Genomic DNA, 57,671 nt, shown 5'->3' on the forward strand with positions numbered 1-57,671 from the left:
GAAACCGAGTATTGGGTGGAACTGTTGTACGAGGCAAAATATTTAGAAGCAAAGAAATTCAAAATAATTATTGAGCCATGCCGAGTATTAATTCGGATGCTTAGCGCTATAACCAAAACCGCCAAAAAAACTTCCAAATAATTTCACACTACACTCTTCACACCACACATTTGTATATTTGTCTGTCGGACAACGAAACGAGGAAGCGCTATATGACTTGGCAACAGGAATTGGATGACTTGGTGTACGATGAGCGCCAGCGCACTAAAGCAGCCGAAAAGCGCGCCAGCGAGGCTGAAACTCGTGCGGATGCTGCAGAAAATCGTGCCGAGAAGTACGAGAAGATTCTCAAGGAACACGGGCTCCTTTAAGTAAGCCCTTTTTCAAGAAAATAAGCCCAAAGCCGGTCCGCAGGGGCCGGTTTTGCTGTTTTAGGTCGTTTCTTTTCAACAAAGACTTCTTTTCATTTTCATCAACAACTTCAGGAACGCGAGCAATGGCACGAGACAACTCGCGAAAATTGTCACAAGCATGTAGAGACCGCGTTCAGTAAAGGCCGTCGGATTAACAGGACTGTATTTTAGCTTGGCAAGGTGGTCAAATTTTTTGACCAGCTCCTTTTTCTGCCTGAATCTTCTGCGATTCCTTCAACACTTCGTCCAACGTGAAATCTTCCTGCGTAAAGAAAAACGTGTTCTTGCCCAAATCCTTGAGCGAAGCCCCGAAGTGGTAGGCCGTATCGTCTATGAACAAGAATCGGTCGTGCATTCCGTAACTAGGCAGAACTTGCATCGGGCAGTCGGGATATTGTTCGTTGTAAGTGGCTAGGTCCATTTCAAGGACTTTGCTTTTGTCATAGGTGTAGATTGTCACGGAAACGCCTTTTTCCCGCTTGAGCATCATGGCCAGAGTCTTCTCGGTCACGTACCTGTCGACAAGTACGATTCTTTTCTTTGCCTGGCGAATCAGGTCACAGACAAATACATAGGCATCGAACTCCTGGTTGTTGTAAAATAAGCCCTTGGTTTTGAGCTCGCCCCTGTCCATCGCCTCGAAAAGTTCGTCAAATTTACGGTCGTGGTCAAGCAGATGCTCGTCATGACCGGTCAAGCGGCAGTCCTGTTCCAAATCTTTTGCTTCTACATTTGAAAGCCGGTTTATAAAACCTCCATTTTGCAATATAAAATGACGCATCGCCACGAATGCTTTCATGATGTCTATGCTGACCCTGATGGCTTTTTCGCTATGCAGCACAGCAGAAAGCATGGCTACTCCCTGTTCGGTGAAGGCATAAGACGAATATTTGGAATGCTGTCCACGTCCAGTTTTTATGGTTCCATCTTGGCACCTTAGAGACTCTTCTTTTGTCAGCTCGAAGTAGAACTCATCGGGAAATCTGTTGGGATTTCTTTTTACGGCCCGATTAATGTACTTCGTTTCCACCCCGTAAAGCGTCGCCAAATCGCGGTCAAGCAACACCTGCTTGCCACGAATGACTTGAATCATCTTTCCGATGCCTGACTCCATAAGCGGGTTAGGTGCGGAATTATCCGTTTTTTCGGTCTTTTTAGCCATCTTCTACTCCTTCCGCCTACAAGCAAAAAAAGGCGGGGCAACGTGTTCTCGATGCAAATATACGTTCCTCGTATGTCACATTAATCTGCGTTGTCATCTTGTAATGCCAGGCTTTCTTTTTCTGCCTGAATCTTCTGCGATTCCTTCAACACTTCGTCCAACGTGAAATCTTCCTGCGTAAAGAAAAACGTGTTCTTGCCCAAATCCTTGAGCGAAGCCCCGAAGTGGTAGGCCGTATCGTCTATGAACAAGAATCGGTCGTGCATTCCGTAACTTGGCAAGACTTGCATCGGGCTGTCGGGATATTGCTCGTTGTAAGTTGCCAGGTCTAACTCGAGAACCTTGCTCTTGTCGTAGGTGTAAATAGTCACGGAAACGCCTTTTTCCCGCTTGAGCATCATGGCCAGAGTCTTCTCGCTCACGTACCTGTCGACAAGTACGATTCTTTTCTTTGCCTGGCGAATCAGGTCACAGACAAATACATAGTTGACCCTTAAAAAGTCACTTCGCGAGCGCAGGATAAGGAGGTTCGCCGTTTTTATTCACCCCTTCCCGGCAAAGGAAGCAACAGTATAGCCATTCCAACAGGACAAAAAAGCGCCTCATGGCCCTCTTGAAGTTGAACGCCGCTGCTGCAAGCTTTGCATTGAGCATGTCGCCAAAGATTCCCTTGTAGAAATTTCTGCCCATACGGTGGTCGCTTTTCAGGTGGCCGTTGATAGGCTCGATGCCTGCCCTCTTGCAAAAAAGCTTGTGAGCCTTTTCCTTCTGGTAGTAAGTCGCGTTTTTCTTCGGGACGTCCGGTATCACGATCTTTGTCGTTCCGGATTCCTTTTGTCCGCGGTAGCCTCGGTCGCATGCGGCCTGGCTCGGCCTGAATCCAAGCATTTGTTCAACATGGTCAAGCGTATCGTCTATCGTATGTCCGTCATACTCGTCCCGGAACGAGACCGCGCCGACAATGATGCCGCTGTAGCTCCGGGCGATTGACACCTTGTTGCCGAACTCGTATTTCTTGTGTTCCTTGCCCTTGCCGATGCATTTTACTTCGGGTTCGTGAAGCGAATAGACCTTGTCCTTGTCGCATTTCTTCTGTGCCAGAACTTTTTTGAAAAGCTCGATTTTTTCTTTGTACGTGTTCAACAAGTTCTTGCTGGCGAGATTTCGCTCTAATTCACGGACGAGCCGTCCCGCGATTGTCTTCAGCCTGCGATCTGCCTTGTGAGCCTTCTTGCCGTTCTTCGGGTGATTGCGGAAACGCTGGTCACGATGGACCTTCTTCAAGGTTCTCTTGTAGGACTGTCTTTGCGGAAGATCATGCTCTTCCACGATCCTCTGTACCTGTTCTATTATCTTGTTCGCAAGTTTGGCGTCTGTAGGGAACGTGATGTTCTTTTCCTGCACGGTCGTGTCAAGAAAGACCGTGCCGCATCCTGTCGGTCCTTGTTTATCGTGGTCATCGTTGACGAGGATACTTTCCTTGAGGATCATGTCCATGCCCGCTTCGCCAATCATGTGCCGGAAGTGAACAAGTTCGCTCGGGTCGCAGGGTTGCTCCGTCGAGAAGAACCGTTCTCCGCAAAAATACTGGTAATAGGCGTTTTCCTGAAACTGCTCCACGACGGACTCGTCCGATACGTTGCGGATGTGCTTCAGGATGATGAGCCCGGTCATGAGACGGATCGGCTTGTTCGGCGCACCCATTTTGTCGTCAAACCGTTTCGAAAACTCGGTCTCGAACTTGTTCCAGTCAATCTTGTTCGCGAGAACGTAGAGGGAATGCTTGTGGTTCAACTGCTCCTCAAGGGAACAGAAAAGGCTTGTCTGTGCGTGGGATTTTGGCGGTCTGTACATAAAAAATTGCAAGGTTTTCAATCATATTTTAGAAAACCTTGCAATATTTTCACAGGGTAGAAATCAGTTTTTCCCAATAGTTATGCGGGCTGGGCGGGATTTTAAGGGACGACTACATAGGCATCGAACTCCTGGTTGTTGTAAAATAAACCCTTGGTTTTGAGCTCGCCACGGTCCATCGCCTCGAAAAGTTCGTCAAATTTACGGTCGTGGTCAAGCAGATGCTCGTCATGACCGGTCAAGCGGCAGTCCTGTTCCAAATCTTTTGCTTCTACATTTGAAAGCCGGTTGACGAGGCCTCCGTTACCCATCATAAGGTGACGCAGTTGCACGAATGCCCGCATGATGGCGATGTTGACCTTGATTGCAGACTCACTTTTTAGAACCGAAGATAGCATCGCTACGCCTTGTTCGGTGAAAGCTAAAGAACGGTATTTTGTGTGCTTTCCCTTTAAATTTTGCCCCTTTTTTTCTAAGGTCGCATTTTGCGACCTTAGAAGTTGCGATTCCTCTAAAGAGAGATGTATGCAAAAATCTTCGGGAAAACGCTCAATATTGCGCTTTACCTGCTCATTTATACGCTTCGTTTCCACCCCGTAAAGCGTCGCCAAATCGCGGTCAAGCAGCACCTGCTTGCCACGAACTATTTGAATCATTTTTTCGACACCCGACTCCACGATCGGGTTTGGTACGGAATCATCCGTTTTTTCGGTCTTTTTAGCCATCTTCTACTCCAATTCGCCTACAAGCAAAAAAGACGGGGAAACGTGTTCTCGATGCAAATATACGTTCCTCGTATGTCACATTAATCTGCGTTGTCATCTTGTAATACCTGACTTTTTTTTCCCTGAATCTTCTGCGATTCCTTCAACACTTCGTCCAACGTGAAATCTTCCTGCGTAAAGAAGAACGTGTTCTTGCCCAAATCCTTGAGCGAAGCCCCGAAGTGGTAGGCCGTATCGTCTATGAACAAGAATCGGTCGTGCATTCCGTAACTAGGCAGAACTTGCATCGGGCTGTCGGGATATTGCTCGTTGTAAGTTGCCAGATCTAACTCGAGAACCTTGCTCTTGTCGTAGGTGTAAATAGTCACGGAAACGCCTTTTTCCCGCTTGAGCATCATCGTCAAGGTTTTCTCGTTTACATATCTATCGACCAGCACAATTCTCTTTTTGGCTTGGCGAATGAGGTTGCAGACAAATACATAGGCATCGAACTCCTGGTTGTTATAAAATAAACCCTTAGATTTAAGCTCGCCACGGTCCATCGCCTCGAAAAGAGAATCTATTTTGTGGTCATGATCTAAAAGACGGGCGTCTTGTTCCAAATCTTTTGCTTCGACATTAGAAAGGCGATTGACGATTCCGCCATTTTGATATAAATACTGCCGCATGGCGACAAACGCATCCATGATTGCGATGGATACATTCACGGCAACCTTGCTTTTCAGGACGGATGAAAGCATGGCAAAGCCCTGTTCCGTAAAAACATAGGGCTTAAACCTGTCGCCGCCCCAACTTGAAATCACATTTTGTGATTTCAAGTTTTCTTGTTCGTTTTTTTCCAACCGGAAACAATATCTTTCCGGAAAGCGCTCGATGTTCCGTTTGACAGCCTGATTTATCGCTCTAGTTTCAACGCCATACAACGTTGCAATATCGCGGTCAAGCAGCACCTGCTTGCCACGAACAATTTGAATCATTTTTTCGACACCCGACTCCATGAGCGGGTTAGGTGCGAAATCATCCGTTTTTTCGGTCTTTCTAGCCATCTTCTACTCCTATAAACGCAAAAAAGCCGACCTTTGCTATATAAGAACACCCAATTTTATTGGGGATATAACAAAAAGTCGGCTTTTCTAGTCGAACTTGGCTTGCAAGCGGATATTCGCTGCCGGTGCCTGTTATGGTGTAATATACAAAAAGCTGAGTAAAAAAAGGCAAGGGAACTCCCTTTTTGTCACCTTTTGACATTCCAAAAATCTATATTTCAAGGCAAATAGAGTTTTCTCTTGTTCTCTACTTGAAACTTCGACACTTTCATACACAGGGAATAAGACGGACGCTCACGTCTGCGACCGGCGCAAGCCTGTCGCATCGTTTTGGTACATGCATATTTGATAAATCTGCCTGTAGGCAAACGGCCATTTTGGGGCGTGAGTTGTTTGCGTTTATTTGTGTAGGGCAGTCGAAGGCCTCAGGTAGGTAAATGCATTCAACTCCACGCCTTTTTTATTTCCCAAAAAGACTGAAGAAATGCAGAACGGGGGTAGACTCGCTGAGTTTTGCTCTTGTCCTCTAACTGAAACTTCGACACTTTCATACACAAGGAATAAGGCAATGACTCGCCACAGCCCGTGTATTGCATGGGCGTAGTGTACCCTGGGCGTATTGTATCCGCTCGGGTTTTTGCGGGTGTATTGTATTCGTTTGAAAATGTCGCGCTTTTGGGCGAGGAGTGAGTCGGCTCCCCGCCGTTTCTTTTTGCCTGCACCCCGGCCAAGCGAATCGGCCAGAACCGCTCCCGCGAGAGTGAACTCGTTCACTTTCAACACGGAGCGATATGGCCCAGACTCGACAGAAGAAGAATGTAATCAGGGTTTTTGAAGGCTTTGCTGGTTATGGCGGAGCATCCTTTGGATTGAAAAGAGCAAAAAGAGCTTTGACGAATTTTGATTACACTATTGTTGGTTATTCAGAGTTCGATAAATACGCTTCGAAGTTATTTGACGCAAATCATCGTGACGCGAAAGGAAACCCTATAAAGAATTGGGGCGACATTACAAAGATTGATCCAAATGATTTGCCAGATTTTGATTTGTTTACGGGAGGATTTCCCTGCCAGCCATTCTCTTCCGCAGGAATGCAAATGGGGACCGAAGACCCATATGGCCGAGGGGCAATGCTTGGGCATATCATTCGAATATGTCGAGTAAAAAAGCCGAAGTACATCCTTTTGGAAAATGTTAAAGGCTTCACGTCTGGAAAGTTTAAGCCCATCCATGATCAACTTGTAAAAGACTTGATTGAAATGGGATATGGCACGACGGAAGAAAATACTTTAGCGAGAGTTGTTCTGAACTCGAAGGATTATGGGGTTCCGCAAAATAGAGAGCGCCTTTGGATGTTCGCTCAATTAGGTGGCTTGCCTAAAAATTTTGAAATGAAGCCGCCTGAAATCCAAAGTGATTTAAAAATGGCCGATTTCTTGGACAACACTCCTGAAAAATATCTCTATCTGTCTGATGAACAAATTGCTCACTTGAAGGTGAAACATCATATCGATTCTTTTGTCGTCAAAACGCCGTTGTGTTTTGATGTGTATAACAAGAAAATCAAAAAAGATGGCTATAGCATAACAATCACCCAGCCGGAACATAATAGTCTTCGTGTTATTGAGCCTCCTAAGAAATTTGGTAAAGATAAGGGCAAAGAAATTGTTCGAAAGATGTCTGTTCATGAGCAATTTCGTCTGATGGGTTTTGATATATCTCGCGATAAAAAGAATTGCGAAATCAACTTCGACGGACAATCGTATTCCCAGTTGTCTAAACGAGCAGGAAATGGTTGGGATGTTAATGTTGTCGGAATTCTTTTAGCTCATATATGGAGGCAACTATGAGACTTGACCAAGGTTCTTTGATTTTTTCTCCACAAAATGGAGAATGTCCTTCATGGGAAACAGCTCTTGGTCAATCACGAGAACCTAGAGATGATATGCCTCCGTATTATTTCAAGGCGGAAGGTTATGAGAATATGTTAAAGGGAATGTACTTTAATTCAGTCCCTTTGGCTAAAACATCTTGCGTTTTAGGTAAGAAGAAATTATTCGTCACTGCAAGCGAATCGTATTTAAATCCCGAATATCAGGAAATACAATTAGCATCAAAATTTGATAATATTATTGTTCATTTTCAAAACAATACTAAAATTTTTCGGAATACTCCAATCATTCTATTGTTAACGAAAATACAAGACGTTAACAAATCTCATTACAGGAGACGATCAATCAAATATTCTCCTCATACAACTTATGATACAATAAAAAACCAAGAATCCTTTGAAGAAATTCAAAGACATTATCAAGATCGTTTGATGTGTTATGGCTTTTTCATCGAGCATTTTGATACACTTCATTTATATTGTGTGAGCGTTGATGATAATAGTTATACTTATTCTAATTTGAGCTTACCTCAAACGGAATGGACAGATTGGGCTGATTGGGAATTAAAAGAACGCAAAAAAAATCAGAACGAAATACTTGCAAATTCGTCACAAGAAGATTCTATTGTCGAACCACCATCACAAAATCAGTCCTTCACCCCCTCCCAAATCATCTACTACGGTGTTCCGGGGTGCGGCAAGAGCAACAAGATCCGGGAGCAACTGAAGGACGTTCCTGAGAAGAACAAGGTTCGTGTCGTGTTTCACCCGGAATACTGCAATGCGGATTTCGTGGGGCAGATTTATCCTTACGTAAAGCCGGATAACGGCGGTGTTGAATATCGCTTTAAACCGGGTCCGTTTGCGGAAATCGTGCGTAGGGCCTATCGCAATCCTGCGGAGCCGTTCTTCTTGGTTATCGAGGAAATCAACCGCGGCAATGCGGCCGCTATTTTTGGGGAAATGTTCCAGTTACTGGACCGTATACGCCCGGAAGATGGCCCTGAAGAACTCTCGGGTAACGTCTATGACACAGGTTGGAGTTCTTACGGAGTTACAAACATTGATGTGAACGCGTATGTTCGCCAGAAAAGTACGGATAATCCGGAAAAGATTGAATACGACGATTCCATCCCGTACGGCGACAAAATAAAGTTTATCAACAATACTGCTGTGCGCTTGCCGCCGAATCTTTCTATTTATGCAACAATGAACACAAATGACCAGAACGTGTTCACGATGGATAATGCGTTCCAGCGCCGTTTCAAGTCAAAGATGATTCGAAATGTTTTGGACGAAAATTCCGCCCAGTACAAGACCGAAATTGACGATACAGGCGTTTACTGGGGTGATTTCCGTAAATGGATAAACGAAAAGATTCTATTGCCATAGACGGCTGTTTTGAAGGCTGATGACAAGTGTCTGGGCGGTTGGTTCATCACAGGCGAAAAAATCGGCGGCGTGGACAAAATCAAGAAAGAAGACTTTGCGGAAAAGGTTCTCAAGTATCTGTGGGACGACGTTTTCAAGCGCAACAAGTCTGGCGAGATTTTCGTCAAGGATGATAAAGTCAACTCCCTTTCGGATTTGATAGACGCTTTTGAAACGTCCGTCGGATTTGAGTCCTTTGAAAAGATTTTCAAGATGAATGACGTGGATAAGGCAAAGTTGCAAAAGCAGGCGAATACCTAAATGACAGCACTTGCACAACATATCGCAGAACCCGCACCAAAGGCTTTCACGTCTTTTGCGGATTTTTGCGTGTATGATGCTTGGCGTTCAAGTGACGAAAAGAAGGACAAATCGTTTGTTGGGATAAAGATTGAGGATAACCGCCCCAAAATCTATTTCCCGATGGGGTATCGCGCATCAAAGCCACCCGAGGATGTTTGCAAGCGGGATTTCTACCAGCTTATTGCTGTATTGAACGATAAATCCCTGCAAAGCTATTTCTCCGAAGAAGACTTGAAAAAATTCCAACTGGATTTCCCGTTCTACGCGTATCTTTCGGTATTGCAGTACTATCTCGATTTCGGCTACTTTGTGGAATCCGAAACGATTTACAAGAAGGGTTTCTCCGGCAAAATCAGCTGGCCGCGAACAATTAAAAGAATTAAGCCGCAGGTTGTCAAAGACGAAGAAGGTCACGATCAAGTTGTATATCTAAACTTGATTACTCGCAATACGAGTTACCGCGAAGACAACCTGATAACGCTCGTCCACAAGTTTTGTGTTAAAGAGGCCGCTCAACTGATTGGTCCGCTTTACGGAATTTCAGAAGACGAAGTCGAAGAGCCGGAACTTTTGTTCGACTATGAACTATTTGCAGAAGTGATTCAGGATAAAATCACAGCGACTTTCAACGATAAACATTTGGAACTTTTTCATGCGATGCTGAAAATGGTTCGCTATTTAGGGAACAGGGATAATCGTGGCGAAGATGGTAGTGAAAACGAGCCGTTATTCGGCGTAAATACCTTCGCCCCCGTGTGGGAAGCGATGGTGGATAAAATTTTCGGGAAGTTGCCGCAGGGTGTCGCCAAGGATAAATTTAATCCGCATTGTGAATGGGATCTGAGTTCTGGAGCCCGCGGATACGAAAATCCCACTTATGCAATGCGTCCCGATACGATTATGTGGGATGAGGAAGGCAATCGTCTTTATGTTCTGGATGCCAAGTATTATAAGTTTGGCGTGACTGGTTCTGCATCAGATTTACCGTCTTCGGGTTCGATTTGCAAGCAAATTGCTTATGCGGAATATGTGGAAACACATTGGAAAGAAATTTTAGGCGTGGATTCTATCGTTCTGCCAAAGCCTATCTACAATGCGTTCCTACTGCCGTATTGTTTTGATGCCGACAACTCTCAATTACCGCCGGACGACGGCTTTGAAACGCGTCCTTGCAAGATGCGCTTTATAGGCTTTTGCCATGGGAACTGGAAGAATCTTGATGCAAGGCCGGGCGAAGTCGATTATCGTTCTTACCACCGAATCGCGGGAATTTTGCTGGATGTAAGGTCGGTGATGAAGAACTATGGAGCGTTTGGTGAGGCTCAAAAGACGTTGGCGACGTGTATTTTGAGGGAAAACTCGAATTGTTGTACATGAATGCTTCCATTGGTTATTGCATCAATATTATTTTTCTAAAAATGACTCCGATGCGGTTCATTCATGTAGCAAAGACTCATTTACAATTTTTGGTTGCTCCGAAGACGATTCTGCGATAAATATTCTTGAATGGCAGGCAAACTATGCTGCCGCATGTTTCTTGATGCCACAAGAGGATGTTTCGCAGGCTTTTATTAAACGTTTTGCGTTTAAAGGGCTTTCCTCAGAAACCGCTAGAAATGAAGCGCTGGGTGAATGCTCATATTTCTATGTTGGCGAAGCAATTTGATGTCGCCATAGAATATGGGAGCGATGTGGAATTCGCGTAGATGGAAATTTTTTATTCTATTTGTTAGAAATTAGCGAACAGCAAACGGTAAATGTATGAAACTAGACAAGTATGCTATTGTAGCCAAATTGGACGTGAGCATTCGTCTTATTCTCAGTGACTTTTGAAGTGGTGAATTTCTAGGTTTGAGAATAAATTACCACGCCATATTCGCAAAGGCCTGAAATATGCTTGGAAATACGGAAAAACGAGCTTTGCGGTCATTTGCTGACGGAGAAACGAAATACTATTTCACATCTCCTTAAAAATTATGTATGTTTAGAGCATGATCAATCGCAAAATAGCCCCCTATATCCAGTCCCAGATGGCTGAATACCCTTCTGTCACCTTGTTCGGCCCGCGTCAATGCGGAAAAACGACGCTTGTTCGCGCCCTTTTCCCAAACTACGCATATGCGAACCTAGAAGATTTTGCCACCCGTGAATTGGCGTCGAAGGATCCCGACGAGTTTTTCACAAGGTTTCCCGCTCCGGTCATCATCGACGAAATTCATCGGATCCCATCCCTGTTGGGGCAGGTTCAGGTGCGTATCGACCGAAACCCTCTCAAAGGGCAGTTTTTGCTTACGGGCAGCAACCAAATTTCGGTAAAAGCATCCGTAGCCCAGTCTCTAGCTGGCAGAACGTCCATTATCGACATGCTTCCTCTGTCCATCTCTGAAATAGAGTCGGCAGGGATTATGCTGGAGCGCGACGATCAGATTATTGCTGGTGGAATGCCGTTCCTGTTTGCTGAAAGCGGACACGCTCCGTCCGATTACTACAGGAATTATGTGAACACCTACGTGGAAAGGGACATCGCGCAACAGGCGTCCGTTCGTGACCTATCCAAGTTTTTCAATTTCCTGAAACTGCTGGCAGGACGTACTGGGCAGTTGATGAACAGTGCAGCAATCGGGGCCGAAGCGGGCGTTTCAGGTAAAACTATTTCTGCATGGCTTTCGCTTTTGGAAGCCTCGCATATTGTCTATGTCTTGAAGCCTTGGTTTACTTCTAGGACTAGCCAGGTTGTCAAAAGTCCCAAGGTTTATTTTTGTGATACGGGACTCGCCTGTTATTTGTTAGGGATAGAGACTCCAGTTCAACTGCAGCGAGATCCGATGCTAGGAAAGTTGTTCGAAAATCTTGTTTTGTTAGAAGCCCTGAAAAGCAGATTAAATAACGGCTTAGAGCCGAACCTGTATTTTTTCAGGAACAGCAATGGGCTGGAAGTGGACCTTATTCTTTCGCGCAAGCAAGGGCTCGATCTATTCGAAGTCAAAAGCGGCAAGGCTTTTGACCAGGATTTCAGCAAACCCATGAAAAGTTTTTCCGAGAAGTACGCAAAGCATCTTTCCCAAAATCCGCCGACAATCGTTTATAGCGGAGACGGCGCGGAATCGTTTATGGGAACTCGCTATGAAAACTTCAAGTCTGTTGGGGGCTTGTTCTGCGAAAGAGAGGAAAAATTTAGGCTACAGTTTAAACACTGATGGCCCAGTTTTTAATTCGATATTCGTCAAATATTGTCGGTTGCAAAAGCGACTCATACGAATTGGCTACACATTTTAAAAAATCGGTCTATCCTTTTTGGGGTCCAGTTTTTCATTTGTACGTTCGCAAAAGAGCTTTTTCTTTTGCAGCAATACGGTAACTTTCGCAAGCCTTCTGAATCGTCTTCGCATGAATCCACGGTGAAAGTTTTTTCTTTTGAATATAAGGCAGCGCCACGTTCCATTGTTTTGCAAGTGCCGTGGCAAAGTACCAGGCGACGACCATTTGAACGTAATAACGGTCGGCACCTTCAAAACGGTTTTCATCCACAGTAGCGACGCGCTTCAAATGTTCCTCGCGAAAGCGCTCGTCTAAAAAGAACGCCATCAGCATATTCACGCCGAAGCGCACCGTGTAAGCCTTATCGGACTTGAGCCATTCCAAAGCTTTCGATTCAAAACGGGTCGTATCCTTTAAAAGCGCCTTAGGAGATTTTCCGTCGCAGACCGCCCAGTTATCGATATACGGCAAAAAGCTTTCCACCTGCCGCAAGCAGGTTTCAAAGTCGCAAATCTTTTCCACAATGAACAGGTGAATCTGATTTTCTTCAAAGTACCGGTGCGGAAGGCTTTGCAAAAACTCTTCCACTTCGGCGGGCGAAGCGTTTTTCGAAAACTCCTGGGCGAGTTTCCGAAGTGTTGGAACGCGGACTCCGATAAAAGTTTTTGGGTCAATGCCCGGAAGCAACGCCGTGTGAAATTCACGGTACTTCAAATCCTGTTCCGCAAGCAAACGTTTTTCAAGTTCCGTCCGCGTCATGGAAGTTCCCCACCGCCAAAATTAATCTTCCGTACTCGAAGCGTTCAGTTTGATATCCGGCAAGTCCTTCACGTACACGGTAAAGCTCCAGCCCGCAGCAGGGCCCGTCGGAGTCCAGGTGAAGTCAAGCTTCCAGCAATGCAAGGTTCTATCGAAAGTAAATTCATGGGTTGCAAAACGGCCTTCCGTGTAACTGTAGCGCGTCGAATATGTCATTGACCAGTTGGGCGTCGGATGCAAAGACGCGGAAATTCCTGTAGAATGCGAAATGTTGTCCTTGAAAACCTTTTTACCGACGCGCGTACTGGAGAACGAATAGCGGTAATCAAGACTCGCCGACCAGGAATCCTTCTGGTACTTTCCCATTTGCGAAGCAAGGCCCGAGTTAAAGTCGCCCGACCAGTTGAAACTCTTGGAAAGATCGTAAGCCCAATAAGTCAGTTCCGGGAAGCGGACCTTATTCGGATCCTCTTCATACTTGTGATAAACACTGTGACGGGTGCGAATGGTGAACATGTAATTCGGGAGCACCTGAAACCCAAAGCTCGAATTGATGTCCGACCAATGGAGAGAATCTGCGGCAAAGTTGTAAGACGTCGAATGCGAAGTTGTAATCAGGCGGCGGGTGCCGTAAGTATCTTCCGTTTCCGTTGTATCCTTGCCGTCTTCCGAAGCCTTCTTTTGCCCAAGCGTTTTCAAATACTTGATATCGAAATCGTTCGAAATCGAGAAGCCGAGCGATTTCTGTTCAATCTGGTAAGGCGTCTGGCCAAGAAGCGGGTGCTTCACAAAGTACTTGTTCGTGTCGAGTTCCGGCGCATAGGTGTACGAAATACTCGGAGAAAGCACATGGCGCACACCGGTAAAGCGTCCGATATTTGGCATCCAAATTCCATACAGCTTAGTATCAGCGGTCAAACTGTAATTGTGGTTGTAAAAGAATTCACCATATTCATCGTTTTCCGGATTCCAACCGCTACGCTGCTTGCGGTACTTTGCAGAATCTTCCGGATTGATCCAGCGGTTGCCCGTCCACATGCCGGTGAAGGTAGCCTTCGGCGTCAAGTTAATCACATCAAAGAGAGATGCGGAATAGTCCACAGAATACGTTCCCGTGTAGCCCGTATACCAGACGGCGGTATCTATATTCCGCACCGTATCTGCTGCGATGACTTCATAAAGGTTGAAACGGTTCGAGAACGAGTAGTTGAACTTGTCTAGCCAGGATTCTTCCGAAGCGACTTCATCATCGTCGTCTTCAAAATCAAAAAGTTGACCGCTCATGCGGTACTGGATGTCCGGGATCTGGCGTTCCTTGTATCCCGTCGTCAAGTTGTAGTTCTGCAAGAGTTTCACCGTCAAACTCTTGTTCGATCCGAACTTGCCCGAATACGTCATCTGGGCGTTTGCCTGCTGATCCAAGATCGTTTCCGCATCGGTACCGTTATCCTGGCGAACGCTCTGATCCGAAACAAAAGAACCTGTACCGGAAAGGGTATGTTTTCCGTCGGGCGTCAAATTCTGATTGTGGTTAAAGCGAATGTCATATCCACTGTTTGCAAAATCAAACTGTTCAAGGTAACTCGTATAAGAAATGTTTCCGTCCAAATGGTAGCGCCATTTATAGCGGATCGATTCCGAAAGCGTCGTCTTTTCAAAGTTTGCCGAAGAACCTTCGATCACATCGGCCGAAGTCGTCGCGTCCCAGTAATCGTTCGGCGCATAGTAAAAGCCCACATTCTTGATGTAAAAACCCTGGACCTGGTCACCGCCGAGCTTAGGCGTCAAAAGTCCGGAACGCCTACCGCTCTTGAGCGGCGCCACGATCATCGGAAGCACCGCCACCGGAACATCCGCAATGTTCAGCACGACAGGTCTTGCCGTCACACTTTCCTTCGGCTTCACCACCATGCGTCTACCGTAGAAGTAATAATGCTGGTGCGTCGTATCGTCACAGGTACTAAAGTCGCCACGGGCAATCAAAAGTCTTGTATCCGGAAGGCGGCGAACCTCCACGCCGTTTAGCTGATTGTTGTCCTGGAAGGTCGTCGCATAATAGATTTCCCCCACTCGGGACTTCATATTGTACTTCATGCGATAACCCGCAAGCGACGGATTCTTGGTTTCACGGAGCACCGGATTTCCGCTTGCCTGCAAAACCTGATCTTTTTGATTAAAAAGGATCGTATCCGCATCGAGAGTCGCCGTGCGATATTTCAGCTGCGCCTTATCGTTCAAATTGAATGTGGACGTTCCCACGTCATACTGCAAATCAACCGCATGGTATTCCACCGTATCGGTTTTTGTCGTATCGTTTGAAGATCCGAACCAATCGCCATCCGTCGTATCCGTCTCTGTGGAATCAGCGGGATCGGGCCTTTCCGGCAAATCAATTGGCGTCATTTCTTGCGCCGAAGCGAAAGACGAAAAAACAAGTGCGAGCCAAAACAAGCACTCTAGAATTCTTCGCTTCAACGTGTTCTTCATCACACGGCAATTATAGAAAAGGAAAAGCTCCTGTTTTACCAGGAGCCTCTTCTAAAAAGCCTTAGAACAGACTAAGTCAAAAGAACTTAGCGGAGTTCCGCTGCCACTGCGGAAGCGGCACCGTTCTGTTCAATGTGAACAATGTAACGGCCGGAAGCCGCATTCTTGCCGTCCCATGCGAGGGACTGCGAACCGGCCTTCGCATCTTCCTTCAAAAGGCGAGCGGCTACTTCACCGTTCGCATTCACAATGCGCACCACGGTAGAGCCTTCTGCACGCAGGTTGATCGCGACCTGTTCACGGTCAAAGGCATTCAAGGAGCCCGCGGCACGCACACTGCGGTTCTTCACCTGCGGAGCGACTTCTTCTTCAGCCGTTTCCACGGAGACCACGGAAAGATCGGAAGAAGAAACCTTCATTTCTTCCTTCACCACGTGACCATGCTGCATCACCGAAAGAAGCTTCTGATTCCTGGAAAGATTTTGAGAAGCGACTTCCGCAATTTCGTCCGAGGAATAGCTGTTCTGATTTTCGCCATACCAAGCTTCTACTTTGGACGCATCCACGTCGTTCACCGAAATATTTGCACGGCGAAGCGTTACTGTAAAAGTTTCCTTTTCACGGAGTACGGAAAGTTCCACAGGTCTTCCGACCGTTCCGCGGAGCACTTCCTTCGAAGCATCGATATCGTTACCGGCTATCGAAACACCGTCCACGGCAATAATGCGGTCTTTTGATTCAAGACCCGCTTCTGCTGCCGGAGAACCCGGAATCACGTCCGAAACGAGAACGCCTTCGTTCACCGCATAAATCGTAACACCGATACCGCCAAAATTTTCACCTGCCATAGCTGGCAAAGCAAGCATGGCCGCAAATAAAGAAGCGTTTACAAAACTTTTCATAGATTTCCTCGCTGAGATATACCTTAAATATATAATAAAACGAGTTAAATTGAATACATCATTATTCGCATATAATAGACTTCCGGTTCAGGAAACTCGAATTCGAAAGCCGCCGTCATCGAAAACCGCCGTATAAGCTTCTGGTCACTCAACTAAGCTCTAAGCTCTGAACCCCTCACTCCTCGTACTCGTATTCGTCTTCATCCGAGTCGTCGTATTCTTCATATTCGTCGTTTTCGTTCGGCAAAATGATGAGTCCGAGCGTCACCGGTTCGCCCTTTTCGTCCAAGAAGCCCTCCAAGTAAAGGGTCGTCGAAAGGCGGATCAGGCGAAGGTCCATCATCGTTCCGCCGTCGTGAACACTTTTGGAACCATACGGGATGAAGAGAAATTTTTTGCGCACAAATTCAAATCGGTTTTCGTCAAAGTTCCAACTCCAGCTCGTTTTGCCGTCTTCGGAATCTTCGTAATCGCAGACTTCCTTGTCGATGTCGCATTCAAAGGAAGCATTGCCCTGGTAACGCTTGTTCCATTCCGTGCTAAAAGCGCAGGTCTTAATACTGTGTCCACCGTTCACTTTGGAATTCAACTTGTCGTTGATCGTAACGATGTCCATCTTTTCGTTCTTCACCTGGTTCCAGACGTCGCGCAAAATAATATAGCTTTCAATGCCCTTGGGGCAGTTGCCCGTGCGATTCACTTCTTCGTGGGTCGCTAAGAGCTTTTGCTGCAAATCGATGTCCACCGCCATCGGAATTTCGACTTCCTTGATTTTTTCAATCACCTTGCGCGGAGGAACGGCAATAATCTTGTCGTCCTTTTTCACCAGGTAGCCGAGTTCATCGCGGACCATGTTCAAGCACTGTTGCACGTGAATGCCCACGGTATTCGACGCGGCACTCACAAAGTCCACGCCGATTTCCAAATTCCATTCGCCAGCCTGAGACGTATTCTTGTCGAGCTTGCAGTAAGCTTCTTCACGGATACCGTCGATGTAAATGATCTTCGCCTTGAGCTTCGTGAGCATTTCGCCTTCTTGGTCCAGGCGTTCTAAGCTCCAAAAGTTCGGATTCTGGCGCAAAAGTTCGGAAAAAGCCTTGTCACCGTCCAATGCAGGCAACAACGAATCGTTCCGCGCATTCTTTTCTTGCAAAAGTACAGAATATTCCGTCGTAATATCTGGATTGTTAAAAAGCGAATGCGTCGCCGCGAAAGCGGAAACCGCGCCCAAAGTCATTACTGCCAAAGCCAAAAATCGCATCGTCTATCCTACAATCAATTTGCACCGAGAAGCTTCTGAACTCCCCAGTTTGCCACATACAGCAAAACGCTAAAGAGAATAATCGTCGGTCCCACCGTCAAGTTCCACACATAAGAAACCACAAGTCCCGCAAGCGAAAGCACCACCGAGAAAAGGCACGAAAAAAACATCATCTGCTTCAAATTTTTGGAATAACTCTGCGCTACATAAGCGGGAATCGTCAGAAGCGCAATCACAAGAATTAAGCCCACAGTCTGTACCGCCATCACCACCGTGCAAGCGATCATCGCCATCAACAACATATACAGGCGAAACACCGGAATTCCACGCACACGGGCAAATTCCGGATCATGCGACACAGCAAGAAACTGTCTAAAAAAGAACGCGGATACCGCTAAAATCAAAGCGGTCAAAATGCCCATGCCCCACAGAAGTTCATGCGGCACAGTCAAAATGCTGCCGAACAGAAAGCTCGTCAAATCGCCGCTGTAACCGGGCGTTAAATCCGTAAGAATCACACCGGCCGCCATACCCGCCGCCCAAATCACATTGATCAGCGTATCGGAACGTTTGCGGTCGATCCAAGTCAAATATCCCATCACGAGCGCACACACAAGCGCCATGCCGAGCGCACCGAGCATCGGTGAAAATCCTAAAAAACAGGCAAGCCCTATTCCACCAAAAGAAGCGTGCGCCACACCGCCCGCCGTCCCCGCGATTTTATTCACCACCACATAGGATCCCATGACCCCGCAAGAAATTGCAACGAGAACCGCCGCAATAAAAGCGTTCTGCATAAAATCCATGGAAAGCATTTCTTGGAGCATAAGCCTTAATTTAGAAAATCGGAACTTAGCCGAGTAATTTCAAAAGATCCATCAGGTCCGGAATGCGGAAATCCGTAAAACTGCCGTTTTCTTCGGATATCGGGTTCACCCACACCGTTTTCCAGCCGCGGTCATGCGCCGGGCGTAAATTGTGCAATGCGTCGTCGAGCAGCACAATCCGACTCGGATCATCGCCTTTTTTCCAAAATCCGTCGTATTCAAGAACCTTTTCCATCGTTTCGTAGGCGCTCACCTGCGGTTTACCATCCCAGTTCATGTCTTCCAAGCCCACGATGCGTTCAAAGCAGTCGAGGATTCCCATTTTAGAAGAGCCTTTACGACTCCAGTCGGAACGCCCATTTGTAAAAATGTATTTAGGACCTTTGAGGATTTCGAGCAAAGCTCTCTTCTGCGGCGCAAAATCTGGGTAAACGAGAGTTTCGGGCTGATGGATAAAGTCAAAGAAGTCGTTCGGCGTAACCCCGTACACGGCGCGAAGCCCTGCCAAAGTGGTACCGTATTCCTTCCAATAGCGCTTGCGAATTTCTTGAGCGTGATCGTAATCGATGTTCGCCACCTGTTGTACGTACAGCGCAATGCGACGGTCGAGCGAATTCAAAACAGCACGTTCCGATTCCGCGTAAAGCGTCAGATCATAATCAAACAGCCAAATGCGATCCGTATCGTTTGAAAGAATCATTGCACAAGACCGCTGATTTGACGTGCAAGGTAAGAAGCGTAATTGTCCGTCATGCCGCTCACAAAATCGAGCACCTGGTGATAGGCTTCAAGCGGTGTCACCGTCTGGCCGATTTTCGCCTGGCCAATCAAGCGCACAATGCGAGACGCACGGTAAGAAGATTCGCCGTACTTACGGAATTCATAGACACCGCTCACAAAGGCGTCAAGCACCGTGCTGAGCGTCGTATAGCTACCGACTTCAAGCTCCGTTTTTCTGCGGTCCGGGTAAATGCGTTCCCGGCCAAGGCGCTTTGCCACACGAATACCATCCACCGCATCGGCGTCCGCCAAATCAAGCAACGAACCCTTGAGTTCCCCGTTCATGATTTCTTCATAATGGATAATGAAGGCGCGGACCACGGCATCAATCAGGTTCTGAATGGCAAGTCCGCGCACGCTCGAAAGGAAGTCGCGGAAGTTCTGACCGTTTTCATTGTATTCACGGTCTATGTCCACCTGCGGGCCGCAGAGATATTCGAACATGTTGCGCACATCGGCAAACTGCAAAATGCCGAGTTCAATCGCATCTTCCACGTCCAAAATGCAGTAGCAAATATCGTCCGCCGCTTCCACGAGATAGCTCATCGGATGACGCATCCAAATGCCATTTCCGACTTCCGGAATGCCGAGCACATTTGCCATTTCACGGTAATCATCCGCTTCGGTCTGGAAAAGGCTCGTCGGAATGCCATAGCAGGCAAGGCGCGGATACTTCATCATCGATGAAACCGTCGGGAATGTAAGGCGCATGCCACCGTCTAAAAAGTGATATTCGAGCTTCGAAAGAATACGAACGCCTTGCGCGTTGCCTTCGAAGTTTTCAAAGTCCTTCATTTCGCGGTCGCTAAACTCCCTGAGCGGTGCGGATTCGCGGTTTTTGCGGAACCAGTCGCGGATAGCCGCTTCCCCGGCGTGACCGAACGGCGGGTTTCCAATGTCATGCGCCAAGGCGGCGGACTGGGCAATCGTTCCGAGAAGCGAGGCGTTAAAATTCCTGGGAAATTCTTTCGGCATTTCGTTGAACACCGAAATGGCAAGGCTGCGCGCGACGCTCGAAACTTCGAGCGAGTGCGTTAAGCGGCTGTGAACGTGATCGTTGACAGAGAACGGGTGAACCTGTGTTTTACGGCCCAGGCGACGGAAAGCCGTCGAAAAAACGATACGGTCAAAATCACGGTGAAAGTTGGAACGGTTCGGGTCACGGCTTGCCGGGTGACCGTAGCGCGTTGCAGAAAGAAGAGTTTCCCATTTCAGAATCATGCGTCAAAAATAGCAATCCAAGCTTGACCGCGTGATTCATCAGGCCTTTTCCGCTGCCCGAGCCGAACATAAAAGCAAGCGCAACCAAACGTCTTAAAAATTTCTTGTGCAGCACCTTCAATTCTTGATTTCGACTGAATCTTTTTTCAAGCCACCCTCTTCAAATTCGCCTAAATTCCTGCGCCACCGCTTGAATTCAAGCCTGCAATCGCCAAAGCCGTTTTCATTTTCGTCGTTTGTTCCTCTTCCAAAAACTTAAAAAACAGATCACCCCAACATCGCCCAAAACAAAAGCGCTAAAAGCAACGAGCAGGTTCGCCGAAAATCCGTAACTGTGCAAACCGACCCCCAGCAAATTCACCCCGAACAGGCAAAAGGCGATGACAATCAAAAGAAGCGAAGAAAGCACTTCGAGCGTCTTCGGCTTCACAAAATTTTGAGCCTTCAAGTGGATTACCATGAGCACCCAAATGAGCACGAGCAAAGCCCCATTTTCCTTCGGATCCCAGCCCCAAAAACGTCCCCACGCGACCTCTGCCCAAAATCCGCCAAACAAAGTCCCAAGCGTCGAAACAGCAAATCCCACGCCCAAAGTTCCAAACAAAAGCTTTTGCAAGCTCACCGAAACTTCCCCGCCAAACGCCCGTTTTGCAAGCATCACGTGCGCAAGTAAACTCGCAAGAATCAGCCCGCAAAACCCGACCGCAATCGTAAACACGTGCATCGAAAGCCAAAACGAAGAATTCAAAATCATCGCGACCGCGCCAAAGGGATCGCCCGCAAGCGCCGAACGCATCACCAAAAAGAGCGCAAGACATATCCCCGAACCGCAAGTGAGCAACGGCTTTACGCGCCCCTTCGCCGAGACCGCCACCGCAAAAATCGAAACGCCAAGCACAAGCGCAAGGAGCATCTCATAAAGCGTCGTCAGCGGAACCCGATTTTCCACAATTCCACGCCAAAGAAAAATGCCCGCACAGCCGAGCGAAACGATCGACTGCATCACCAAAGCGGCCTTCCACGCCCACGATTTCCATAGGGCAAGGAGCGAAAGTCCAAACGCTATGCACACAAAAATCCAAACACAGAACGGCAAATTCCAGTTCAAATAAGCCCGTTCCGCAAGCAACTGTCTAAGCGAAGTGGAAGAAAGCTCTTGCCTCGGCACAGAAATTCGCCAACAAAAGCCTTGCACTTGAAGCGAATCAAACAAATCCAGAGCGTAATCCAAGCGGGAAAGCTCGTGCGTCTGCGGATGGGAATCATCCCTTTCCGCGTACTGCTTTAAGAGCGAACGGCTTTCTTCAAAATCACTGCGCTTAAACTCCCGCCGTGCCGGATCCAAGTGCAAAATTTCGACCGTCATGGAACGGTTCACCCGAAACACATTCAACGAGTCCGCAGAGCCGTCTACAATTTTCTGCAATAGCGTCTGTGGCTTGAGTCCCGCACACTTTTGTTTTTCGCATAGCGCATTTGCCAGCGCATTTTCTAGGGAATTCAGCGGACGCACGCGACCTTCAAAATTCACAAATTCAGGCTGGGCAAAGTTTTCCTGTGCAGCAAGGAGCTGCCACATCCAAAGCAACACGAACGAGAGCGTTCGAAGGTTCATCGTTTACGCCCTCCAAAAACCGCCACTCCATGCCAAACAAGCCCCACAAGCAGCATCACTGCAAACAAAAAAGGCGCAAATGCAAAAGGATCCCGCTTGACAAAAAAACGCACGACTTTCTTTTGAGGCGTTATTTCAAAGGTTTCCCCAAAGTACATCGTGTAAGGTCCTATCGTCTGCGGCACGTTCAACCCCGTGCGGATTGTATCCACACTGCCCAACGGCAACACCGTACAGCTCACCGAATCCGCATCCAAAATGGCAAACGAAGCGCCTACCGTTGAATCGATCCACACCTCCGAGCCGACAAGTCCAAACGCCTGGAACGATTCCCGCGTTTGGGAACCCGCAAAACTCCCTGCGATCAAAATCAAAATGGAAAAGTGTACAAGCAGCATCCCAAATTTTCGGACGGAATGCGACAGGCGGAAAATACAGGCGAAAAGAAGATGGATAAAGAGAAGGACAGCGAGCGACTTGAGCGCCGGAAACGGCAAAATGCCTGCCACCCAAAGGATCCAACTGTCAAAAAAACGGGAAACCCCTAAATCCAAGCCAGCACGAGCTTCAAAAAGCGTTCCCCAAAAAACCAATGCAAACAGGGCGATCAAAAGGATCATGCCAAATTGCAGGGAGCCCAAAAAGCGTAAGGCGTAAAGGATTCGTTTCACGCTCTAAATTTAGACAAAATTCCATTCTCTATAAGGACAAGCTTTTCGTAAGGTATTTTTAAAAAGTTTTTTTACGAATTTTTAAAATTAAAGTAATTTTACAAGGTACTCACAACATGGGTGTTCTGATGGATTTTCAAAATAATACAACAATGACTTACGACCAGATGAACTCCATCTGGAACTTTAATTGCAGCGATCCTTTTTCGATTCTCGGCATTCACGCCTTGGAAACCGACCGCGGACTCAAGACCGTGATTCGCGTGTACTTGCCGGGCGCCGCCTCCATTCGCGGAGAATCGGTCGAACCGGAAATCATCTACGGTCAAGCAAACTTTGAAGAACCGGCAGAAGAAGTCCAGATTGGTAAAAAAAAGACCGCAAAGAAGAATGCGAAGTCTGCAAAGACATCCAAAACCGCAAAAACGGCAAAGACCGCCAAGACGAGCTCTAAAAAGGCTTCCGTGGAAGATGACGCCAAGACTCTCGCTTTTGATTTTGTCCGCATCGATAACTCGGGATTCTTCGAAGCCGTACTCGACATGGAATTCCAGCCGTTCTTCTACAAGCTTCACATTACGCTTGAAAACGGCATCCAGTACACGGTTGTCGATCCTTATGCATTCCTTCCGGTTCTCACGGACTTTGACTGCCATCTGATCAAGAACGGTACGCATTACGAACTTTACAAGAAGCTCGGTGCAAACATTGTGCGTCACCAAGGCTTTAACGGTGTGCAGTTCGCCGTTTGGGCTCCGAACGCCAAGAGCGTTTCCGTCGTCGGCAACTTCAACAGCTGGGATGGCCGTCGTCATCCGATGCGCATGATCGGATCTTCGGGCATTTGGGAAATCTTCATTCCGGATCTTGGCGAAAACGAACTTTACCGTTTCGAAATTCACGCCCAGGACGGTCGCCTGATCACCAAGTCCGACCCTCTGGCAAAGCTCAGCGAAATGCGTCCGGCTACGGCAAGCGTTACCACTCACCTCGAAGGTTACGAATGGAACGACAAGCTCTACATGGACACGCATTACGCAACCCGTGTCTTCGGTGCTCCGATGAACATTTACGAAGTGCACGCCGGTTCCTGGGAACGCGACCCGAGCAATCCGGACCGCTTCCTCTCCTGGAACGAACTCGCCGACAAGCTCATTCCGTATTTGAAGGAAATGGGTTATACGCATGTGGAATTCCTTCCGATCATGGAACACCCGCTCGATGAATCCTGGGGTTATCAAGTCACGGGTTACTATTCCCCGACCAGCCGTTTCGGTTCGCCGGATGAATTCCGCCGCTTTGTGGACCTTTGCCACCAGAACGAAATCGGCGTGATTCTCGACTGGGTTCCAGCACACTTCCCGAAGGACTCTTATGCTCTCGGCCGTTTCGACGGTACAGCCTGCTATGAACACGCTGACCCGCGTCAGGGTGAACATCCGGACTGGGGCACCTATATCTTTAACCTCGGTCGTAGCGAAGTTTCGAACTTCCTCATTGCAAACGCCATGTACTGGCTCCGTGAATTCCACTGCGACGGCCTCCGTGTGGATGCCGTGGCAAGTATGCTCTACCTCGACTACGGTAAGCAAGACGGTCAGTGGATTCCGAACAAAGACGGCGGAAACATCAACTACGACACTCTCGAATTCCTGAAGCATTTGAACAGCATCATGGGCCGTCTCGCTCCGCACGCGATTCTCATCGCCGAAGAATCGACGAGCTTCCCGTGCATCACGCGTCCGCCAGAACGCGGCGGTCTCGGCTTCCATTACAAGTGGAACATGGGCTGGATGAACGACTTCCTTTCTTACATGCACCACGAACCGGTGCACCGGAAGTATCACCACAACTTGCTCACCTTCAGCATGGTGTACGCCTATTCCGAAAACTTCATTTTAGTGCTGAGCCACGACGAAGTCGTTCACGGCAAGGGTTCCATGTTGAACAAGATGCCAGGCGACAACTGGCAGAAGTTCGCCAACCTCCGCCTCGCCTACGCTTACCAGTTCGCCCATCCGGGTAAAAAGCTCAACTTCATGGGCAACGACTTTGGTCAGTACCGCGAATGGAACGAAAAGCAGTCCCTCGACTGGCACTTGCTCTCTTGGGAAACGCACGGCAAGTTGCACGAAATGTTCAAAACGCTTTCGCACATTTACAAGGACGAAAGTGCCATGTGGGAAGTCGACCACGCACCGGAAGGATTCGAATGGATTTCTTGCGATGACGCCGACAGTTCCATCGTTTCGTTTGTCCGCCGTGACGCACACGGTGCGATGATTCTCTGCGCCTTCAACTTCACCCCGGTTCCGCGTACTCCGTATCGCATCGGCGTTCCTGCACGTGGCCGTTGGAAGGAAATCTTCAACTCGGATTCCGAAATGTGGGGCGGTGGTAACATCGGCAACGCGGGTGAAATCCGTTCCGAAGATATTGGCTGGCAGGGTCGTCCGTGGAGCGCGAACATTCAGCTTCCACCGCTCGCAGCCGTTTTCTTCAAGTTCGTCGGCGAATAAGCCTTAGCGACTTTCCAAACAAAAATCCCGTTCGAATGGACGGGATTTTTGTTTGGAAAAAATTTCAAAAAATTGAATTCTCTTTTACTTTTTAAGCTCCACGCGAAACACGTCCGAAGCGGAAGTTCCGTAGAAAACGACCTGATCGAGCCAAATGTCCGCAGATTCCGTCACAAGGAAGTTGATCGTCTTGATATTTGTGGCAATGCTTGCCCAGGTCGCATCATCCCCTGGAACAGCGGCGACCTGCGTCCATTCTTCTGCAGAAGGAATGTCGAACTCCATTTCCCAAATCAGGGATTCCAAATCCGCATCCATTCCGGCGAACTGCATAAAAACGTGCCCCGAGCCTTTCACGTAGAACGTCACACTATCGACCTTCGAAAGATCGTAACCGTGCAGGCTGTCTTCAGAAGGCGGCGTTCCAATATTAAAGCCGACAAGCGCATACGGATTCTTGGCTGTCGAATCCATCGTGAAAGTTTCGTGCAAGCTCTTGTTCCCCGCATAAGCATCTTCCCGTGTCAAGCCGTGTTCCGGAAACGACGGCGAAATGACACTCGTCGAATCTCCGTAGGTGAACCACCAGCCACTGCCGGTCAGAGCGTAAAAGAGGTTCGTGCCGCGATTGTCTTCAAAGTCGTCAATCAAGACGCTGTCCTTAGACGGCGCGCTCAAAAAGACCACCGTTTCCTCGTCCGAAACAAGCCGGGACTCGTTCCAGTACAAGTAAGACGTCTCTTCTGCGGAAAGGATTGCGTAATCCCCAGCCGGAATTCCTTCAAAGCGAAACGAGCCGTCTGACGCCACCGGGGCCTTGTAACTAGTGCCGTACAGGTATACTTCCGAAGGAAGTTCCCCATTCTGTGCATTCAACGATCCCGAAAGCCTGGCGGGAGCGCGCACCGTATTCACAAGACTCGAATCGCCCGAAGCAAACGCAGAACGGGCAACACCTGCGTCCGAAGAAACTTCGACATGTCCGCCGTAATCCGGACGCTTTTCAAAATAAGCTGTACCCGTGGAATCGGAAATCGCGCTGTCCTGCACCACGGCAGTCGCACTCACCAGGCGAACTCGAGCGCTCGGAATCGGCATTCCAGCTTCGCCCTGAATCACCACGGCGAGACCGTTTTCGGTTTCATCCCAAATGCCACGCCCTGCAGTCGAATCGTTTGAGCACGCGCTTAAACCGAACGCGCCAAGCGCGCCGCAAAGCATCGATGTCCAAGCGAGACTTTTCATTTCTTTGCAACCTTTGTAAACGCCACCGGGAAAAAAGCAGAAGCGAGCCGCATCACACGATCCGGATTTTCGACCTTTTCCACTCGGGCGCGGATTTCATCCCTTGCTGTACTTAAAATAGCAAGACAATCGCGGAAAGCGTCAGCATCGAGCGCCATATTGATCACATTTATATCCCGAAGCTCTTTTGTATGTAATTCAAGGCTCTGCATGGCAAGTTTCATCGATTCCGACTGATACGCGTGCACTTGTAAATTTTTATAAGCAGAGCCCGTAGTGAGCTTCAGATCGGTCAACGTCCAAAAGCCTTCCTCGTCGCGCTTCGCAAGGCCAAGCGTTTCGAGCAACTGAACAGATTTTTTGGCGATATCCGCAGAAATCGGCGGAGATACCATTTGGCCGAGCGATTCGTAATCGTCCTTGACGTGGACAAAGCCTAGCAAGGTGCGAATGACGCTGTAATACCATTTGGAATAAAGTTCGAGCTGCGTATCTTGCAGTTTGCGACTTTTGGACCCCCGCAAGGCAAGAGCTTCTGCAAAAAGGCAACGTGTTTCGGATTCTCGACGGGAACGTCCGAGTTCCACAAGCTTCGTAAAATATTCCGCTTCACGGCCTTCGAGTTTTAAGTATTCCAAAAAACGCGGCAAAGCTTTTTTAGAAATGTGAAGTTGCTTTTGCAGAATGCGAAAAACCTGGCTCTGGTCGAGCCCCACCCCTTCTCCAAATACCTTATAAGAATACCACGGCGAAGCCGCCTTCCGATGGTCGAAATAGGCCAATAGATATTCCCGGTAATCTAAAAAGTTAAAAAGCGAAAGCTTTTCCATCTGTGTATCCAAAAATCACTTCTCCCATAATTTACACAAAAAAATTCGCCTCGCCATAAACAACCAGATAAAGGTTTTGCAAAGAATTTTGCAATTTCGCCCAAAACCGATTTATATTCATAAAAGACAACACCTTAACAGGGGAAAAATATGGCACTAAAAAAAGCGACAATCACCCAAAAGACCACCGCAAAGAAGGCTACAGCGACCAAAGCCTCTCCCAAAAAGACCAGTATCAAAAAGACTGCAACACAAAAAAAGACGGCTCTCAAGAAGACCGCTGCTAAAAAGACCTCAGCGAAAAAGACCGTTAAAAAGGTAAAGCCGATCACGATTCTCGAAAAGGCGGCGACCGACGATGCTCTCGACTACATCAACGCAGCCTGCGAAGCTCTCGCAAACAAAGGCGACATTTCGCCCAAGTCTCTCCAGGAATTCGCCATGCAGATGTTTGCATTCGGCGTTTCTTCAGGCGCAAGCGTTGCAATGCTCGACCGCTTTAGCGAAATGGAAGATTACCTTTCGCTCTAATGCAAAATGCAGTGCAAATTTTGAAAAATTTTGCTTAGGAGAAGCCTGGATTTCGGTCCGGGCTTTTTATTTGATTTTTTCGGCCCAGGTTTCAAGCTTTTCAGCGGTATAAACGCTCTTTCCCATTTGAAGCATCTGCTCCAGTTCCCCGCCGAGTTCCAGAATTTCCTTTGGGGAAATCGTCGAAGACGTTTTGGAAACGAGAAAGTCAAAGGCTAAAAATTCCGAGGCATCCGGGTCTAAAAATTTTTGCAAAACCTCTGTCACGTTCCGCTGTTTTTTGAGCAGGGAGCGGCGTGCAAAAGCGTAAACGCCTGTTTCGTGGAGCAGCAAAAGTTCAAAGCGTTCTAAGCCGCGTTCCTTGGGAATCACGGCGTTCAACAGAATGCGGTAATAGCGACCGTCTACGGAACAGGCCTCGCTCACGGCGCGTTCCAATGGATTCTGCGAAACGACTTTTTGGGTAAAAACCTGTACGGAAGTCTCCTTCTGCGGACGCCTGAACATTCTCCAAAGCACAGAACAAAGGAATACAAGCAACGCAATCAAAAATAAAGGAGCCATCATGAATACCAATATACAATCTTTGACTATTATTTAGGCATGCAGATTTTTTTGAAGCTCTTCATTCGCGATTACGAAAAAGCGAAGACGGCTCTCCGCGTAAACCTCATCAACGGAGATCCGCAGTACGTGCACACGTGGAATTCGATTGATTTTCTTTCACAGTCCATCGATTCTTATCCGCGCGAAGTCTTGAAGGTATGGGCAGAGGTCGGCGAGAATTTTGACATGGAATCCTTTGAAACCCATGCGAAGGAACTTTCCCAGATTCTCGGCTGCCTCGTGGAAACTTCGAACGGTTTTTATAAGAACGGAGAATTTACAGGGAAAGCCTTAGAATTTTCTCCCTGTGATATTTTGGCCGCCGTTGTCGATTTTCGCAAAATAAACCTGCAATTCTGCATCGACAAGCACTGCAACGGGTAACTATTCCCGTTCCGCGTGACGCTCTTTTTTCAAAGCGTACATGCGTTCATCGGCTTCGTGCAGAATTTCATCATAGCTGCGCGTTCCATCCGTTTTAGAAATGCCGACGCTCACCGAAACGTGCAAGCCACCCGATCGGAACAAAGACATCACCTTTTGGTTGAGCAATTCACAAGCGGTCGCCATTTTTTCTTCTGATATCGGCTTTTCCAAAATCAAGGTAAATTCGTCGCCACCCATACGGGAAATAATTCCTGTCGGGAAACATTCCTGCATGAACTTAGCAAAGTTCTGTAAAATTTCGTCCCCACGGCGATGTCCGTACTTGTCGTTCACCTCCTTGAAGTTATCGAGGTCCATGTACAAGAGCGTCATCGGACGTTTCGCGTTATTCTTCATGAAGTCTTCAAAATAACGGCGATTGTATAGCTGTGTCAGCGCATCGGTATTCGCCGCATTCAAAATCATCGTTTCGAAATTGCGCGCGATCGTCACATCTCGAAGAATGACAAAGTAGCCGGAAACATTCTGGAAGTAGTCGATGATTTCCTGTTCGATAACGATGAAGTGATGATCCTTGTTGCCGATCTGGAGCACGTATTCATGCTCGCGGGAATTCGTTTTCAGGTTTTCGCTGTCATCGCTGACCTGCGTCATATTCCTCTCAAGCCACAGGTGGAAATCGAAATCCTGAATTTTAGCCTTATCGATGCCTACGAGTTTCCTAAAGCAGTCGTTCATCTTCAAGGTTTTCCAGTTCACATCGCAAAGGATTAGCGGGAACGGAATGTTTTCCACCAGAATGGAAAGTTCAAGTCCCATATTACCGAAGTCCGTCACGTCCTTGGCAACGCCGACCGTACCTTCGATGTTGCCGAACATATCGTACAAGGGGGTCTTGTAAGTCTTGAGCTGCTTCATACCCTCGCTTGTCTTGAGCGGTTCGTCGAAAATGCAGGTTTTTCCCGCATTCATGGTGTCCGTTTCGGATTCCATGCAAACGAATTCGCCCTTCTTGTATTCCTCTTCAGAGATATCCCAGATGTAATAATGTCCGCGACCGCGAATGTCTTCTTTCGTCTTGTGAACGGTATTGCAAAATTCCTGGTTCACCATCATGTGTGCGCCGATTTTGTCCTTAAACCAGACAAGGTCCGGGACACTATCTATTGTGCTCTTGAGCAGATTCTTGTAATGCCATGCGTCAAATTCCGACTGGAAATGCTTGAGCAATTTTTGAAAACGCGCGCGTCGCATTTCCGCTTTTTCGTGGAGCGGCCAAACGTTTAACAAGCCATCGAAAAAAGTCTCCACCGCCGAAGATTCCCCAAAGAAAATGGCTTCGGAAAGTTTCCGCTTGTTCTGCAAAAAACAACAAGCTTCTTCCGCAGAATCCGTCATCAAAACTTCAAAAGCATCTTCCGATGCCTGATCAAAAGAAATCGAAGTGTCCCACAAAAGAGGTTTTTCAACAGCAAAAGAGCCCAATACACTCTTGTCTTCTGCCGAGTTTAAATGCAATGAAAAATTTAGTTTCATAGGCCCTTTCCTTCCCCTTTAAATAACTTTTCAACGATTTGAAGTCAAGATTTTCTATTTTATCAAATTGAAATTAGATTAAAAATAGAGGATTGATACCCAAGAGAGCCTATAAATTTACAGAATTTGAAAAAAATTTGGGCGTGAAATTGAACAAGATGGCTCTCGCCATCTTCCTTCCTGCAAAAATGCTTTGGAATCAAAGCCATTCAAAAAGAAGAACCGTTCATGCGGTAAAGCAACTTTCCGTTGTGAACAACAGCATTCCAATGTTTTTTGACTTCTTGAATGCGAACAAAGTTGTTCTGAATCGAAGAATGCAACTTGGACCGAGCAATAGGCCGTGCAATAGAACTTTTTACGTTGTTATCGACAGTTACATCGCCGATAAACAACACCGGTTCCTCGAAACAGTGATAGGCGGAGACTTTTCCATTTGCAAAAGCGATATTTTCCACATTCAAGAAAACGTGGTAATTTCCATTGTCAAGAGAAGTCGGAACCGAAATATCAAGTTCATGATTTCCGTCAAAAGTCGTCAAGGTATCCCCGCCGGAAATGGAAATTTTCCGGCTGAATACATTTCTAAAATCCAAATTCGGCAGCTCATAATCGAACTCAAAAGGGCAAACATCGAGCATACTCGAATCCATGTTTTGAACAAAGACGACTTTTGCAGCGACTTGACGGGTTAAATTTCCAAAGCCCACATTCTGAATGCGAAGCTTCGCTAAAAAAATTCCATCGTCGCCGATCGTATCGAGAAGTACGGATTCCCTTAAAACATAGCGGTAACCTAAGTGATCGTCGATGTATTTAAAACCGGTAACCGAGGAATCGTATTCAAAGTCCTTACCTTGGAACTTGACGTTTTTCCATGAATCAATCAATTCATGATTCCAGGCGATATTTAAATAACTTGTATGAGTCCGATAACCTTCGTAAGATAAATACTCCGGAGTGTTGATGACCTTGTAACCGGAAGCAGTTGTTAAGGCTTCCCCACCGTAAGGCGTGTGAACACTGTATTTTTCGAGCCAGGCGACGCCCTCTTCACGGCAAATCGATGTAGCGCAGTCCGCGCCCCAAGTTCCATAATCGTATTCGGTTCCCAAATAGCCATCGTTGAACATTCCCACGCGGTAAAGCGTATCGCCTTTCGCTTTTGCAATTCTTTGAAACGCATCGCCTTCGATGTAAAAATCTACTCCCCAATTTTCAAATCCCAGCACAGCGGCGGAATAGTTAGCGGTTCTAGTCAGTATTTTTAGTTCAGATGGGGTATTTCGAAGCATCAGATTTACCGCTTCTGCAACACGGGGATAAGTGATGCTCGTATCGCTGTGCATTTCGCCGTATGCTCCGTGCATGCCCATTTCGAGAGCGAGAATCACATCCGTATTTTTGGATAACACAGGCGCAAGCTGCTCCACATGGCGCAAAACCCATTTGTGTTCGGGAGTCACATTCCTTCTACCATTAAACCAAGGATCGTAACAAATGCGAACTATCACAAAGCCGCCATGATTACGGACATTGTCAAAAGTGGATTGAAGAGCATTCAAAGCGTCTTCGGTCAAATCTTGCGAAAAGCCCCAAGTCGTATCTCTTTTACCACCCGTGGAATCGATATTTATCCACGCTCGACTGCTAAATTCACTGATATCCGCACGCAAATGCAAAAGCTTGGGAGGATTTGTGACCGCCGTATTTCCGAACGGTTTTAAATGCAGTCCGCGATGATTATAAAATCCTCGATCAAAATTGGAAAGCGTTTGCCGCACATCTGTCGAATCGATTTTCTGCAAAACAAGTCCTGCTGCCCAAAGCGGTAACATTCCCCCAAGCACAAGCAAGATAATCACCCATTTTGCAAAACAAAGGCTCTTTGTCCACATACTTACAATATATCCTTTTTTGCAGAAAACGAGATTCCCGACGCCACAAGGAACGTCGTCGGCTGAAAGTTCCCCAAGAAATATTCATTCGGCTTCACCCGTTCCAGCGAATAGAACGTAGAAGACGCAAAGGCAAAAGCCCACGAAGCCACCGCCGCCGCGTACAAAAAGGCTCTCGACCGCAAATTCAAACCGTAATGCGAAAGGTAAAAGCCTGTCAGGTAAAAACCCGCAAAAGTCGTACAGCCCTGAATGCGAATATTCCTGTACAGGGTAAAATCCGCAAACATTTCAAGCAAATGGTTCGCCATCGGCAGCTACAAGCCGAAGTACATCGCCGTAAAGTTCTCGTTTTTTGAATTCCATCTTATCGATTCCACCCGGAATGACCATCGCCATACGAAATGGAATCGTAGTCATCCAAGGAATCATTTGCCCCGTATGAATGTTTTATGGGCATTTTTTTACGAGATTTCTTTTTATGAACAGGAGCAGCGCCATTCTGCGTTGTGACTTTATTTTCGTCTTCATTCGCCATGCAAAAAAAATAAATATTTTTACTCACGAGGTAATATTGTGAAGAATTTGAGTGAGAACATCCAGTACATTGGCGTTGACGATACCGACATCGACTTGTTCGAAGGCCAATACGTCGTGCCTGCAGGCATGGCATACAACTCTTTTTTGATCCAAGACGAAAAGATCGCGGTCACCGATACGGTAGATTTTCGCAAGGTCGCTGACTGGGAAGCTAACCTTGAAAAGGCTCTTGCTGGCCGCAAGCCCGACTACCTGATCATTCACCATTTGGAACCGGATCACGCCGGCGGAATCACGCGCTTTGTGGAATTGTACCCCGAAGTGACAATCGTCGCGAGTGCAAAGGCTTTCGCCATGCTCCCGCAGTTCATGGAACTCCCTGCAGAAACCAAAAAGCTCGCCGTCAAGGATGGCGACACGCTTTCCCTCGGCATGCATACCCTGCAGTTCTTTACCGCCCCGATGGTCCACTGGCCAGAAGTCATCTTTAGCTTTGAACAGAGCGAAAAGGTGCTCTTTTCCGCAGACGCCTTCGGCAAATTCGGCGTGTACGACGCCGATCCAGATGACTGGGCATGTGAAGCCCGCCGATACTACTTTAACATTGTCGGCAAGTACGGCGCCCAGGTGCAGGCCGTTCTTAAAAAAGTGGCGCCTCTCGGAGTCCAAACGATTTGCCCACTCCACGGACCCGTTCTCGCCGAAAATTTGGAATATTACTTGGGCAAGTACAACACCTGGAGCAGTTACGTCCCCGAAGACAAGGGCGTTCTTATCGCCTTTACCTCGATTTACGGGCATACCGCCAAGGCAGCCGAAGTCCTTGCCAAGGAACTGGAAACAGCCGGAGTCGAAAAAGTTGTGGTTTCGGATCTCGCCCGCAGCGACATGGCGGAAGTGCTTGAAGACGCTTTCCGCTACGACCGCATGGTGGTCATGGCCCCGACTTACGATGCAGGCGTTTTTCCGGTGATGGAAGAATTCTTGAACCACCTAAAATCGAAAAACTACAGCAACCGCAAAGTGGGCGTTGTCGAAAACGGCTCCTGGGCTCCCATGGCCGCAAAGAAAATGACAGAAGCTCTTTCCGCCATGAAGAAAATTACTTTATGCGAAACCACGGTGAGCATCAAGAGTGCCCTGAATGCGGATTCCACCGCGGCGCTGAAGCAGCTTGCGAAGGAATTGGTGTAAAGCCTAGGGGTTACTTGCGAAAGCGAGCGCCCCAAACCTTGTGTTGAGTCATATACGGCTTTCTGCAACCGAAGGCAGACTTTCCTCCGGCGACATCTGATTTTTAACCGCATGCGTTTGTGACGTTTCTTATTTTTGATGCGAACATACACGCTTAAAATTCTCTCTAAGAAGATAAATAATGATACTTGTTCTCATCATGCTCATCGGGCTTCTACTTCTGATTCTCTACACCTATTTCCGTAAGTATTCTCTTCGACAAATTCTACACATGTGCGGACAAGGCATTTTTACCACAAGAGGAATTCTTCGTTTATTTATAATGCTCGGTATATTGACCGCCTTGTGGCGCGCAAGCGGAACGATTCCTCTTTTAGTCAATTATTCGTTGCACTTGATTCACCCCGAAGCCTTTTTACTCATCGCATTTCTGTTAAACGGTGCCATGTCACTTTTAACGGGGACCGCTCTTGGTACGGCCGCAACGATCGGAGTCATCTGTGCCAGTGCTGGGCACGCTCTCGGGATTTCTCCCTGTTGGACAGGAGGCGCCATTCTTGCCGGGGCCTATTTCGGGAACCGACTTTCACCGATTTCTTCCATGGCTCTTCTTACGGCAAATCTGACGCAAACCGATATTTATAAAAACGTGCATCGAATGCTTCGAACGACCTGGCTTCCGCTGTTGCTCAGCTGCGGCATTTATTTGACTGTTGGTTTCAGCGGAATTTTTCAAAGTGATTCAGGAAATTTTTCTGCAGCAGATTGGCAAAGCCTTTTCGCTAGAGAATGTTCCCTTTCGCTGTGGAGTGTCTTGCCCGCCGTCTTGATGCTTGCGCTTTCGATTTTCAAAGTCCGATCTTCACGTGTTTTGCTGCTCAGCGCCTGTGCGGCGATCCCAGTCGCATTCTTTGCGGAAGGACATTCCTGGTCGAGCCTTTTGAAAATGCTGGTCTTTGGCTACACGTCTTCTGTGCCGGAGCTTTCCAAGATGATGAATGGAGGCGGACTCGTTTCGATGAAGAATGTTTTTTGCATCGTCCTGATCGCAGGCTGCTTTGGCGGAATTTTCAAAGGGACCGGGATGCTTTCGCCGCTTCAAGGCTTCATTTTCAAGATTTCACAAAAGTCAAATTCTTTTTTCGCTAAACTTTTAACCTCGATTTTTGTAGCCTGCATTACATGCAATCAGACGCTGACCATTATTTTGACGCATCAGCTGTCAGAAAATATTCCGAGTCAAGATCCAGCGTTGGATCTTTATGATTCCGCTGTTATCGTAATTGCGCTTGTCCCGTGGTCCGTAGCCACAGCCATGATTTTATCGCTAGCAGGGACGCCCTCTTCATCGGTTCTATGCGCTTGTTTCCTTTACCTTCTCCCGCTTTCTCATCTTGTCCATTTTGGATGGCGAGCACAAGGACACAGTAAACTTTAGTTTCCTTGTTCTCGCGAGGCAAGAAATATGACCAAGAGCTTAGATTAGAACCGGAGCGAGGTATTTGGCGAGCGCATAACCGCCCAAAACAAGCCAGACATACAGAATCGTCGCCAAAATGAACGGTTTCGGTCCTGCCTGTTTGAATTTGTCAAAACTCGTTTCCGTTCCAAGTGCCGTCATTGCCATCGAAAGGAAGAACGTATCCACTGTTTCGATTCCGTGCAACAAAGTCGGACTCAAGAAATCAAACGAATTGAAAATCACCACGGCGAGGAATCCGAACGCAAACCATGGCACGGCGATTTTCTTTTTTCCCGCTTTGCCGTCTGTATCTCCCAAACGGCCAGCCACAAAAAAGGCGAGCACGAGCAAAACCGGCACCAGATACATCACACGGATCATCTTCACAATGATCGCATTGCTTGCGATGACCGCATCTCCCGTACCGTTGCCAGCCCCCACCGCATGCGCCACTTCATGAATCGTCGAACCGATATAAAGCCCAGCCTGTTCCGGCAAAAGGTCCAAAACGCCATTGCGGTAAAGAATCGGGTAGAGGAACATCGAAAGCGTTCCAAAGAGCACGACCGTCGAAACGGCGACCGCCGTCTTGTAAGGCTTGGTCTTTAACGCCGCTTCCGCCCCAAGAACCGCAGCCGCACCGCAGATTGCACTTCCGCAAGACGTGAGCATCGCCGTTTCCTTGTCCATCTTCAGCAAGCGCGAACCGATCAAGTATCCACCGCCAAGCGTTACTATCACAATGATCGCATCAATCACCAAAGCAGGCGCGCCAACCCCCACAATCTGCGTTAAAGTCAACCGGAAGCCGTACAGCACAATCCCCAAACGCAAAATCTTTTTCGAACAAAAGGCAACGCCCGAAGTCCAAGAGCTCGGCATCCCCTTTCGAAGCGTATTCGCATACACAATCCCGAGCAAAAGTCCCACAATCAGCGGACTTAAAGAAAGCGCCTTGACCGCAGGAATTCCGGCGATGACAAAAGCCACGCCCGTGATGAGGGCTATCCAAAGAATCCCATGAAAAAAGTCCATTTTATCTTTGCCAAGCATATTCACCTCGCTTGCTAGCTTCATTTTGCAAAACAAAACTTAGCAAGAGATCCTTTTAGCGGGAAGTCTCCACTTTGGAATAGTCCATAATCATTTGGTTATACTAAAGTTCTTTTTTGAAACGATTGACGAACTCAATAAAAGTCTGCACCAACGCCGGAGATTTGCCAAGCCTTTCCAAGCAAGAGAAGTACCGCGGCATCGAAAAGCTTGTAATGTCCACTACTTTGAACGTTCCCTGCAAGAGTTCCCGGTTGATCGCCCGCACAGAAACGATTCCTGCCGCATGGGAATTTTCCAAGTATCGTTTGATGCTTTCGGTACTGCCCAGCTGCATTTGAACATTCAAATCGCCAAAAGAAATTCCCCGCGACTCTAGCGCATGCTGAATGACTTCGAGAGTCCCCGATCCGTCTTCACGCAAAACGAGCGGTGTCACCTTCAACTCGTTCAAGCTGATTTCATCTCGCCGCGTCAAAGGGTTTTTCACATGCGCCACCAGAACGAGTTCATCTTTTAAGAAAGGCGTTACCCGAAGTCCTGCAGGTTCCGCATTGCTTTCAATAAAGCCCAGATCGATTTGACGTTCTCGCAGAGCATTTTCGATGACCGTCGAATTTTCGTTCTGCAAAGAGATGGTAACCTGGGGAAATTTTTCGTTGAACTTGGCTAGAATCGGCGGAAGAATGTACTGGGCGATTGTCGTACTCGCGCCCAACCGAAGCGTTCCCGCATGCTTTTGCTGCAAAAGTCCAAGCTCGTAATTCAACGCCTCATACGATTCCAGGATCTGTTCTGCATATTTTAAGAAGACTTCCCCTTCGCGCGTCAAAAGAAGCTTGGAACCGGCCCGTTCAAAAAGGCGAACCTTCACATCTTCTTCCAGTTCATGAATCCGTTTGGTTACAGCAGGCTGACTGATACCGAAACGCTTTGCCGTCTGCGAAAAATTCAACAGCCGTGCTGCCATCACAAAAACTTGGAGCTTCAAATCGTTCATAACTAAAAGTAATAGTCACTCACAACCGTTTCCTATTTCTTCATCCACGGGAAGATCTTGTTCATCATCGAGTGGAAAGTATCCTTCTTGTCGAGAACCTTCGGAATGTCCATCGCCTGCGTTTCCGAAATGGTTTCCGCGATGACTTCGGTCGTTTCTTCTGCAATCTTTGCATTTGCATTTTCCGGCACCCACGGCTGTTGCACGTTGCGTTCCCAATCCACACTCGGCGTAGTCGGAGCTGCGGCAACGATCGGAAGGCCGAGAATTTCACGGGCGCGATTCAGAGCGGCGTCAATATTTGCAAGCACGTTCTGTTCACCGATATCCCTTAAAACTCCCGCCTTCGAAAGTGCAACGATCGGCTGGGAATGCACACCGGAAAGCAAAAGCTGCGTTCCCTGGGCACGGCACTTCATAAGCAAGCCTTCGATCATCTGAATGCCCGCAGCATCGATCGACGGCACCTGACGCATACGAAGCACCAAAATCTTCGGGTGAGAGCTAGTCATATCCAATGCGGTCTTGAACTTTTCTACCGCACCAAAGAAGAGCGAACCCATGATTTCGAACACGGCAACACCCTGCGGAACCTGACGGCTAGCAATGTTGTTCGGGTCCGCCAGTTCTTCATCGTGCTCCTGAAGTTCCTGCGTCACACATTCTACTTCAGCCACATCCGACATGCGACGGATAAAGAAAATCGCCGCAAGCAGCACACCGACTTCGATTGCAATCGTCAAATCCATCACCACGGTCAGCGCAAACGTCACCAAAAGAACCGTGACATCGCTCTTCGGAGCGCCCTTCACCAGCTTCACAAAGTTCTTATAACCACACATGTTGAAAGCCACCTGGAAAAGCACCGCAGCGAGAGCCGCCATCGGAATCATTTCCGCATACTTACCAAAGATCAGCATGATGAGCAAAAGAATCACCGCATGCACCAAACCGGAAATCGGGCTCACCGCACCGTTCTTGATGTTCGTCGCGGTACGGGCAATCGCACCCGTCGCCGGAATACCGCCAAAGATCGGAGAAAGCACATTTGCAATACCCTGACCGACAAGTTCCGTATTCGAACGGTGACGCGTACCCGTCATACCGTCCGCCACGACTGCGGAAAGGAGGGATTCAATCGCACCGAGAATCGCGATCGTAAGCGCCGGTTGGAACACCTGACGCATCATATCCAAACTGATGTTCGGCAAATGCGGAACCGGGAAACCCGTCGGAATGGAATTTTTGGAACCGATGGTCATCACGCCATGTGTTTCATCCCAGCCAAGAACCTTCACAATCACGGTCGCCACGATAATCGCAATCAAGGAGCCCGGAATCTTCGTCGTAATCTTCGGCCAAACAAGGCAAATCGCCAAAGCCACTACACCGATCAACACCGAGAAGACGTTCGTCGTCATGAGCGACTTTGCATAAAGAGCGAGCTTGCCAATCGCATCTGCCGGTTCCGAAACGCCTGCGCCAAACTGCAAACCCAAAAAGTTCGGAACCTGACCCAGAGCGATGATAATCGCAATACCCGCCGTAAAGCCCACCGTCACAGGGAATGGAATAAATTTGATTACCCCGCCAAGCTTTGCCACGCCAAAAATAACCAGCATGACGCCCGCCATAAGCGTCGCCGTCGCAAGGCCATCGTAACCGTATTTCGCCACGATGCCGTAAACAATCACAATGAAAGCGCCCGTCGGACCGCCTATCTGGAAACGGCTACCGCCAAAGAACGAAATAGCAAAGCCCGCAATAATCGCCGTATAAAGCCCCTTTTCCGGACCCACGCCCGAAGCGATCGCGAATGCAATCGCAAGCGGCAAAGCGAGAATGCCGACAATCAAACCGGACATCAAATCCTGGGTGAATTTTTGCTTGGAGTATCCCTTGCGCAGGGATTTAAAAAGTTCTGGTGTATAATGGGGCAGCATTGACATGATGCGCCAAATTTAGAAAACGGCACTTTTGTTTTAAAGTGTTTACAAGCTCTTTTTTTTAGGGACGAAATTTAGAGAATGAGCTTATCGAAATCGATATCGGAAACCTGCTCCGCAATGATATCCGGCTGTCGAGCAAGCCTTTGGACGTCTCGGTACTTGGTTTCGCCACAGAGCACCAGAGCAAAATGGCAGCCCGCACGTTGAGCAAGTTCAAAGTCCGTGTACAGGCGATCGCCCACAAAAAGAATCTGTTCCGGCGGCAAATGATCCATAATAGGAGAAAGCATTTCCGGATTCGGTTTGCCAAAAATGCGGGACGGTTCGCGACCGGTCGCCGACTTGAACATCGCCATGAAGCTTCCAATGTCCGGAACGGGTCCGAGTTCATCGGGGCAAACGAAGTCCGCATGCGTCACCCAGAAATCCGCACCGCGTTCGAGTCTCCACGCAACTTCGCAGAGTTCCCTATAATTAAAGGAAGAATGGTAAGCGACGAGCACGAGTTCCGTTTTATCCATTGGAGCATGCAAGTCCAAGCTCGGATCTTCCGCAGCAAACCATTCAACCACTTCCGGATTCGCGAACAGGTAAATGTTCTTGATTCCTTTTTTGTGAATTTCCGAAAGGGCGAAAGTCATCGCCGAAAGGATACGGTCCTTGGACTGAATCGGCAGACCCATGCGCAAAAGACGGTTCGTATAGAACACGAGCGATTTACTCGTATTATTCGACATATAATAGACAGGAACCTTCTCGGCGACCTTCTGAACCGTTTCCACGGCCTTCGGATAAGGTTTTCCCGAAAGGTAGAGAGTTCCGTCTAAATCGAATGCGACAGCCTTAATTTGCATAGTGGATTGAATTTAGTATTTATTTTTGGGGCATGAAATCACCTGATACCCGTTTTTACGTTCCTGAGCTTACCACAGGCACCCTTTCCCTTTCGGGCGAAGAAAGCGCCCACGCGATTCGCGTTTGCCGCGCCCGCCCGGGAGACGTTCTGAACCTGACCGACGGAAAAGGACACTTTGCGAAAGGCATCGTGGAAAAAGCGGACGCAAGAGATTGCCAGCTAAAAATCGAAATGCTTGAAACTTCCGACCGTACAAAGCCGAAGTTGCATCTGGGACTCGCCTGCCTCAAGGACGATGCAAACGAAGAAGTCGCCTTGCACGTGAGTGAAATGGAAGTCGCAAGCATAACGCTTTTGCGCACGGAACATTCCGAAGAGCCGAAAGATTCCAACTTGCAGAAAGTCGTCCGCCGTTGCGAACTCAAGGCACTTGTCAGTTTAAAGCAGTCGTTAAAGGCTTGGCTCACCGAAATCCGCGGCCCGATTCCGTTTGAAGAATGGTTAAAGGCTTATGACGGCGATATTATCCTTTGCGATATGGACGGCGAAGATTCCATCGGCGAAGTGACCAAGGATACGACTCTTCTCGTCGGACCGGAAGGCGGATTTTCCCATCAGGAAATTGAAAAAATCAAGGCTTATTCCCGTGGCGAAGTCAAACTTTTAAAACTGGGAAAGACCCGTTTACGTGCGCGAACCGCTGCCATCGTGGGCATCGGAAAGATGGTCTAAATCCAAATCAGAACAGTTCTGTTTGCAGGCTTTTCGGGTGGAAGCTCTTGCGGTGTTCCGGCGTCATGCCGAGTTTGCGAATGCCTTCGAGGTGCGCCTTGGTGCCGTAGCCCGCATTCTTTTCAAATGCGTAACCTGGATACTTTTGGGCGAGATTATCCATATAGCGGTCACGGTAAACCTTGGCAAGAATCGAAGCGGCAGAGATGCTTGCGACGCGTCCGTCGCCTTGAATGATCGCAATCTGGTTTTCTTCGGGGACACCGCGGATCTTTAAGTTTCCATCGACCGCAATCAGAAGCTTTGTTTTCTGCGGAAGCAGCCCCTTGACTTCGATCGGGAGCTTTGGTTTTGAAGCCTTAAGGCCTGGAAATCCGAGAGCGCTTAACGCGCGTCGCATGGCGAGGAAGTCCGCTTCGAGAATGTTGAATTCATCGATTTCTTCGGCGCTCGCACTGGCGATGGCGTAGCAAAGGCATTCCTCTTTAACGGCATCGAACATGGCTTCACGCTTTTTTCGGGTGAGCTTTTTCGAATCGTTTAAAGAAGAATCTCCTGTCGGATTTTGGAGGACCGCGGCGCAGACGACGACTGGCCCTGCGAGAGGTCCACGGCCCACTTCATCGATGCCGATGATGCAGACGTTCGGATAATTTGTGCGCAAGGCGATTTCCCCTTCAATCGGGGTCGTCGTGTTTTCTAAAAATTCAGGCGGTTTGAATTTCATCGTATTGCCCAAGTGTTATCGCAAAGAAGTCATAAAGACCGTGCGTAGTCACGGAGCGTCTTCCAAAAAAGAGCGTGTTCCTGCACAAGGACGCGAGCGGCAAGATCTTCGGGGCTGTCCGTTTCAAGGACCGGTACCTTCGTCTGCGCGAGCGTTCTTCCACTGTCGATTTCACTTGTCACTAGGTGAATGGTCGGGCCGCTTTCCTTTTCGCCAGCGGCAATGACCGCCTGATGCACACGGATTCCGTAAAAGCCTTTACCACCGTACTTCGGAAGCAGCGCCGGATGCACGTTCAAAACGCGATCCTTCATTTTGTCGAGGAATGAATCCGGAATCTTTTTCATATAACCGCAAAGGGCAACGAGATCTACCGGGAGCTCTTCCAAAACATTCAACAACGCCTGTTCGTAATCCGCTTCATTCGGATGCGTCTTCGAAGAAATATGGTAAACCGGAATTCCATGTTCCTTGGCACTCTGTGCCGCACCGCAATCCGCATTGTTCACAATTAAAAATTCACAGGAACCTTCCAAGGTTCCATCTTCCGCATGGGAAAGGAGGGAGCGAAAATTACTGCCACCACCCGAAGCAAATGCACCAAACTTAAACATGCGCCAAAAATAACTTTTCTAAATTAATTGCGAAATAAAATATCAACAACCATAGGAAATCTCCTCATGACATTTGATAAATATCTCGAATCCGCCAAGTTGCACGGCAACGTGAAAGACTTGATGACCAAGGGTCTCGCCGTGGAATTCATTCAGCCGTGGTACACCCCTCTCACCACGACTCCGGCAACAACGGGTATTGCCGTCGGCGGTATCGGCAGCACATATACAGTGACTCCGGCCGGTACGACTCCGGTGACTGGCCTGATTCCGGGCGTTCAAGTCCGCACAGAAAACCCGAACGACATGCGCCTGCAGAACGCTTTCTACCGCGAATCCGTGATCGACAAGAAGGCTCCGCTCGCCATTCGCAGCTTCTTTGAATTCTGCCGTAAAAATCAGTTCTACACCTTGAAGGATGCACAGGGCAACGCTCTGTTCGAATGCAAAAACGAAAAGGAAACCTTGAAGAAGGTCGAAACCGTTCTCGCCGACAAGAAGTTCTGGGAAACGAACAAGGACGCTCTCCTCCGCTGGCACACGGAATTCAGTCCGCGCACGCAGGCGATGATCGAAGCCGGCATCACGACTTCCCCGGAATTCAACCGTGCTGTTCTCATCGACTTTTTCGACGGCGAACTCGGCGAAAAGGTCGAAAGCAAAGGCGCTCTTACCGGCGCATTCGGCGACGAAACCGAATTCCTCGGCGAAAAGGGCTATGACGCTCAGAAGATGGATTACACGGCAGAATATCCGCTTTCCCGCACCCAGTACAAGGGTCAGAAAGGCGTCCAGATTACCCGTTACCAGTACAGCTACGTTCTCCCGAACAACGAACGCATTTCGAGCCTTCCGGTGAGCGCCACCCGTTACGAACTCGTGAACCCGACAAAGCAAGTCCGCGAAGTGACGCTCGTGCAGATGCAGGAAAACTACTGCGGTTACCAGGTTCGCAAGGATCGTGAAAGCGTCCAGGACTCTTCCTTTGTGCTCGTCCCGGCCGCTCGTGATCCGATGGGCGTCGAATTCAATTCGACTCTCGCCGACGGTCGCATGGTGAAGGGTGTCGAATTCTTCAACAAGAACGTCCTTTCCGAAAGCGACTTCGACGGTTGCATGGGCATTTCCGCTACGTGGAATCCGAAGGACGATGTGAACGTCACCACGAAGCCTCTCTTCTACCGCAACGATCAGAAGACGGTTCTCGCAGGCGCCCTCCACAGTGGCCGCGTTTCGCAGACCTTCGTAAAGAACGTTTACAGCGGCCGTGAAACCGTCGCTGGTGCAATCGTCGCCACGATCCGTTTGAAGCCGAAGGCAAAGGCTACGGTCCAGTTCAACACGGTCCTCGACTTTGCACACATCCGCTTCCACGGTGCACAGGAAACTTTGAAGAAGTACACAGTCTTCTATCCGGAATCCTTTGGCCGCGTCCAGGCGATGCTCTCCGAAGCTCTAAGCTTTGACGCTGAATTCGAAAAGACCTTTGGTGAAGCTTACCGTGCACTCGCTCCAGAAAAGGCTTTGGCAAAGCTCTTCCCGAAGGACAAGAAGAAACAGGCGGAATTCCGCTCCCTTGCACTCAACACGCTGAGCTTTATTCCGGAAGCCACGGTCTGGGACAAGGACGACAACTTTCTCGTTCGCGAATGCGCGGACTATCCGTTCTTCAACTCTCTCGACGTTTACTTTTACGGCAGTTTCTCGCTCCTTGCCCTTTTGCCGCGTCTCGATGGCGAAGTGCTGAAGCGCTTTGGCGATGCAATCCTCGCTGAAAATATGACCCGCCGTCGTCACCACGAATATGTGAACCATCCGTATGCAGACCTTCCGCAGGCAAAGCTCGAAGGTCCTCTCGCCGTGACCGGCGCCGTGATTCACGACCTAGGAAGCCCGTTCGTTCCGCATGCCGACGCTTATGACTGGCATAACGTAAAGGAATGGAAGGATCTCGCTCCGAAGTATGTGTTGATGGTTCTCCGTCATTACAAGTTCACTGGTGAAAAGGCAGTCGTCGACGCTTGCAAGGACGCTGTCTACGCCAGTATGGAATATCTGGAAAAGATGGTCGCCGAAGGCGAAAACTTCCCGCTCACCCACGGAACGGACGACACCTTCGACAACCTTTCTTCGAACGGCATTTCCGTTTACTGCGGTTCCCTCTGGATCGCCGGTCTCCGCGCTGCGGCCAAAATCGCAGAACTCGAAGGCGATTCCGCACGTGCCCTCGACTGGAACAAGAAGGCCGACGAAGCGGAAGCCGAATTCCACTCCGCCCTCTGGGATGAAAAGGAAGGTTACTTCCACTTCTTCGCGACCCCAATCGAAGCGCAGGACGTGAACTTCGAAAACTTCGACAAAGTCGTGGAAGCTCTCGCCGACCTCGTCCCGCTTTCCGGCAGTGACACGCAGAAGCTCCGCGAACTGAACGACTGGCTCGACTTCAGCGAAATTCCGGAAGACGAAGAACTTTCGAAGCTTGAACTCCGTAAGTGGAAGAAAACCTGGCTTTACAGCACCGCTCCAGAAGCCTTCACGGATTCCTTCAAGGCAAAGATCGATCTCGATTCCGACGACGTCTTCGCCGACTCGATGCTCGCCGACACCTATCTCCGTCTCCTCGACTTGAAGCCGATTACCGACGAAGAAAAGGGCGCACGTACTCTCGACCGCATCTTCAAGACGAACTACAAGAAGAATTCCCCGCTGCTCGGTGCCGCAAACCTTGTTCACAAGGACGGTTCCCCGCTCGACGAATTCAACTTCCAGGCTCATGACGTTTGGATCGGTATTCAGTACAGCATCGCAAGCGGCCTCATTCTGCACAAGAACTTCGATGAAGCCCGTGACCTCGTGGAAAGCATGGTCCAGAACCTTTATGAAGAAGCGAAAATCCCGTTCGCTGCACCGGAAGGCTTCAACGGTTCCTGCCGTCTCCACGAAGACACTCTCGAAAAGGCTGGAGTTTCCGCTTCCGCAGCCAAGACGCTCATCGCCGAACTCGTGAAGAAGAAAGCCCTTCTCCCGGATCAGCGTATCGCTCCGACTCTCACGACGAACCTCTCTTCGTTCAAGAAGTCCTACGGCGCTCTTGCGAAGAAGGCTAAGATTTCGGAAGAAGACCTGTTCACGCTGCTCCACAGCACGGCACTCAAGTACACGGCCGGTAAGTATTTCCGTCCGGGCATGGTGTTCGCCCTGTTCGAAGCTCTGAACAAGTAATTCGGAATTGAAAAATTCAAAAAGCCTCCCCGCTGAACTGACCCCAAAAAGTTGGACGGTTTAAAGTGGGGATAAAACGGAGTTATGAGTCCGGTATTGCACCGGGCTCATTCCTTTTAGGCGCTGTTTTATTCGGTCATTGTTGTAATACGATATATCAGGTGTAAATAAACTGGAAGCCGGAGTGTCTGCGGAAACAGGGCATATTCCGTAGGGTTTGAGGTTTTAAAATGAGGAGATTCTAGATGAAAACGATTCAGAAAATTGGCTTGGTGAGCGCGGGCTCAGCCCTGTTTGCCTAAAAATATATTTCGGGCTAATATGCTTTTGGCAAAGCTCAATCGGTTTCTTGTTTCCTTTAGAACTTCATCACGAGAATCGTGATATCGTCTGCCTGCGGTGCGCCGTGAGCAAAGGACTTGAGCTCTTCGAGAAGCGCCAAGCGGATTTCGTTTGCAGACAAAGCCTGGTACTTTTCGACAAATGCCTTCAAGCGTTCAAGGCCGAACATTTCGCGTTTTTCGTTTGCCGTTTCCGTTACACCGTCCGTGTACAGCAAAACGGTATCGCCCGGTCTCACGATCAGGGACTTTTCACGAATGATCTTGCTGTTGTCATCGATCATACCGAGTGCAATTCCACCGCTCTTGATGGTATCGAGCGAATTGTCCATCTTCTTAAAATGCAGAATGTGTTCGTGACCGCAGCTCGTGTAATGCAAAGCCTTCGAACGCGGATTCCATTCAAAGAAGAGGAGAGACGCGAACATCGTTTCGGAAATGTGACCCGCCAAGTCCGAATTCACACGCACAAGGGCTCGGTAAGAATTCACAAAGTAACGGCACTCCGCATGCAAGAAGGCATAGAGCGAAGTCATCACCATGCCCGCTGGAACGCCTTTACCCGAAACATCACCAATGACAATCCCCAAGTTTCCGTTCGGCAAATTCAAAAAGTCGAAGTAGTCGCCTCCGATTTCCTTTGCCGGAGTCATCGAGCCTGCCAAAGAAATACCGTCGAATTCCGGAATCTTGTGCGGCAAAAGTCCCGACTGAATGTGGAAGCCGAGCTGCAGTTCCGCCTGGGTTCGCGCCTGGTTCTGACGTTCCATCACGGCTTCGTTCGCCTTGAGGATCATCGTGGCATAGTGGGCAAAGTTCTGCACCAAGTAGTAATCACTTTCAGAGAAGTAACGTTCGTAAAGCTTGTTTTCTACAACAAGGACACCTAGCAGCTGCTGGTTAAAGTTCAACGGTTCAAGGATGAGCGAGCGGATGTTCGCGGCTCGGCTTCCGAGAGAAAGAATACGACCGTCCTGGCTTGCGAAAGGCACGTACGTTCCGATTCGAGACATGCCGCATTCCCAGACGATGTTATCGTGTTCGCTGATGTTCTGCGAAAGAGCGATTTCCTTGAGCGTTTCCACGTGGGTAAAGCTCATTTCGTTTCCACGGACAAGCGGGAAGAAGACACCGTAAATATCCGAGCAGCGGAAGAGCTGTTCCTTTTCGTCCCAGATGTAAATGGCGGCGGATTTCGCTTCGATACCCTGGGCGAGGTTCGTGAGGAAGTTCTGCAGGGATTCGTGCAAATCCGAGAAGTCGTTCACGGTTTCGCCCATTTTCGTCACAATCTTGTGATTCATCTTGCGTTCTTCGTCATGCTGCACGATCATGCGGTCCTTGTGTGCAATCCAGTTGCGGTAACGGCACATGAACACATAGCCAATCTGCGCAATAAAGAACAAACGGAACAGCGGCAAAACAAGGAAGGTACTGATGATAAAGAAGTAGAATACGAGATGGATCCGCGTCTTCGGGTAGTACGACAGCGACGAGTACAGGCGGTCAAAATAGAAGACGACCAAAGCCCCGACGATCAGCGGAATCAAAAATACCGGTGGACGCAGAATGTGGAAGCAGACGACATTGCTTACGATATAGATCAAGAACGCTACAATCGACCGCACCCGGTAAGATTTTCGGATCGGCTCCACCGCTTTACGGTTTTCTTCCCGAACAAACAGGAACATGAAGGAGAGCATCATAAAGATGTCGCCGATTGGATTCAGCGTCCAGAGGACTGGATGTTCTGCCATGAAACGGGTAAACACACTGTTCCACAAAACCATGTAGCACGCAAAGGCGAGCCACGGCAGCTGGCGGGCAGCCGGACGTTTTCCATGAAGCTCCACCAGCATCATGAAAAGCGGGAACGCCGAGAGCAGCGGAAACAGCGAAAGAAGGATATTATAAATCACTTGGGAAAAATAATAAAGGATTCGGTTCTAAGCCAATCCCGATGTTTTTCAATGGGAATTTTCTGCAACTTCGCGGCGAGTTTCTTGCCGAAGTCCGTCGCCATCTTGTTTGGATCCGGGACAATCTGCACACGTCCCAAGTCTAAACGGTCGGCGTCATAGCAGGCATCGATTGTCGGATCGCCCGAAGCTGGTTCGACCGTATGATTTCGACAGGCGTGCAAGAGCTTTTCAAAGCGATCATCATCCAGCTGAAAATATTTGCCTCGGAGTTCTTCGGCAAAATTCGCTCCACGGGGACCGTGCTCCTCGTCATAGCCATCGTGTACACGTTTCGAATCATGGAAAAGGGAAAAGAGCCGCACGACCGTTTCATCGGCATGCGTTTTTTTCGCAATCAGGAGTCCGTTGAATTCCACCTGATGCCAATGTTCAAGCCCATGAACGGAATTTCGATCAAACAGGCGGTTTTCGTAAATGAATTCTTCGAGAGCTGCGAAATTCATTTCTTCCATCTTACTTTCCGTAATGCTCCTTCAGTTCCGTCAAAGTCTGGAGCGCCTGGAGCGGAGTCATTTCTTCCGGTTTCAAACGCTTGATTTCTTCGAGCAAAAGCTGAGTATCTTCATCCGGCGGGGCAAAGATATCAACCTGCGGCTGCGCCTTGAGTTCCTGCTTGTGCTTGGAATCGCTCGGATCGATCTGCTGCTTTTCGAGGCGCAGAAGGATCTTACGGGCGCGGCGCACGACTTCGGAAGGAAGCCCCGCCATTTCCGCCACATGGATACCGTAGCTCGAATCGCAAGCGCCGGCGATAATCTTGTGCAAGAAGATCAGCTTGTCGCCGTCTTCACGGACCGCGATCTGGTAGTTGCCCGCATGTTCCAAAGAATCGGCGAGAGTCGTCATTTCGTGGTAATGCGTGGCAAAGAGCGTAATCGCTGCACGTTTTTCGTTGTCGTGGAGCGTTTCAAAAATCGCCCAGGCAATTGAAAGTCCGTCGAAGGTGCTTGTACCGCGACCAATTTCATCAAGCAGCACAAGGCTCTTATCGGTCGCATTTCGCAAAATGTTCGCCGTTTCGATCATTTCTACCATGAACGTGGAAAGTCCTCGAGACAGGCGATCGCTTGCACCGACACGCGTAAAGATTCTGTCTACGACGCCTATACGGGCGTATTCCGCAGGCACAAACGAACCGATCTGCGCCATAAGAACAATCAGTCCCGTCTGGCGAAGGTACGTCGATTTACCGGCCATGTTCGGACCGGTGATGAGCATCATGCGATGCGCATCCGGCGAAAGGGAAACGTCGTTCGGCACAAAGGAAAGGTCCGGGTTTGCAGCGACGATGACCGGGTGGAATCCTCCGCGGATTTCGACGCCCGTTCCATCAAAGACTTCGGCACGGGTGTAGCAACGCTTGCGAGCGGCGACCGCCAGGCTATAGAAAGAATCCACTTCGGAGAGCGCTTCCGCGATGTCCTGCAGTTCGTTGCGTTCGGCATTGACCGATTCACGGAGCTTGCAGAAAATGCGGTATTCTAGATCGTGGATGCGGCTTTCCGCACTCGAAATGATCGTTTCGCATTCCTTCATTTCGGGCGTGATGTAGCGTTCCGCATTCACCGTCGTCTGTTTGCGAATGTATTCCGGCGGAATCTTGTCCGAATGAATTTTCGAAACTTCGATGTAATAGCCAAAAACCTTGTTATAGCTGACTTTGAGCGAATTCACACCCAAGCGTTCCCGTTCACGGGCTTCCAAGGAAGCGATCCAATCGCGGCGATCCTTGATTTCGGCGTTCATCTGGTCGAGTTCTGGAGCGGCACCTTCACGGATCATGCCGCCTTCACGCACGGTCATCGGAAGGTCGTCGTTCAGCATACGCAGAATTTCGTCGCCCTTGCCTTCTGCCGCAAGAAGCGTTTCTGCCAAATCGTGGAAGAGTGGCGACTTTAAGCTTGAAAGGGCTTCCGCCACCTTTACCGCCTTGGAAAGGGAGCGTCCCATTCCATAGAGGTCGCGCGCATTTGCACGTCCGCTGCCCACGCGACCCATCAGGCGTTCCATATCCAAAATTTCACGGAGCGCAAGCTTCAATTCATCGAGAACGATCGGGTTCGAAACAAGTTCCGCGACCGCTTCAGAGCGCTCCTCGATCCGCTTCACCGAAACGAGAGGATGCGAAATCCATTCTCGGAGCCTGCGGCCACCCATCGCCGTGACCGTGTAATCCAGCACATACATGAGCGTGCTCTGCGGGTCGTCGGCGTTCAGCGGGCGCACGAGTTCCAAATTGCGGAGCGTCGCGGGGTCAAGTACCATGTAATCGCCGAGGTCCAAAAGTTCGAGGTGCGTAATGTGCGAAAGCTCGGACTTTTTCTGGTCGATCAAATACCAAAGGATCGCGCCTGCGACACGGGTCTTTTCATCTTGGCCGTCGAGACCGAGAGATTCGACGCTCGCCATCTTGAAATGGTTCAGCAGAACTTCTGCCGCATTCTGGAGCGCGTAGTGATCTTCTTCGACAGACGTCACCAAAATGCATTCGGCGCGGACAAATTCCGCAATGGACCTCGGGAGTTCCACGCCCTGCGGAACAAGCACTTCCTTCGGCATCCGACGAGCAAATTCGCTTTCAAAACTCTGAATCGGCGATTCCGAAACGGCAAAGTAGCCGGTCGTCACATCGGCAAAAGCGAATGCGATCGAATTCTTTTGCGGTAAAACGGCGCAGAGGTAGTTAGCCACCTTGGCGTCCAGGTTTCCGTCGTTCATCGAGGTTCCTGCGCTGATGACTTCCACTATCGCACGTTTGACAATTCCCTTGGCGAGCTTTGGATCTTCAACCTGTTCGCAGACAGCGACTTTATAGCCTGCGGCGACCATCTTCGGGAAGTATCTGTCCGAAGCGTGATGTGGAAATCCGCAGAGCGGCGTTGCGCCCGAGGCTCCGTTGTTACGGCTCGTGAGGGTCAGGCCCAATATTTTAGAAGCGATTTCGGCGTCCGATTCGAAAAGTTCGAAGAAGTCGCCCATGCGGAAAAAGAGAATGCAGTCGGGATTCTGGGCCTTGATCTCGTAATACTGCTTCATTAACGGGGTTACACTCACGGGGTCCCCATCGAAAGTTCAATTTGCGAAGGATCGGATTCAGGCGGTTTCGGCGCATCCGGTTTTTCGTTCTGCGCATAATTCGGAACGATTTCGTTTGAATTGAGCAGTTCCTGGAATTCACGAAGGCGCGGAAGGTCTTGCGGAATCTTGTTGATGCCGAAATACTTCAAAAAATCGTCTGTCGTTACATAGGTATAAGGGTTTCCGACGGTTTCTGCACGGGCGCCAAGAGCGATCAGCTTCTTTTCGAGCAAGCTCTTTAACGGACCGTCGCAAGAAACACCGCGCACTTGTTCGAGTGCTGCACGGGTAATCGGCTGCTGGTAGGCGACGATCGAAAGCGTTTCCAAGGCTGCCTGCGAAAGTCTGCGAAGATTCGCATCCGGGAAAAGCTTTCTCACCCACGGATAATATCTTGCACGGGTACGAAAGCGGTAACCGCCCGCCTGTTCCACAATTTCAAACGGAGAATCGATCTTGTTCAGATTGTCGTTTGCAATGCGCAGAGCTTCTGCAACGGTTTTCGAATCGAGAAAATCCCCGATGATGTCCTTCAATTTTTTAAGCGTCACCACATCCGGCGATGCAAAAACCAAGGCTTGGACTATTCGCGCCAAATCCTCGTTGGACTCAATTTTCGGAAGATCGGAAACTTCTTCGTTTTCCTTAGAATCTTTGGATACATCTACTGCCATGTCCTTAATTTAAGAATTTTTCGACAATCCTTCGGAAAATTCGGAGCCGGCGACGCTTGATTTTCTATCTTTACGCCCGTGAAATTTCACGAGGTATAACTATGAGAGATCTGCGTTCTAAAAAGACTATTGAAGGCCGCGAAATGGCAGGCGCACGTGCGCTCTGGATCGCGACTGGCACAAAACCGGAAGAATTCGGAAGACCTGTCATTGCGATTTGCAATAGCTTCACAGAATTTGTTCCGGGCCACGTTCACCTTCGCAACGTCGGCAAGATTGTCGCAGAAAACATCCGTAAAGCGGGCGGCATTCCTAAGGAAATGAACACGATCGCCGTCGATGACGGTATCGCTATGGGTCATGACGGCATGCTCTACAGCCTTCCGTCACGTGATTTGATCGCGGACTCCGTTGAATATATGGCAAACGCTCACCGCGCCGACGCTCTTGTCTGCATCAGCAACTGCGACAAGGTGACTCCGGGCATGCTCATGGCCGCCATGCGTTTGAACATTCCTGCAATCTTTGTTTCCGGCGGTCCGATGGAAGCGGGCCACGTGAAGCAGAAAGACGGTTCCGACCGCGCTCTCGACTTGATCGACGCGATGATTGATTCGGCTGACACAAGCGTTTCCGACGAAGAAACCGCCGCAATCGAATCCGCAGCCTGCCCGACTTGCGGCAGTTGCTCCGGTATGTTCACAGCAAACTCGATGAACTCCCTCACCGAAGCGATCGGACTTTCCCTTCCGGGTAACGGTTCTATCGTCGCCACGAACGCCGAACGCCAGAAGCTCTTTGAAGAAGCGGGACGTCGCATTGTGGAACTTTGCCACCGCTACTACGACGAAGATGATGATTCGGTCCTTCCGCGCTCCATTGCCACGAAGGAAGCTTTCGAAAACGCCATGCGCCTCGACATCGCCATGGGCGGAAGCTCGAACACGGTCCTTCACCTTCTCGCCGTCGCACAGGAAGCCGGTGCTGACTTCACCATGAAGGACATCGACCGCCTTTCCCGCAACACGCCTTGCATTTGTAAGGTCGCCCCGACCGTTCATAACATCCACGTGGAAGACGTGAACCGCGCAGGCGGCATCTTCGGTATTCTCGCCGAACTCGACCGCATGGGTCTTATCCACCGCGAATGCCACACCGTTCACGCCAAGACGATGGGCGAAGCCATTGAAACGAACGACGTAATGCGCAATCCGTCGGAAGAAATCAAACAACGCTACCTCGCAGGTCCAGGCCGCAAATTCAACATTACGGCTTTCTCTCAGGATTTCCATTACGACTCCCTGGATCTCGACCGCGCAAACGGCGCGATCCGCGATGCAGCCCACGCCTATTCGAAGGATGGCGGCCTCGCTGTTCTTTACGGTAATCTCGCCGTGGATGGTTGCATTGTGAAGACCGCAGGCGTTGATGAATCCATTCTCAAGTTCACCGGTCCGGCCGTCGTGTTCGAAAGCCAGGACGACGCCGTGAAGGGCATTCTCGACCCGAACCGCGTCAAAGCGGGCGATGTCGTCGTAATCCGTTACGAAGGTCCGAAGGGCGGTCCTGGTATGCAGGAAATGCTCTACCCGACGAGCTATCTCAAGAGCCGTCATTTGGGCAAGCTCTGCGCTCTTCTCACCGATGGCCGCTTCTCTGGCGGTACAAGCGGTCTTTCGATTGGACACGCAAGCCCGGAAGCAGCGAGCAAGGGTAACATCGGCCTCGTCAAGGATGGCGACATCATCGAAATCGACATTCCGAACCGCACAATCAACGTCGGTCTCACCGATGCTGAACTCGACGAGCGTCGCAAGGAAATGGAATCCCGTGGAGCCAAAGCTTGGAAGCCGGAACATCGCGACCGCAAGGTGTCCAAGGCCCTGCAGGCTTACGGTCTTATGGCGTCGAGCGCCGACAAGGGTGCCGTCCGCGACATCAACAACATCCTCTAAGTTTTCAAAATTGTAGGATTTGAAAGAAGCCCGTACATTTTCGGGCTTCTTTTCTTTTTACTGGAGTGTTGGAAGCCCTAAGTCGTTTTTCTATCTTGCATCTTGTATGACTAAGAAAATCTATTATACTCTGACAGACGAATCGCCGTTTCTCGCGACTCAATCCCTCCTCCCGATCGTCCAAGCTTACGCAAAGACTGCCGACATCGATGTAGAAACCAAGAACATCTCCCTTCCGGCACGTATCCTCGCCGTTTTTGCCGACAAGCTCCCTGCGGGGGCTGTATTCTTTGGCAAGCCGGTGACCGATGACCTCGCCTTCCTCGGCGCGTTCACTCAGGATCCGTCAGCAAACATCATCAAACTTCCGAATATTTCCGCGTCCCTCCCACAGCTCAAGGCAGCCATCGCGGAACTCCAGAAGAACGGTTACGACGTTCCGAATTACCCGGACGCGCCGGCAACGGAAGAAGAAAAGGCCATCCGCGCCAAGTACGACAAGGTAAAGGGCTCTGCCGTAAACCCGGTTCTTCGCCAGGGCAACTCTGACCGTCGCGCTCCGCAGGCAGTAAAAAATTACGCACGCAAGCATCCGCATTCCGACGGAACCTGGAACGAATCTGTGAAGACCCACGTTTCGAGCATGCAGGCAGACGACTTCTACGGCAACGAAACTTCCATTACGCTTCCGGAAGCCGACACGTTCAAGATCGAATTCGTTTCCGAATCGGGCGAAGTCAAGGAACTCCGCGCTGCCAAGCCACTTTTGAAGGGTGAAATTCTCGACTCCACCGTGATGCGGATGAAGTCTCTCGAAAAGTTCATCGCAGAACAGATGGAAGATGCCAAAAAGCAGGGCGTTCTCTTCTCCGTGCACTTGAAGGCGACCATGATGAAAGTCTCGGACCCGGTCATGTTCGGCGCTTTCGTACGCATGTTCTTCAAGGATGTGTTCACAAAGTACGCAGATCTCTTCAAGGAAATCGGCGTCAATGAAAACAACGGTCTCGGCGACCTCTTCAAGCGTCTCGATGGCCATCCGAAGGAAGCCGAAGTCAAGGCGGCTATCGACGCTGCAATCGCTCAAGGTCCGAGCCTTGCCATGGTCGATTCCACGAAGGGAATCACAAACCTTCACGTTCCGAGCGATGTGATTATCGACGCATCGATGCCGGCGATGATCCGCAACTCCGGTTGCATGTGGAACAAGGACGGCAAGCTCGAAGAAGCGAAGGCCGTCATTCCGGACCGCAGCTACGCAGGTATTTACAAGGCCACGATCGACTTCTGCAAAAAGAACGGCGCATTTGACCCTAGCACGATGGGTACCGTTCAGAACGTCGGTCTCATGGCTCAGGGGGCCGAAGAATACGGCAGCCACGACAAGACCTTTATCGCAACCGGCAAGGGCATTATCCGCGCAGTCAATTCGAAGGGAGACGTTCTCCTTTCGCAGAACGTGGAAGCAGGCGACATCTACCGTATGTGCCAGGCGAAGGACGCTCCGATTCGCGATTGGGTAAAGCTCGCCGTGAACCGTGCTAAGGCTGCCAACATGCCTGCAATCTTCTGGCTCGACCCGAACCGCGCCCACGACCGCGAAGTGCAAAAGAAGGTCGAAGTTTACCTTAAAGAATACGATCTTTCCGGTCTTTCGATTTCGATCAAATCCCCGACAGATGCAATCTTTGAAACGATGACCCGCGCCAAGAAGGGCGAAGATACTATCTCCGTCACGGGCAACGTGATGCGCGACTATCTCACCGACTTGTTCCCGATTCTCGAAGTTGGCACCTCTGCCAAGATGCTTTCCATTGTTCCGCTGATGGCGGGCGGTGGCATGTTCGAAACAGGTGCAGGCGGAAGCGCTCCGAAACAGGTGCAGCAGTTCCTCGCTGAAAACTACCTTCGCTGGGATTCCCTTGGCGAATACTTCGCCCTCGCCGCTTCTCTCGAACAGATCGGTACGCCGAAGGCCAAGGTTCTCGCCGAAGCGCTCGACAAAGCAAACGAAAAAATCCTCGATAACAACCGCACCCCGGAACGCAAGCTCGGCGGTCTCGACAACCGAGGCTCTCACTTCTACCTCGCCATGTACTGGGCACAAGAACTCGCCGTCCAGACGACGGACAGCGAACTTGCAGCCAAGTTCGCTCCGGTTGCCGAAGCGTTGACGAAAAGCGAACAGGAAATCGTTTCGGCTCTCGCCAAGGCTCAAGGCGTCTCCGTGGACATCGGCGGTTACTACGTCACCCAGCCGGAACTTCTCAAAAAGTGGATGCGTCCGGTCGAAGCTTTCAACCGGATTATCGACAACATCTAAGTTTCGAAAATTCGCAGAACTTTCGCGCAAAGGCTTTCCCACCAGGAAAGCCTTTGTTTTTTGCGAGATAGATTTATACATTTCTATTTATGAAGGAAAAAATTTTAAACTACATCAAAAGCTTCAACTGGAAGTTTTTATTTATTTTCGCCGCAGCATGTATTCTACTTGCGATTCTCAACAACATCCGTGCCGATGCAAATCACTCTGTCGAATGGATCGGCACCCAGGAAGTCTTTGAAAAACCGGAGGGGTTCTAATGAAAAAGCATATCCTCTCCACCATTTTATTGCTTATAGCCACATTCCTGACCGCAGTATGCGTCGCGGAAGTCGCCTTCCCGGAATCCTTCCTCACCTTTACCGATTATGAATCTTTAATCGAAAAGTTCCCGAAAATCTGGAAGTACAACATTCACGTAGGCATCGCTTCCCTGATCGTCTCCATTCTGCTTGTGATTCCCGCTTATTTGAAGGATAAGGAATTCACTATCAAAGGTCTTGAAACGCTGTTCCGCATCGGCATCGGCGGCATGTTCATCTTTGCAAGCCTTTTCAAGATCCAGGATCCGAAGCAGTTTGCCGTTCTCGTGGCACAGTACCAGTTCTTGCCGGATTTTGTGAACAACTTCTTTGCCCTGGTCTATCCGCAGTTTGAATTCTGGTTTGGCCTTGCACTCATCGTGACGCCGTTTACAAAGGAATGTTCCCTTGCGATTTTCGGCATGTTCGTAAGCTTTATCATCGCACTCATCTGGGCGCTTGCCCTGGACCTCGGCATCACCTGCGGATGCTTTGAACTGGAAGGGGCGCAGAGCAAGAGTGAAACATGGACAGCCCTTATCCGAGATCTGATTCTTATCGGTCCGACCTTCTGGCTCACGCTCCGTCCGAACAAGAGCCTGATCGGCCTCTGGCGTTCGAAGTAAAATTAAAACGGCAAAACGCCTAAGTCCAAATCACCGGTTCTCACTTTCGCAAGAATTTCAAGACCGGTGATTTTTTGCATCATACGCATGTTGTCGTCTTCCATTTCCAGATTGCCACTATCGCCGTAACGGTTCACCACGATTCCGCGAACAAAAAGTCCTCGGCTTTTAGCATATTCCACGGTCAACACGCAGGAATTGATGGAGCCCAAGGCTGCCGTGGTGACAATCAAAAGCGGCAAATTCACCGCCTTCATGATGTCTTCGAGAAAATACTTTTTTCCACAGGATTCACCGTTTGCGTCCACGTCATCGCGGATCGGGCAGATGATTCCACCGCTCCCTTCTACGAACACAAAAGAGTGCCTTTCCGCGGCCTTTTTAAAGTCCGACTTCACTTGGGACAGCTCTACCGGATTTCCCTCTTTACGGGCCGCTAAATGCGGCGAAACGGCTTCTTTATAAACATAGCTCACCAGTTCTTCTTCAGAGTCCGAAAGTCCGGCGAAAGTTTTCACATAATCCGCATCGCCCGCAACCCAGTGACCATTTTTGAATTCGGCACCGCTCAATGCGGCCTTATAATATCCTGCATCAATTCCGGAATCCCGCCATTTTTTCACGAGAAGTGCCGTGATAAAAGTCTTGCCGACATCCGTGCCGGTCGCCGTCACAAAGTAACCCTTCGCATTCAAACAACCGTTAGACATTTTTCACCTCATCTTTTGAATCGTCTGCGCAATCTTTTGGGCGGCAAATTCCAAGTCTTCGGTCGAAAGGCTTGCCATCAAGCTTGCCCGTAAGCGGGCGCTGCCCTTTTGCACGGTGGGATAGCGGATCGCGGAAATTAGAATCCCCTGTTTCTGAAGTTCCGCCGAAACCA

At 49.1% G+C, this 57,671-nt stretch carries 52 protein-coding genes and 1 pseudogene (2 of these 53 only partly in view); 19 read left to right on the forward strand and 34 right to left on the reverse strand.

The window, feature by feature from the left end:
• Together BGX16_RS15160 and BGX16_RS14415 are read left to right on the forward strand one after the other, a co-directional pair.
• A protein-coding gene (locus tag BGX16_RS15160) for a four helix bundle protein (RefSeq protein ID WP_420866603.1) crosses the window boundary here: on the forward strand, window positions 1-141 show its 3' portion. 27 nt of this gene lie to the left of the window's left edge; the window shows 141 of its 168 coding nt (coding positions 28-168); its start codon lies off the left edge, out of view; its stop codon occupies window positions 139-141.
• A 71-nt stretch (window positions 142-212) separates the two neighbouring features.
• On the forward strand, window positions 213-371 hold the full coding sequence (locus tag BGX16_RS14415; RefSeq protein WP_157797800.1) for a hypothetical protein: 159 nt from the start codon (window positions 213-215) through the stop codon (window positions 369-371).
• Between the two features lie 226 nt (window positions 372-597).
• On the opposite strand, the gene BGX16_RS01265 is transcribed toward BGX16_RS14415, so the two are convergent.
• From BGX16_RS01265 to BGX16_RS01285, 5 genes are all read right to left on the reverse strand, one after another.
• Window positions 598-1,575 carry an ORF6N domain-containing protein gene (locus BGX16_RS01265; protein ID WP_100424434.1) on the reverse strand — a complete coding sequence of 326 codons (978 nt, stop codon included), beginning with the start codon at window positions 1,573-1,575 and terminating at the stop codon, window positions 598-600.
• Window positions 1,576-1,655: 80 nt separating this feature from the next.
• On the reverse strand, window positions 1,656-1,997 hold the full coding sequence (locus tag BGX16_RS01270) for a hypothetical protein (RefSeq protein WP_241899391.1): 342 nt from the start codon (window positions 1,995-1,997) through the stop codon (window positions 1,656-1,658).
• A 79-nt stretch (window positions 1,998-2,076) separates the two neighbouring features.
• Window positions 2,077-3,429, reverse strand: coding sequence for an IS5 family transposase (locus BGX16_RS01275; RefSeq protein ID WP_198514820.1), 1,353 nt, complete (start codon window positions 3,427-3,429; stop codon window positions 2,077-2,079).
• 101 nt (window positions 3,430-3,530) lie between these two features.
• Window positions 3,531-4,154, reverse strand: a complete 624-nt coding sequence (locus BGX16_RS01280; protein WP_100424435.1) for an ORF6N domain-containing protein — start codon at window positions 4,152-4,154, stop codon at window positions 3,531-3,533.
• 80 nt (window positions 4,155-4,234) lie between these two features.
• The gene (locus BGX16_RS01285; RefSeq protein ID WP_100424436.1) at window positions 4,235-5,200 is read right to left on the reverse strand and encodes an ORF6N domain-containing protein; all 966 of its coding nucleotides are present in this window, start codon (window positions 5,198-5,200) and stop codon (window positions 4,235-4,237) included.
• Between the two features lie 791 nt (window positions 5,201-5,991).
• Between BGX16_RS01285 and dcm the strand changes: the two genes are divergently transcribed.
• From dcm to BGX16_RS01320, 6 genes are all read left to right on the forward strand, one after another.
• The gene (gene dcm / locus BGX16_RS01300) at window positions 5,992-7,050 is read left to right on the forward strand and encodes a DNA (cytosine-5-)-methyltransferase (protein ID WP_100424439.1); all 1,059 of its coding nucleotides are present in this window, start codon (window positions 5,992-5,994) and stop codon (window positions 7,048-7,050) included.
• Window positions 7,047-8,483, forward strand: a complete 1,437-nt coding sequence (locus BGX16_RS01305) for an AAA family ATPase (RefSeq protein WP_157797801.1) — start codon at window positions 7,047-7,049, stop codon at window positions 8,481-8,483. Before dcm ends, BGX16_RS01305 begins: the two co-directional genes overlap by 4 nt.
• Before the next feature lie 9 nt (window positions 8,484-8,492).
• The gene (locus BGX16_RS01310; protein WP_100424441.1) at window positions 8,493-8,783 is read left to right on the forward strand and encodes a hypothetical protein; all 291 of its coding nucleotides are present in this window, start codon (window positions 8,493-8,495) and stop codon (window positions 8,781-8,783) included.
• Window positions 8,784-10,202 carry an LlaJI family restriction endonuclease gene (locus tag BGX16_RS01315; RefSeq protein ID WP_100424442.1) on the forward strand — a complete coding sequence of 473 codons (1,419 nt, stop codon included), beginning with the start codon at window positions 8,784-8,786 and terminating at the stop codon, window positions 10,200-10,202.
• Window positions 10,203-10,218: 16 nt separating this feature from the next.
• Entirely contained in the window at window positions 10,219-10,491 is a 273-nt protein-coding gene (locus tag BGX16_RS14420) for an ImmA/IrrE family metallo-endopeptidase (protein WP_157797802.1), read from the forward strand.
• A gap of 325 nt (window positions 10,492-10,816) precedes the next feature.
• On the forward strand, window positions 10,817-12,022 hold the full coding sequence (locus tag BGX16_RS01320) for an ATP-binding protein (protein ID WP_100424443.1): 1,206 nt from the start codon (window positions 10,817-10,819) through the stop codon (window positions 12,020-12,022).
• A 112-nt stretch (window positions 12,023-12,134) separates the two neighbouring features.
• On the opposite strand, the gene BGX16_RS01325 is transcribed toward BGX16_RS01320, so the two are convergent.
• The 9 genes from BGX16_RS01325 to BGX16_RS01365 form a co-directional block, all read right to left on the reverse strand.
• Window positions 12,135-12,842: a DNA alkylation repair protein gene (locus tag BGX16_RS01325; protein WP_100424444.1), complete on the reverse strand. Its 708-nt coding sequence runs from the start codon at window positions 12,840-12,842 to the stop codon at window positions 12,135-12,137.
• A gap of 21 nt (window positions 12,843-12,863) precedes the next feature.
• Window positions 12,864-15,245, reverse strand: a complete 2,382-nt coding sequence (locus BGX16_RS01330; RefSeq protein ID WP_100426703.1) for a putative LPS assembly protein LptD — start codon at window positions 15,243-15,245, stop codon at window positions 12,864-12,866.
• Between the two features lie 170 nt (window positions 15,246-15,415).
• Window positions 15,416-16,231, reverse strand: coding sequence for a PDZ domain-containing protein (locus tag BGX16_RS01335; protein WP_100424445.1), 816 nt, complete (start codon window positions 16,229-16,231; stop codon window positions 15,416-15,418).
• Window positions 16,232-16,406: 175 nt separating this feature from the next.
• On the reverse strand, window positions 16,407-17,468 hold the full coding sequence (locus tag BGX16_RS01340; protein WP_241899573.1) for a hypothetical protein: 1,062 nt from the start codon (window positions 17,466-17,468) through the stop codon (window positions 16,407-16,409).
• A gap of 38 nt (window positions 17,469-17,506) precedes the next feature.
• Window positions 17,507-18,319: a metal ABC transporter permease gene (locus BGX16_RS01345; protein WP_100424447.1), complete on the reverse strand. Its 813-nt coding sequence runs from the start codon at window positions 18,317-18,319 to the stop codon at window positions 17,507-17,509.
• Between the two features lie 25 nt (window positions 18,320-18,344).
• Window positions 18,345-19,019: an HAD family hydrolase gene (locus BGX16_RS01350; protein ID WP_100424448.1), complete on the reverse strand. Its 675-nt coding sequence runs from the start codon at window positions 19,017-19,019 to the stop codon at window positions 18,345-18,347.
• Entirely contained in the window at window positions 19,016-20,320 is a 1,305-nt protein-coding gene (locus BGX16_RS01355) for a deoxyguanosinetriphosphate triphosphohydrolase (protein ID WP_241899392.1), read from the reverse strand. Before BGX16_RS01355 ends, BGX16_RS01350 begins: the two co-directional genes overlap by 4 nt.
• A 223-nt stretch (window positions 20,321-20,543) precedes the next feature.
• The gene (locus BGX16_RS01360; RefSeq protein ID WP_100424449.1) at window positions 20,544-21,935 is read right to left on the reverse strand and encodes a cytochrome c biogenesis protein; all 1,392 of its coding nucleotides are present in this window, start codon (window positions 21,933-21,935) and stop codon (window positions 20,544-20,546) included.
• Window positions 21,932-22,606 (reverse strand): hypothetical protein, encoded by a 675-nt coding sequence (locus tag BGX16_RS01365; RefSeq protein WP_100424450.1) that lies wholly within the window; start codon window positions 22,604-22,606, stop codon window positions 21,932-21,934. Before BGX16_RS01365 ends, BGX16_RS01360 begins: the two co-directional genes overlap by 4 nt.
• A 128-nt stretch (window positions 22,607-22,734) precedes the next feature.
• Here BGX16_RS01365 and glgB point away from each other — a divergent pair, with 128 nt between their 5' ends.
• Window positions 22,735-25,125, forward strand: coding sequence for a 1,4-alpha-glucan branching protein GlgB (gene glgB, locus BGX16_RS01370; protein ID WP_241899393.1), 2,391 nt, complete (start codon window positions 22,735-22,737; stop codon window positions 25,123-25,125).
• Window positions 25,126-25,209: 84 nt separating this feature from the next.
• Here glgB and BGX16_RS01375 read toward each other — a convergent pair whose 3' ends face one another.
• A complete protein-coding gene (locus BGX16_RS01375) occupies window positions 25,210-26,370 on the reverse strand; it encodes a hypothetical protein (protein WP_157797803.1) in 1,161 nt (386 codons plus the stop codon).
• Window positions 26,367-27,212, reverse strand: coding sequence for a TIGR02147 family protein (locus BGX16_RS01380; protein ID WP_157797804.1), 846 nt, complete (start codon window positions 27,210-27,212; stop codon window positions 26,367-26,369). Before BGX16_RS01380 ends, BGX16_RS01375 begins: the two co-directional genes overlap by 4 nt.
• 138 nt (window positions 27,213-27,350) lie before the next feature.
• Here BGX16_RS01380 and BGX16_RS14775 point away from each other — a divergent pair, with 138 nt between their 5' ends.
• Window positions 27,351-27,731: a hypothetical protein gene (locus BGX16_RS14775; RefSeq protein ID WP_198514831.1), complete on the forward strand. Its 381-nt coding sequence runs from the start codon at window positions 27,351-27,353 to the stop codon at window positions 27,729-27,731.
• A 66-nt stretch (window positions 27,732-27,797) separates the two neighbouring features.
• On the opposite strand, the gene BGX16_RS01390 is transcribed toward BGX16_RS14775, so the two are convergent.
• The gene (locus tag BGX16_RS01390) at window positions 27,798-28,238 is read right to left on the reverse strand and encodes a hypothetical protein (protein WP_157797805.1); all 441 of its coding nucleotides are present in this window, start codon (window positions 28,236-28,238) and stop codon (window positions 27,798-27,800) included.
• Window positions 28,239-28,334: 96 nt separating this feature from the next.
• Here BGX16_RS01390 and BGX16_RS01395 point away from each other — a divergent pair, with 96 nt between their 5' ends.
• Complete coding sequence (locus BGX16_RS01395) at window positions 28,335-28,721, forward strand: hypothetical protein (protein ID WP_100424454.1); 387 nt, start codon at window positions 28,335-28,337, stop codon at window positions 28,719-28,721.
• Here the strand turns inward: BGX16_RS01395 and BGX16_RS01400 are convergent, their stop codons facing one another.
• From BGX16_RS01400 to BGX16_RS14425, 4 genes are all read right to left on the reverse strand, one after another.
• Window positions 28,722-30,260, reverse strand: coding sequence for a sensor domain-containing diguanylate cyclase (locus BGX16_RS01400; protein ID WP_100424455.1), 1,539 nt, complete (start codon window positions 30,258-30,260; stop codon window positions 28,722-28,724).
• A gap of 209 nt (window positions 30,261-30,469) precedes the next feature.
• The gene (locus BGX16_RS01405; protein ID WP_241899394.1) at window positions 30,470-32,098 is read right to left on the reverse strand and encodes a DUF4832 domain-containing protein; all 1,629 of its coding nucleotides are present in this window, start codon (window positions 32,096-32,098) and stop codon (window positions 30,470-30,472) included.
• A gap of 62 nt (window positions 32,099-32,160) precedes the next feature.
• Window positions 32,161-32,469, reverse strand: coding sequence for a hypothetical protein (locus BGX16_RS01410; protein WP_100424457.1), 309 nt, complete (start codon window positions 32,467-32,469; stop codon window positions 32,161-32,163).
• Window positions 32,450-32,590: a hypothetical protein gene (locus BGX16_RS14425; RefSeq protein ID WP_157797807.1), complete on the reverse strand. Its 141-nt coding sequence runs from the start codon at window positions 32,588-32,590 to the stop codon at window positions 32,450-32,452. The genes BGX16_RS01410 and BGX16_RS14425 overlap by 20 nt, the downstream gene beginning before the upstream one ends.
• Window positions 32,591-32,731: 141 nt before the next feature.
• Here BGX16_RS14425 and BGX16_RS01415 point away from each other — a divergent pair, with 141 nt between their 5' ends.
• Both BGX16_RS01415 and BGX16_RS01420 read left to right on the forward strand, forming a co-directional pair.
• A complete protein-coding gene (locus BGX16_RS01415) occupies window positions 32,732-33,892 on the forward strand; it encodes an FprA family A-type flavoprotein (protein ID WP_420866604.1) in 1,161 nt (386 codons plus the stop codon).
• Between the two features lie 181 nt (window positions 33,893-34,073).
• Window positions 34,074-35,330, forward strand: a complete 1,257-nt coding sequence (locus BGX16_RS01420; RefSeq protein WP_100424458.1) for a Na+/H+ antiporter NhaC family protein — start codon at window positions 34,074-34,076, stop codon at window positions 35,328-35,330.
• A 39-nt stretch (window positions 35,331-35,369) separates the two neighbouring features.
• Here BGX16_RS01420 and BGX16_RS01425 read toward each other — a convergent pair whose 3' ends face one another.
• From BGX16_RS01425 to BGX16_RS01440, 4 genes are all read right to left on the reverse strand, one after another.
• Window positions 35,370-36,407, reverse strand: coding sequence for a YeiH family protein (locus BGX16_RS01425; RefSeq protein WP_100424459.1), 1,038 nt, complete (start codon window positions 36,405-36,407; stop codon window positions 35,370-35,372).
• A gap of 103 nt (window positions 36,408-36,510) precedes the next feature.
• Window positions 36,511-37,407, reverse strand: a complete 897-nt coding sequence (locus BGX16_RS01430; protein WP_100424460.1) for a LysR family transcriptional regulator — start codon at window positions 37,405-37,407, stop codon at window positions 36,511-36,513.
• 32 nt (window positions 37,408-37,439) lie between these two features.
• Window positions 37,440-39,350, reverse strand: coding sequence for a SulP family inorganic anion transporter (locus BGX16_RS01435; RefSeq protein ID WP_407718861.1), 1,911 nt, complete (start codon window positions 39,348-39,350; stop codon window positions 37,440-37,442).
• A 77-nt stretch (window positions 39,351-39,427) separates the two neighbouring features.
• The gene (locus BGX16_RS01440) at window positions 39,428-40,210 is read right to left on the reverse strand and encodes an HAD-IIA family hydrolase (protein ID WP_100424462.1); all 783 of its coding nucleotides are present in this window, start codon (window positions 40,208-40,210) and stop codon (window positions 39,428-39,430) included.
• Between the two features lie 32 nt (window positions 40,211-40,242).
• Between BGX16_RS01440 and BGX16_RS01445 the strand changes: the two genes are divergently transcribed.
• Window positions 40,243-40,944: an RsmE family RNA methyltransferase gene (locus tag BGX16_RS01445; protein WP_100424463.1), complete on the forward strand. Its 702-nt coding sequence runs from the start codon at window positions 40,243-40,245 to the stop codon at window positions 40,942-40,944.
• 7 nt (window positions 40,945-40,951) lie between these two features.
• On the opposite strand, the gene BGX16_RS01450 is transcribed toward BGX16_RS01445, so the two are convergent.
• Both BGX16_RS01450 and purN read right to left on the reverse strand, forming a co-directional pair.
• Window positions 40,952-41,671: a ribonuclease HII gene (locus tag BGX16_RS01450; RefSeq protein ID WP_100424464.1), complete on the reverse strand. Its 720-nt coding sequence runs from the start codon at window positions 41,669-41,671 to the stop codon at window positions 40,952-40,954.
• A 29-nt stretch (window positions 41,672-41,700) separates the two neighbouring features.
• The gene (gene purN / locus BGX16_RS01455) at window positions 41,701-42,285 is read right to left on the reverse strand and encodes a phosphoribosylglycinamide formyltransferase (protein WP_100424465.1); all 585 of its coding nucleotides are present in this window, start codon (window positions 42,283-42,285) and stop codon (window positions 41,701-41,703) included.
• Between the two features lie 66 nt (window positions 42,286-42,351).
• Here purN and BGX16_RS01460 point away from each other — a divergent pair, with 66 nt between their 5' ends.
• The gene (locus BGX16_RS01460; RefSeq protein ID WP_100424466.1) at window positions 42,352-45,507 is read left to right on the forward strand and encodes a GH116 family glycosyl hydrolase; all 3,156 of its coding nucleotides are present in this window, start codon (window positions 42,352-42,354) and stop codon (window positions 45,505-45,507) included.
• A gap of 60 nt (window positions 45,508-45,567) precedes the next feature.
• Here BGX16_RS01460 and BGX16_RS15165 read toward each other — a convergent pair.
• The 5 genes and pseudogenes from BGX16_RS15165 to scpB form a co-directional block, all read right to left on the reverse strand.
• A pseudogene (locus BGX16_RS15165) lies at window positions 45,568-45,663 on the reverse strand (IS3 family transposase); the annotation flags it as partial.
• 202 nt (window positions 45,664-45,865) lie between these two features.
• Entirely contained in the window at window positions 45,866-47,767 is a 1,902-nt protein-coding gene (locus tag BGX16_RS01470) for a GAF domain-containing SpoIIE family protein phosphatase (RefSeq protein WP_100424467.1), read from the reverse strand.
• Window positions 47,764-48,282 (reverse strand): HD domain-containing protein, encoded by a 519-nt coding sequence (locus tag BGX16_RS01475; RefSeq protein WP_198514833.1) that lies wholly within the window; start codon window positions 48,280-48,282, stop codon window positions 47,764-47,766. Before BGX16_RS01475 ends, BGX16_RS01470 begins: the two co-directional genes overlap by 4 nt.
• A gap of 1 nt (window position 48,283) precedes the next feature.
• Window positions 48,284-50,884, reverse strand: coding sequence for a DNA mismatch repair protein MutS (gene mutS, locus BGX16_RS01480; protein ID WP_146139519.1), 2,601 nt, complete (start codon window positions 50,882-50,884; stop codon window positions 48,284-48,286).
• Window positions 50,881-51,582 (reverse strand): SMC-Scp complex subunit ScpB, encoded by a 702-nt coding sequence (gene scpB / locus BGX16_RS01485; protein ID WP_100424469.1) that lies wholly within the window; start codon window positions 51,580-51,582, stop codon window positions 50,881-50,883. The genes mutS and scpB overlap by 4 nt, the downstream gene beginning before the upstream one ends.
• Before the next feature lie 101 nt (window positions 51,583-51,683).
• Between scpB and ilvD the strand changes: the two genes are divergently transcribed.
• The 4 genes from ilvD to BGX16_RS01500 all read left to right on the forward strand — a co-directional run bounded on the left by ilvD (window position 51,684) and on the right by BGX16_RS01500 (window position 56,788).
• Window positions 51,684-53,537, forward strand: coding sequence for a dihydroxy-acid dehydratase (ilvD, locus tag BGX16_RS01490; protein WP_100424470.1), 1,854 nt, complete (start codon window positions 51,684-51,686; stop codon window positions 53,535-53,537).
• A 106-nt stretch (window positions 53,538-53,643) separates the two neighbouring features.
• Window positions 53,644-55,860, forward strand: a complete 2,217-nt coding sequence (locus BGX16_RS01495; RefSeq protein WP_100426707.1) for an NADP-dependent isocitrate dehydrogenase — start codon at window positions 53,644-53,646, stop codon at window positions 55,858-55,860.
• 89 nt (window positions 55,861-55,949) lie between these two features.
• The gene (locus BGX16_RS14430) at window positions 55,950-56,120 is read left to right on the forward strand and encodes a hypothetical protein (RefSeq protein ID WP_157797808.1); all 171 of its coding nucleotides are present in this window, start codon (window positions 55,950-55,952) and stop codon (window positions 56,118-56,120) included.
• Window positions 56,120-56,788 (forward strand): MauE/DoxX family redox-associated membrane protein, encoded by a 669-nt coding sequence (locus BGX16_RS01500; RefSeq protein WP_100424471.1) that lies wholly within the window; start codon window positions 56,120-56,122, stop codon window positions 56,786-56,788. The genes BGX16_RS14430 and BGX16_RS01500 overlap by 1 nt, the downstream gene beginning before the upstream one ends.
• Before the next feature lie 2 nt (window positions 56,789-56,790).
• On the opposite strand, the gene bioD is transcribed toward BGX16_RS01500, so the two are convergent.
• Both bioD and BGX16_RS01510 read right to left on the reverse strand, forming a co-directional pair.
• The gene (gene bioD, locus BGX16_RS01505) at window positions 56,791-57,498 is read right to left on the reverse strand and encodes a dethiobiotin synthase (protein ID WP_100424472.1); all 708 of its coding nucleotides are present in this window, start codon (window positions 57,496-57,498) and stop codon (window positions 56,791-56,793) included.
• A gap of 3 nt (window positions 57,499-57,501) precedes the next feature.
• A protein-coding gene (locus BGX16_RS01510) for an aminotransferase class I/II-fold pyridoxal phosphate-dependent enzyme (protein WP_100424473.1) crosses the window boundary here: on the reverse strand, window positions 57,502-57,671 show its 3' end. Its footprint extends 1,054 nt past the window's final position; 170 of the gene's 1,224 nt are visible here — the last part of the coding sequence; its start codon lies beyond the right edge, outside the window — the gene reads right to left on this strand; it ends in the stop codon at window positions 57,502-57,504.

It is taken from the genome of Hallerella succinigenes, from assembly GCF_002797675.1.
Lineage (GTDB): Bacteria > Fibrobacterota > Fibrobacteria > Fibrobacterales > Fibrobacteraceae > Hallerella > Hallerella succinigenes.

Coding starts and splice junctions, on each gene's coding strand:
- glgB (WP_241899393.1), top strand. CDS start 22,735: ATGGATTTTCAAAATAATACAACAATGACTTACGACCAGATGAACTCC.
- BGX16_RS01280 (WP_100424435.1), bottom strand. CDS start 4,154: ATGGCTAAAAAGACCGAAAAAACGGATGATTCCGTACCAAACCCGATC.
- BGX16_RS01425 (WP_100424459.1), bottom strand. CDS start 36,407: ATGCTTGGCAAAGATAAAATGGACTTTTTTCATGGGATTCTTTGGATA.
- BGX16_RS01335 (WP_100424445.1), bottom strand. CDS start 16,231: ATGAAAAGTTTTGTAAACGCTTCTTTATTTGCGGCCATGCTTGCTTTG.
- BGX16_RS01410 (WP_100424457.1), bottom strand. CDS start 32,469: ATGGCGAACCATTTGCTTGAAATGTTTGCGGATTTTACCCTGTACAGG.
- BGX16_RS01355 (WP_241899392.1), bottom strand. CDS start 20,320: ATGATTCTGAAATGGGAAACTCTTCTTTCTGCAACGCGCTACGGTCAC.
- ilvD (WP_100424470.1), top strand. CDS start 51,684: ATGAGAGATCTGCGTTCTAAAAAGACTATTGAAGGCCGCGAAATGGCA.
- BGX16_RS01500 (WP_100424471.1), top strand. CDS start 56,120: ATGAAAAAGCATATCCTCTCCACCATTTTATTGCTTATAGCCACATTC.
- BGX16_RS01305 (WP_157797801.1), top strand. CDS start 7,047: ATGAGACTTGACCAAGGTTCTTTGATTTTTTCTCCACAAAATGGAGAA.
- BGX16_RS01450 (WP_100424464.1), bottom strand. CDS start 41,671: ATGAAATTCAAACCGCCTGAATTTTTAGAAAACACGACGACCCCGATT.
- BGX16_RS01460 (WP_100424466.1), top strand. CDS start 42,352: ATGACATTTGATAAATATCTCGAATCCGCCAAGTTGCACGGCAACGTG.
- BGX16_RS01330 (WP_100426703.1), bottom strand. CDS start 15,245: ATGACGCCAATTGATTTGCCGGAAAGGCCCGATCCCGCTGATTCCACA.
- BGX16_RS01265 (WP_100424434.1), bottom strand. CDS start 1,575: ATGGCTAAAAAGACCGAAAAAACGGATAATTCCGCACCTAACCCGCTT.
- BGX16_RS01350 (WP_100424448.1), bottom strand. CDS start 19,019: ATGATTCTTTCAAACGATACGGATCGCATTTGGCTGTTTGATTATGAT.
- BGX16_RS01325 (WP_100424444.1), bottom strand. CDS start 12,842: ATGACGCGGACGGAACTTGAAAAACGTTTGCTTGCGGAACAGGATTTG.
- BGX16_RS01340 (WP_241899573.1), bottom strand. CDS start 17,468: ATGACTTTGGGCGCGGTTTCCGCTTTCGCGGCGACGCATTCGCTTTTT.
- BGX16_RS14425 (WP_157797807.1), bottom strand. CDS start 32,590: ATGATTCCTTGGATGACTACGATTCCATTTCGTATGGCGATGGTCATT.
- BGX16_RS01475 (WP_198514833.1), bottom strand. CDS start 48,282: ATGGAAGAAATGAATTTCGCAGCTCTCGAAGAATTCATTTACGAAAAC.
- BGX16_RS01275 (WP_198514820.1), bottom strand. CDS start 3,429: ATGTACAGACCGCCAAAATCCCACGCACAGACAAGCCTTTTCTGTTCC.
- BGX16_RS01320 (WP_100424443.1), top strand. CDS start 10,817: ATGATCAATCGCAAAATAGCCCCCTATATCCAGTCCCAGATGGCTGAA.
- bioD (WP_100424472.1), bottom strand. CDS start 57,498: ATGTCTAACGGTTGTTTGAATGCGAAGGGTTACTTTGTGACGGCGACC.
- BGX16_RS14415 (WP_157797800.1), top strand. CDS start 213: ATGACTTGGCAACAGGAATTGGATGACTTGGTGTACGATGAGCGCCAG.
- BGX16_RS01405 (WP_241899394.1), bottom strand. CDS start 32,098: ATGTTACCGCTTTGGGCAGCAGGACTTGTTTTGCAGAAAATCGATTCG.
- BGX16_RS14430 (WP_157797808.1), top strand. CDS start 55,950: ATGAAGGAAAAAATTTTAAACTACATCAAAAGCTTCAACTGGAAGTTT.
- BGX16_RS01315 (WP_100424442.1), top strand. CDS start 8,784: ATGACAGCACTTGCACAACATATCGCAGAACCCGCACCAAAGGCTTTC.
- BGX16_RS01390 (WP_157797805.1), bottom strand. CDS start 28,238: ATGTTCAGGCGTCCGCAGAAGGAGACTTCCGTACAGGTTTTTACCCAA.
- BGX16_RS01395 (WP_100424454.1), top strand. CDS start 28,335: ATGCAGATTTTTTTGAAGCTCTTCATTCGCGATTACGAAAAAGCGAAG.
- BGX16_RS01285 (WP_100424436.1), bottom strand. CDS start 5,200: ATGGCTAGAAAGACCGAAAAAACGGATGATTTCGCACCTAACCCGCTC.
- BGX16_RS01440 (WP_100424462.1), bottom strand. CDS start 40,210: ATGCAAATTAAGGCTGTCGCATTCGATTTAGACGGAACTCTCTACCTT.
- BGX16_RS01445 (WP_100424463.1), top strand. CDS start 40,243: ATGAAATCACCTGATACCCGTTTTTACGTTCCTGAGCTTACCACAGGC.
- BGX16_RS01435 (WP_407718861.1), bottom strand. CDS start 39,350: ATGCTGCCCCATTATACACCAGAACTTTTTAAATCCCTGCGCAAGGGA.
- BGX16_RS01495 (WP_100426707.1), top strand. CDS start 53,644: ATGACTAAGAAAATCTATTATACTCTGACAGACGAATCGCCGTTTCTC.
- BGX16_RS14775 (WP_198514831.1), top strand. CDS start 27,351: ATGGCACTAAAAAAAGCGACAATCACCCAAAAGACCACCGCAAAGAAG.
- dcm (WP_100424439.1), top strand. CDS start 5,992: ATGGCCCAGACTCGACAGAAGAAGAATGTAATCAGGGTTTTTGAAGGC.
- BGX16_RS01345 (WP_100424447.1), bottom strand. CDS start 18,319: ATGCTCCAAGAAATGCTTTCCATGGATTTTATGCAGAACGCTTTTATT.
- scpB (WP_100424469.1), bottom strand. CDS start 51,582: ATGGCAGTAGATGTATCCAAAGATTCTAAGGAAAACGAAGAAGTTTCC.
- BGX16_RS01360 (WP_100424449.1), bottom strand. CDS start 21,935: ATGAACCTTCGAACGCTCTCGTTCGTGTTGCTTTGGATGTGGCAGCTC.
- BGX16_RS01400 (WP_100424455.1), bottom strand. CDS start 30,260: ATGAAACTAAATTTTTCATTGCATTTAAACTCGGCAGAAGACAAGAGT.
- BGX16_RS01375 (WP_157797803.1), bottom strand. CDS start 26,370: ATGAAAAGTCTCGCTTGGACATCGATGCTTTGCGGCGCGCTTGGCGCG.
- purN (WP_100424465.1), bottom strand. CDS start 42,285: ATGTTTAAGTTTGGTGCATTTGCTTCGGGTGGTGGCAGTAATTTTCGC.
- BGX16_RS01430 (WP_100424460.1), bottom strand. CDS start 37,407: ATGAACGATTTGAAGCTCCAAGTTTTTGTGATGGCAGCACGGCTGTTG.
- BGX16_RS01420 (WP_100424458.1), top strand. CDS start 34,074: ATGATACTTGTTCTCATCATGCTCATCGGGCTTCTACTTCTGATTCTC.